At 75.8% G+C, this 56,357-nt stretch carries 51 protein-coding genes, 2 tRNA genes and 1 riboswitch (2 of these 54 cut by a window edge); of the genes, 31 read left to right on the plus strand and 22 right to left on the minus strand.

Annotated elements, in window-relative coordinates; translation table 11 throughout:
* The 6 genes from KVT14_RS01515 to KVT14_RS01540 all read left to right on the plus strand — a co-directional run.
* On the plus strand, positions 1 to 99 hold the 3' portion of the coding sequence (locus tag KVT14_RS01515) for an ABC transporter permease (RefSeq protein ID WP_217614048.1). 666 nt of this gene lie to the left of the window's left edge; only the last 99 of its 765 coding nucleotides appear in the window; its start codon lies beyond the left edge, outside the window; it ends in the stop codon at positions 97 to 99.
* A 110-nt stretch (positions 100 to 209) separates the two neighbouring features.
* Positions 210 to 1,376, plus strand: coding sequence for an ABC transporter substrate-binding protein (locus KVT14_RS01520; protein ID WP_217614049.1), 1,167 nt, complete (start codon positions 210 to 212; stop codon positions 1,374 to 1,376).
* 74 nt (positions 1,377 to 1,450) lie between these two features.
* A complete protein-coding gene (locus tag KVT14_RS01525; protein WP_217614050.1) occupies positions 1,451 to 2,770 on the plus strand; it encodes an aspartate aminotransferase family protein in 1,320 nt (439 codons plus the stop codon).
* Positions 2,771 to 2,840: 70 nt separating this feature from the next.
* The gene (locus tag KVT14_RS01530; RefSeq protein WP_217614051.1) at positions 2,841 to 3,599 is read left to right on the plus strand and encodes an SDR family oxidoreductase; all 759 of its coding nucleotides are present in this window, start codon (positions 2,841 to 2,843) and stop codon (positions 3,597 to 3,599) included.
* Between the two features lie 40 nt (positions 3,600 to 3,639).
* Positions 3,640 to 4,197: a hypothetical protein gene (locus KVT14_RS01535; RefSeq protein ID WP_217614052.1), complete on the plus strand. Its 558-nt coding sequence runs from the start codon at positions 3,640 to 3,642 to the stop codon at positions 4,195 to 4,197.
* 180 nt (positions 4,198 to 4,377) lie between these two features.
* A complete protein-coding gene (locus KVT14_RS01540; RefSeq protein WP_217614053.1) occupies positions 4,378 to 4,926 on the plus strand; it encodes a hypothetical protein in 549 nt (182 codons plus the stop codon).
* A gap of 42 nt (positions 4,927 to 4,968) precedes the next feature.
* Here KVT14_RS01540 and KVT14_RS01545 read toward each other — a convergent pair whose 3' ends face one another.
* Positions 4,969 to 6,489, minus strand: a complete 1,521-nt coding sequence (locus KVT14_RS01545; protein WP_217614054.1) for a peptide MFS transporter — start codon at positions 6,487 to 6,489, stop codon at positions 4,969 to 4,971.
* A gap of 219 nt (positions 6,490 to 6,708) precedes the next feature.
* Here KVT14_RS01545 and KVT14_RS01550 point away from each other — a divergent pair, with 219 nt between their 5' ends.
* Together KVT14_RS01550 and KVT14_RS01555 are read left to right on the plus strand one after the other, a co-directional pair.
* Entirely contained in the window at positions 6,709 to 8,121 is a 1,413-nt protein-coding gene (locus KVT14_RS01550) for a glutamate decarboxylase (protein WP_217614055.1), read from the plus strand.
* A gap of 38 nt (positions 8,122 to 8,159) precedes the next feature.
* The gene (locus KVT14_RS01555) at positions 8,160 to 8,861 is read left to right on the plus strand and encodes a hypothetical protein (protein ID WP_217614056.1); all 702 of its coding nucleotides are present in this window, start codon (positions 8,160 to 8,162) and stop codon (positions 8,859 to 8,861) included.
* Here KVT14_RS01555 and KVT14_RS01560 read toward each other — a convergent pair.
* Positions 8,859 to 8,932: transfer RNA gene (locus KVT14_RS01560), tRNA-Ile, on the minus strand. The two genes, KVT14_RS01555 and KVT14_RS01560, sit on opposite strands and share 3 nt — an antisense overlap.
* A 69-nt stretch (positions 8,933 to 9,001) precedes the next feature.
* Here KVT14_RS01560 and KVT14_RS01565 point away from each other — a divergent pair.
* From KVT14_RS01565 to KVT14_RS01585, 5 genes are all read left to right on the plus strand, one after another.
* A complete protein-coding gene (locus tag KVT14_RS01565; protein WP_217614057.1) occupies positions 9,002 to 9,517 on the plus strand; it encodes a hypothetical protein in 516 nt (171 codons plus the stop codon).
* Positions 9,518 to 9,592: 75 nt separating this feature from the next.
* Positions 9,593 to 9,665: transfer RNA gene (locus KVT14_RS01570), tRNA-Asn, on the plus strand.
* 580 nt (positions 9,666 to 10,245) lie between these two features.
* Positions 10,246 to 10,932: an Ltp family lipoprotein gene (locus tag KVT14_RS01575; RefSeq protein WP_254630213.1), complete on the plus strand. Its 687-nt coding sequence runs from the start codon at positions 10,246 to 10,248 to the stop codon at positions 10,930 to 10,932.
* A gap of 47 nt (positions 10,933 to 10,979) precedes the next feature.
* Complete coding sequence (locus KVT14_RS01580) at positions 10,980 to 11,828, plus strand: SseB family protein (protein ID WP_217614058.1); 849 nt, start codon at positions 10,980 to 10,982, stop codon at positions 11,826 to 11,828.
* 104 nt (positions 11,829 to 11,932) lie between these two features.
* Entirely contained in the window at positions 11,933 to 12,070 is a 138-nt protein-coding gene (locus tag KVT14_RS01585) for a hypothetical protein (protein ID WP_217614059.1), read from the plus strand.
* 16 nt (positions 12,071 to 12,086) lie between these two features.
* Here the strand turns inward: KVT14_RS01585 and KVT14_RS01590 are convergent, their stop codons facing one another.
* Positions 12,087 to 12,596, minus strand: a complete 510-nt coding sequence (locus KVT14_RS01590) for an ASCH domain-containing protein (RefSeq protein WP_217614060.1) — start codon at positions 12,594 to 12,596, stop codon at positions 12,087 to 12,089.
* Positions 12,597 to 12,848: 252 nt separating this feature from the next.
* On the opposite strand from KVT14_RS01590, the gene KVT14_RS01595 reads away from it, so the two are divergent.
* The gene (locus KVT14_RS01595) at positions 12,849 to 13,412 is read left to right on the plus strand and encodes a hypothetical protein (protein ID WP_217614061.1); all 564 of its coding nucleotides are present in this window, start codon (positions 12,849 to 12,851) and stop codon (positions 13,410 to 13,412) included.
* A gap of 7 nt (positions 13,413 to 13,419) precedes the next feature.
* Here KVT14_RS01595 and efeB read toward each other — a convergent pair whose 3' ends face one another.
* The 4 genes from efeB to KVT14_RS01615 all read right to left on the minus strand — a co-directional run bounded on the left by efeB (position 13,420) and on the right by KVT14_RS01615 (position 18,050).
* Entirely contained in the window at positions 13,420 to 14,757 is a 1,338-nt protein-coding gene (gene efeB / locus KVT14_RS01600) for an iron uptake transporter deferrochelatase/peroxidase subunit (protein ID WP_217614062.1), read from the minus strand.
* A gap of 136 nt (positions 14,758 to 14,893) precedes the next feature.
* Positions 14,894 to 16,093 (minus strand): iron uptake system protein EfeO, encoded by a 1,200-nt coding sequence (efeO, locus tag KVT14_RS01605; protein ID WP_217614063.1) that lies wholly within the window; start codon positions 16,091 to 16,093, stop codon positions 14,894 to 14,896.
* A gap of 72 nt (positions 16,094 to 16,165) precedes the next feature.
* On the minus strand, positions 16,166 to 17,044 hold the full coding sequence (efeU, locus tag KVT14_RS01610; RefSeq protein WP_217614064.1) for an iron uptake transporter permease EfeU: 879 nt from the start codon (positions 17,042 to 17,044) through the stop codon (positions 16,166 to 16,168).
* A 214-nt stretch (positions 17,045 to 17,258) separates the two neighbouring features.
* Entirely contained in the window at positions 17,259 to 18,050 is a 792-nt protein-coding gene (locus KVT14_RS01615) for an A24 family peptidase (protein ID WP_217614065.1), read from the minus strand.
* 263 nt (positions 18,051 to 18,313) lie between these two features.
* Here KVT14_RS01615 and KVT14_RS01620 point away from each other — a divergent pair, with 263 nt between their 5' ends.
* The 6 genes from KVT14_RS01620 (at position 18,314) to KVT14_RS01645 (ending at position 27,128) form a co-directional block, all read left to right on the plus strand.
* Complete coding sequence (locus KVT14_RS01620; RefSeq protein ID WP_217614066.1) at positions 18,314 to 18,904, plus strand: hypothetical protein; 591 nt, start codon at positions 18,314 to 18,316, stop codon at positions 18,902 to 18,904.
* Between the two features lie 130 nt (positions 18,905 to 19,034).
* Positions 19,035 to 20,099 carry a hypothetical protein gene (locus tag KVT14_RS01625; protein ID WP_217614067.1) on the plus strand — a complete coding sequence of 355 codons (1,065 nt, stop codon included), beginning with the start codon at positions 19,035 to 19,037 and terminating at the stop codon, positions 20,097 to 20,099.
* A 142-nt stretch (positions 20,100 to 20,241) separates the two neighbouring features.
* A complete protein-coding gene (locus tag KVT14_RS01630; RefSeq protein WP_217614068.1) occupies positions 20,242 to 22,929 on the plus strand; it encodes a hypothetical protein in 2,688 nt (895 codons plus the stop codon).
* A 240-nt stretch (positions 22,930 to 23,169) separates the two neighbouring features.
* On the plus strand, positions 23,170 to 25,707 hold the full coding sequence (locus KVT14_RS01635) for a DUF4118 domain-containing protein (RefSeq protein ID WP_217614069.1): 2,538 nt from the start codon (positions 23,170 to 23,172) through the stop codon (positions 25,705 to 25,707).
* Entirely contained in the window at positions 25,704 to 26,426 is a 723-nt protein-coding gene (locus KVT14_RS01640; RefSeq protein WP_217614070.1) for a response regulator, read from the plus strand. Before KVT14_RS01635 ends, KVT14_RS01640 begins: the two co-directional genes overlap by 4 nt.
* A gap of 386 nt (positions 26,427 to 26,812) precedes the next feature.
* Positions 26,813 to 26,887, plus strand: a riboswitch (cyclic di-GMP riboswitch).
* A 16-nt stretch (positions 26,888 to 26,903) separates the two neighbouring features.
* Positions 26,904 to 27,128, plus strand: a complete 225-nt coding sequence (locus KVT14_RS01645) for a BldC family transcriptional regulator (RefSeq protein ID WP_147796295.1) — start codon at positions 26,904 to 26,906, stop codon at positions 27,126 to 27,128.
* Positions 27,129 to 27,222: 94 nt separating this feature from the next.
* Here the strand turns inward: KVT14_RS01645 and KVT14_RS01650 are convergent, their stop codons facing one another.
* From KVT14_RS01650 to KVT14_RS01660, 3 genes are read right to left on the minus strand one after another with little or no spacing between them, the layout of a single operon-like run.
* Complete coding sequence (locus tag KVT14_RS01650; RefSeq protein ID WP_217614071.1) at positions 27,223 to 27,837, minus strand: TetR/AcrR family transcriptional regulator; 615 nt, start codon at positions 27,835 to 27,837, stop codon at positions 27,223 to 27,225.
* A 13-nt stretch (positions 27,838 to 27,850) separates the two neighbouring features.
* Positions 27,851 to 30,007: a YhgE/Pip domain-containing protein gene (locus KVT14_RS01655; protein ID WP_217614072.1), complete on the minus strand. Its 2,157-nt coding sequence runs from the start codon at positions 30,005 to 30,007 to the stop codon at positions 27,851 to 27,853.
* 33 nt (positions 30,008 to 30,040) lie between these two features.
* Positions 30,041 to 30,952 carry an ATP-binding cassette domain-containing protein gene (locus KVT14_RS01660; protein ID WP_308160817.1) on the minus strand — a complete coding sequence of 304 codons (912 nt, stop codon included), beginning with the start codon at positions 30,950 to 30,952 and terminating at the stop codon, positions 30,041 to 30,043.
* A 243-nt stretch (positions 30,953 to 31,195) separates the two neighbouring features.
* Here KVT14_RS01660 and KVT14_RS01665 point away from each other — a divergent pair, with 243 nt between their 5' ends.
* From KVT14_RS01665 to KVT14_RS01680, 4 genes are all read left to right on the plus strand, one after another.
* Positions 31,196 to 32,200, plus strand: coding sequence for an isocitrate lyase/phosphoenolpyruvate mutase family protein (locus KVT14_RS01665; protein WP_217614073.1), 1,005 nt, complete (start codon positions 31,196 to 31,198; stop codon positions 32,198 to 32,200).
* On the plus strand, positions 32,197 to 33,810 hold the full coding sequence (locus KVT14_RS01670) for an AlkA N-terminal domain-containing protein (protein ID WP_308160818.1): 1,614 nt from the start codon (positions 32,197 to 32,199) through the stop codon (positions 33,808 to 33,810). The genes KVT14_RS01665 and KVT14_RS01670 overlap by 4 nt, the downstream gene beginning before the upstream one ends.
* A gap of 229 nt (positions 33,811 to 34,039) precedes the next feature.
* On the plus strand, positions 34,040 to 34,525 hold the full coding sequence (gene def / locus KVT14_RS01675) for a peptide deformylase (protein WP_147796301.1): 486 nt from the start codon (positions 34,040 to 34,042) through the stop codon (positions 34,523 to 34,525).
* Positions 34,526 to 34,720: 195 nt separating this feature from the next.
* Complete coding sequence (locus KVT14_RS01680; RefSeq protein WP_147796302.1) at positions 34,721 to 35,218, plus strand: DUF3145 domain-containing protein; 498 nt, start codon at positions 34,721 to 34,723, stop codon at positions 35,216 to 35,218.
* Positions 35,219 to 35,230: 12 nt separating this feature from the next.
* Here the strand turns inward: KVT14_RS01680 and KVT14_RS01685 are convergent, their stop codons facing one another.
* Positions 35,231 to 36,850 (minus strand): CehA/McbA family metallohydrolase, encoded by a 1,620-nt coding sequence (locus tag KVT14_RS01685; protein ID WP_217614074.1) that lies wholly within the window; start codon positions 36,848 to 36,850, stop codon positions 35,231 to 35,233.
* A gap of 191 nt (positions 36,851 to 37,041) precedes the next feature.
* Between KVT14_RS01685 and KVT14_RS01690 the strand changes: the two genes are divergently transcribed.
* The 3 genes from KVT14_RS01690 to KVT14_RS23350 are packed head-to-tail and all read left to right on the plus strand — an operon-like array spanning position 37,042 to position 39,945.
* Positions 37,042 to 37,545 carry an FMN-binding protein gene (locus KVT14_RS01690; protein WP_217614075.1) on the plus strand — a complete coding sequence of 168 codons (504 nt, stop codon included), beginning with the start codon at positions 37,042 to 37,044 and terminating at the stop codon, positions 37,543 to 37,545.
* Entirely contained in the window at positions 37,532 to 38,434 is a 903-nt protein-coding gene (locus KVT14_RS01695) for an FAD:protein FMN transferase (protein WP_217614076.1), read from the plus strand. The genes KVT14_RS01690 and KVT14_RS01695 overlap by 14 nt, the downstream gene beginning before the upstream one ends.
* Positions 38,431 to 39,945, plus strand: coding sequence for an FAD-dependent oxidoreductase (locus tag KVT14_RS23350; RefSeq protein ID WP_217614077.1), 1,515 nt, complete (start codon positions 38,431 to 38,433; stop codon positions 39,943 to 39,945). Before KVT14_RS01695 ends, KVT14_RS23350 begins: the two co-directional genes overlap by 4 nt.
* A gap of 9 nt (positions 39,946 to 39,954) precedes the next feature.
* On the opposite strand, the gene KVT14_RS01705 is transcribed toward KVT14_RS23350, so the two are convergent.
* Positions 39,955 to 40,317: a RidA family protein gene (locus KVT14_RS01705; protein WP_217614078.1), complete on the minus strand. Its 363-nt coding sequence runs from the start codon at positions 40,315 to 40,317 to the stop codon at positions 39,955 to 39,957.
* Between the two features lie 161 nt (positions 40,318 to 40,478).
* Between KVT14_RS01705 and KVT14_RS01710 the strand changes: the two genes are divergently transcribed.
* Together KVT14_RS01710 and KVT14_RS01715 are read left to right on the plus strand one after the other, a co-directional pair.
* The gene (locus KVT14_RS01710; protein WP_217614079.1) at positions 40,479 to 41,774 is read left to right on the plus strand and encodes a M12 family metallopeptidase; all 1,296 of its coding nucleotides are present in this window, start codon (positions 40,479 to 40,481) and stop codon (positions 41,772 to 41,774) included.
* A complete protein-coding gene (locus KVT14_RS01715; protein ID WP_217614080.1) occupies positions 41,771 to 42,721 on the plus strand; it encodes a hypothetical protein in 951 nt (316 codons plus the stop codon). The genes KVT14_RS01710 and KVT14_RS01715 overlap by 4 nt, the downstream gene beginning before the upstream one ends.
* Here KVT14_RS01715 and KVT14_RS01720 read toward each other — a convergent pair.
* The 9 genes from KVT14_RS01720 to KVT14_RS01760 form a co-directional block, all read right to left on the minus strand.
* Positions 42,718 to 43,065, minus strand: a complete 348-nt coding sequence (locus KVT14_RS01720) for a hypothetical protein (protein ID WP_217614081.1) — start codon at positions 43,063 to 43,065, stop codon at positions 42,718 to 42,720. The two genes, KVT14_RS01715 and KVT14_RS01720, sit on opposite strands and share 4 nt — an antisense overlap.
* A 128-nt stretch (positions 43,066 to 43,193) precedes the next feature.
* Entirely contained in the window at positions 43,194 to 43,952 is a 759-nt protein-coding gene (locus KVT14_RS01725; RefSeq protein ID WP_217614082.1) for an SDR family oxidoreductase, read from the minus strand.
* 69 nt (positions 43,953 to 44,021) lie between these two features.
* A complete protein-coding gene (sigJ, locus tag KVT14_RS01730) occupies positions 44,022 to 44,999 on the minus strand; it encodes an RNA polymerase sigma factor SigJ (RefSeq protein WP_217614083.1) in 978 nt (325 codons plus the stop codon).
* A gap of 25 nt (positions 45,000 to 45,024) precedes the next feature.
* Positions 45,025 to 46,410, minus strand: a complete 1,386-nt coding sequence (locus KVT14_RS01735; protein ID WP_217614084.1) for an FAD-dependent oxidoreductase — start codon at positions 46,408 to 46,410, stop codon at positions 45,025 to 45,027.
* A gap of 160 nt (positions 46,411 to 46,570) precedes the next feature.
* On the minus strand, positions 46,571 to 47,809 hold the full coding sequence (locus KVT14_RS01740; protein WP_217614085.1) for a beta-ketoacyl synthase: 1,239 nt from the start codon (positions 47,807 to 47,809) through the stop codon (positions 46,571 to 46,573).
* A gap of 149 nt (positions 47,810 to 47,958) precedes the next feature.
* On the minus strand, positions 47,959 to 48,207 hold the full coding sequence (locus KVT14_RS01745; RefSeq protein ID WP_146838928.1) for an acyl carrier protein: 249 nt from the start codon (positions 48,205 to 48,207) through the stop codon (positions 47,959 to 47,961).
* An 89-nt stretch (positions 48,208 to 48,296) separates the two neighbouring features.
* Positions 48,297 to 49,301: a beta-ketoacyl-ACP synthase III gene (locus KVT14_RS01750; protein WP_217614086.1), complete on the minus strand. Its 1,005-nt coding sequence runs from the start codon at positions 49,299 to 49,301 to the stop codon at positions 48,297 to 48,299.
* Positions 49,298 to 50,278 (minus strand): ACP S-malonyltransferase, encoded by a 981-nt coding sequence (locus KVT14_RS01755; protein WP_217614087.1) that lies wholly within the window; start codon positions 50,276 to 50,278, stop codon positions 49,298 to 49,300. The genes KVT14_RS01750 and KVT14_RS01755 overlap by 4 nt, the downstream gene beginning before the upstream one ends.
* Positions 50,279 to 50,461: 183 nt before the next feature.
* Positions 50,462 to 51,823 carry a CdaR family transcriptional regulator gene (locus tag KVT14_RS01760; RefSeq protein ID WP_254630215.1) on the minus strand — a complete coding sequence of 454 codons (1,362 nt, stop codon included), beginning with the start codon at positions 51,821 to 51,823 and terminating at the stop codon, positions 50,462 to 50,464.
* 112 nt (positions 51,824 to 51,935) lie between these two features.
* Here KVT14_RS01760 and KVT14_RS01765 point away from each other — a divergent pair, with 112 nt between their 5' ends.
* The gene (locus KVT14_RS01765; protein WP_217614088.1) at positions 51,936 to 52,616 is read left to right on the plus strand and encodes a hypothetical protein; all 681 of its coding nucleotides are present in this window, start codon (positions 51,936 to 51,938) and stop codon (positions 52,614 to 52,616) included.
* Between the two features lie 194 nt (positions 52,617 to 52,810).
* Here KVT14_RS01765 and aceE read toward each other — a convergent pair whose 3' ends face one another.
* A complete protein-coding gene (gene aceE, locus KVT14_RS01770) occupies positions 52,811 to 55,552 on the minus strand; it encodes a pyruvate dehydrogenase (acetyl-transferring), homodimeric type (protein ID WP_217614089.1) in 2,742 nt (913 codons plus the stop codon).
* 476 nt (positions 55,553 to 56,028) lie between these two features.
* Between aceE and KVT14_RS22200 the strand changes: the two genes are divergently transcribed.
* Positions 56,029 to 56,357, plus strand: the 5' portion of a protein-coding gene (locus KVT14_RS22200; RefSeq protein ID WP_147796321.1) for a DUF3052 domain-containing protein. 91 nt of this gene lie beyond the right edge of the window; the window shows 329 of its 420 coding nt (coding positions 1-329); its start codon is at positions 56,029 to 56,031; its stop codon lies off the right edge, out of view.

Here is a 56,357-nt window from a genome sequence, read left to right on the forward strand (position 1 = left end):
TGGGCGTACGTGCTCGGCGGCGTGCTCGTCGGGCTGCTGTTCTACGGGGCCACCTCCGCCGTCGAGCGGTGGGGGACCCGCGGGGTGCGCCGGACCTGACCGCCACACCACCACACGTCCCGCGCCCGGGGGTCGGCGCGGGCCGGCACCACCCCGCCTGCCGACGGCGCCAGGAGGGCCCTCCCGTGATGCGACGACAAGGGGACGACATGAGGAACACCACCAGGCGGGCCCGCCTCGGGCTCGGGGCGCTCGGCGTCGTGGCGGCGCTCGCGCTGACCGCGTGCGGCGGCTCGGACGACACGGCCGGCGGCGGGTCGACGGAGTCGGCGGGCGGCGGCGACGGGGACCTGACCCCCGTCAAGCTCCAGCTGCAGTGGCTCACGCAGGCGCAGTTCTCCGGCTACTACGCCGCGCTGGACCAGGGCTTCTACGAGGACGCCGGCCTCGACGTCGAGATCATCCCGAGCGGCGGCGACATCGTGCCGCAGGACGCCCTCGCGAACGGCGAGGTCGACTACGCGATCGCGTGGGTGCCGAAGGTGCTCGGCTCGATCGAGCAGGGCGCCGACATCACCAACGTGGCGCAGATCTTCGAGCGCTCCGCCACCCTCCAGGTGTCGTTCGCGGACGCGGGGATCGACTCGGTCGCGGACCTCGAGGGGAAGACGATCGGCTCCTGGGGCTACGGCAACGAGTGGGAGCTGTTCGCGGGCCTCAACAAGGCCGGCGTGACGGACTTCGAGATCGTGCAGCAGGCGTTCGACATGAACGCGTTCCTCGCGGGCGACATCGACGCGGCGCAGGCCATGACCTACAACGAGTACGCCCAGCTGCTCGAGACCGAGAACCCCGACACCGGCGAGCTCTACCAGCCCGAGGACTTCTCCGTCATCGACTGGAACGACGAGGGCACCGCCATGCTCCAGGACGCGATCTGGGCGGACGCCGGCCGGCTGGCCGACGACCCGGAGTACGCCGAGACGACGGTCGCCTTCATCAAGGCCTCGATCCAGGGCTGGATCTACGCCCGGGACAACCCGCAGGAGGCCGCCGACATCGTCACGGCCGCGGGCTCGACCCTCGGCACCAGCCACCAGCTCTGGATGACCAACGAGGTCAACAAGCTCATCTGGCCGTCGACGTCCGGCGGCATCGGCCTGATCGACGAGTCCGCCTGGGACGCCACCGTCGAGATGGCCAAGGAGACCTCCAACGAGACCGGCGCGACGATCATCAGCGCCGACCCGCCGGAGACCGCGTACTCCAACGAGTACGTGCAGCAGGCGCTGGACGAGCTCGAGGCCGAGGGCGTGGACGTCGAGGGCGCGGACTTCGAGCCCCTGACCGTCGAGCTCCAGCCCGGCGGCAACTGACCGGGCCGGGGCGGCGGCGTCCGCCGTGCCGCCGCCCCGACCCCACCACCCCTCCCCACGGAAGGCCCGCACCCATGACCGCACTCGACGCCGACGGCGCGCTCGCCCTCGAGCTCGACCGCGCGCACGTGTTCCACTCCTGGTCCGCCCAGGGCGCGCTCGCCCCGCTCGTCGTCGCCGGCGCGTCCGGCTGCGAGGTGACGCTGGCGGACGGCCGCACCCTGCTCGACTTCAGCAGCCAGCTCGTCAACACCAACATCGGCCACCAGCACCCGCGGGTCGTGGCGGCCATCGCCGAGCAGGCCGGGCGGCTCGCCACCATCGCCCCGTCGCACGCCGTGCTGCCGCGGGGCCGGGCCGCCGAGGCGATCCTCCGGCACGCGCCGGAGGGCTTCTCGAAGGTGTTCTTCACGAACGCCGGGGCCGACGCCAACGAGAACGCCATCCGGATGGCGCGCCTGGTCACCGGCCGGGACAAGGTGCTGTCGGCCTACCGGTCGTACCACGGCAACACCGGCGCGGCCGTGGTCGCGACCGGCGACTGGCGGCGCGTGCCCAACGAGTACGCCCGCGGGCACGTGCACCACTTCGGGCCCTACCTGTACCGGTCGGAGTTCTGGGCCACGACGCCCGAGGAGGAGGGCGAGCGGGCGCTGCGGCACCTGGCGCGGGTCGTCGAGTCGGAGGGGCCGGCGTCGATCGCGGCGATCCTGCTGGAGTCGATCCCGGGGACGGCGGGCGTGCTGGTGCCGCCGCCCGGGTATCTCGCGGGCGTCCGGGAGATCGCGGACCGGCACGGCATCCTGCTGATCCTGGACGAGGTGATGGCCGGGTTCGGCCGCACCGGGTCGTGGTTCGCGTTCGACCAGCACGACGTCGTGCCCGACCTGGTCACGTTCGCCAAGGGGGTCAACTCCGGGTACGTGCCCGCGGGCGGGGTGCTGATGTCCGACCCGGTCGCGCACGCGTTCGACGACCGGGTGTTCCCCGGCGGGCTCACCTACTCGGGCCACCCGCTCGCGATGGCGGCGGTCGTCGCGACCATCGAGGCGATGGAGGACGAGAAGGTCGTCGAGAACGCCGCCCGGATCGGCACCGACGTGCTGGCGCCGGGGCTCGCGGCGCTCGCGGACGCCCACCCGTCGGTCGGCGAGGTCCGGGGGACCGGGGTGTTCTGGGCGCTGGAGCTGGTCACGTCGCGGTCGACGCGCGAGCCGGTCGCCCCGGCGGCGATGGGCGCGGTCAAGACCGGCCTGCTCGACCGGGGGCTGCTGCCGTTCGTGCAGGACAACCGCATCCACGTGGTCCCGCCCTGCGTCGTCACGGACGCCCAGGTCGCGACCGCCCTGGCGGCGTACGACGAGGTCCTGGCGGACCTGGACGCCACCCTCTGACCGCGTACCCCGCCGCCGGTCGTAGGGTCGATCCGGCACCACCCCCGCACCACCGAGAGGACCACCCCGTATGTCCGAGACCGCCACGCCCGCCCTCCGCGCCGTCGTCACCGGCGCCTCCAGCGGGATCGGCGCCGCGACCGTCCGCCGGCTCCGCGCCGAGGGGTGGGACGTCGTCGCCGTCGCCCGCCGAGCCGACCGGCTCGAGGCCCTGGCCGCCGAGACCGGCGCCGAGCCGTTCGTCGCCGACCTCACCAGCGACGACGACGTGGCGCGCCTGGCCGCGCACGTGGCGGAGACCGGCGGCCTCACGTCCCTGGTCAACAACGCGGGCGGCGCGCTGGGCCTCGACCCGGTCGCCGACGCGGACGTCGAGGGCTGGCGCCGGATGTACGACATCAACGTGCTCGGCACCCTGCGGGTCACCAAGGCGCTGCTCCCGCTGCTCAAGGCCAGCGGCCGGGGCGACGTCCTGGTCGTCACGTCGACCGCGGCCATCGGCCCCTACGAGGGCGGCGCGGGCTACACCGGCGCCAAGCACGCCGAGCGGATGCTCACCACCACGCTGCGCCTCGAGCTGATCGGCGAGCCGGTCCGGGTCATCGACATCGCGCCCGGCGCCGTCGCGACCGAGGAGTTCTCGCTCGTTCGGTTCGGCGGCGACGCGGAGCGCGCGGCCAGGGTCTACGAGGGCTACCAGCCGCTGCTCGCCGAGGACATCGCGGACGTCATCGCGTTCGCCCTCACCCGGCCGCACCACGTGAACATCGACACGCTGGTCGTCCGGCCGCGGGCCCAGGTGTCGAACACCCAGACCGCGCGGTCCTGATCGCGCACCGGCGCGGGCACGGGGTGGCAGCATCCCAGGTGTGCTGAACCACCTCGCGCTCGTGCCCGGCAGCGCGCCGGAGCACGGCGTGCACTTCTGGGAGCCGACGGTCGACGGCGTACCCGTCCGCCGGCTGCTGCGCTTCGACGACCCGGAGGACGTGGACCTGGACGTCGAGGGTCTCGGGCCGGCGGGGGACAACCTGCCGGTCTTCGTTTGCCGGCGACCGACGCCGTGGGTCGACGACGTGCTCGCCCTGCTGGGCGAGCGTCCCGCCGCCCGGCTCGACGCCGGCCGGGTCCCTCTGTTCGTCTGCCGGGCGTGCGGGGACCTCGAGTGCGGCGCGATCACGATGCGCGTCGAGCGGGACGCGAGCACCGTGGCCTGGCGGGACTTCCGCTGGGAGACCGGGCCGGACGACCCCGACGACCGGGTCGTGGTCCCCGGCGGCCCGTTCGTGTTCGACCGGGCCCAGCACGACGGCGAGGTGCGGCGGTTCGTCGACAGCGAGGAGGCGGAGCGCGCCGCGCTCCCGGTGCCGGCCGGGTCACGGTCGGGCGGGCGACGCACGTGGCGGCGCTGGTGGCGCCGGGGCTGAGCGGTCGGGTCCGACCAACCGCCCCGGCGGATGTACCGCGCGACCCACGGCGACAGCGCGAGCAGGATCAGCGCGAACGCCAGCGCCACGGCGCCGATCCCGCCGAAGTACGTCCACCGCGGTCATCGGCCCGGTCCTGATCACCCACGGGCGCGGGCGCGGGGTGGCAGCATCCGGAGCATGCTGGACCGCCTCGCGCTCGTGCCCGGCAGCGCGCCCGAGCACGGCGCGTTCTTCTGGGAGCCGACCGTGGACGGGGTGCCCGTCCGCCGGCTGCTCCACCTGGGCGTCCGCGGGCTCGGTCCCGTCGCGGAGTACGTGCCGGTCTTCGTGCACAGCTGGCCCTTCCCGTGGGTCGGTGACGTGCTCGCGCTGCTGGGCGAGCACCCCGCCGACCAGCTCGACGACGGCCGCGTGCCGCTGTTCGTCTGCTCGGCGTGCGGCGACACCGGCTGCGGCGCGATCGGCATGCGCCTGGAGCGGACGGGCACCACGGTGACCTGGCGGGACTTCCGCTGGGAGACGGGCCCGAACGGCCCGGCCGACGACGACCCGGTCGTGGTCCCCGGCGGCCCGTTCGTGTTCGACCGCGCCCAGCACGACGCCGAGGTGCGGCGGTTCGTCGATACCTACGACGCGGAGCGGGCCGCCCTCCCGGCGACTGTCGAGCTGCGTGAGCGGAGGGCGGGCGGCCGACGCACGTGGCGGCGCTGGTGGCGCCGGGGCTGAGCGGTCGGGTCAGACCACCCGCCCCGGCGCCGCCGTGCGCGGTCACGCCCCGGCGCTCACCATGCCCTCCATCTCGTCCGCCCGGCGGATGTGCCGCGTCACCCACGGCGACAGCGCGAGCAGGATCACCGCGAACGCCAGCGCGACGGCGCCGATCCCGCCGAAGTACGCGGTGTCGGACGAGCCCTCGGTCGCCTTGATGAGCTGGGCCGTGATCGCCTGCCCGGCGGCCGGCGCGAGGAACCACACCGCCATCGCCTGGTTCCGGAACGCCCGCGGCGCGAGCAGCGTGGTCGCGGCCAGCCCGACGGGCGACAGGCACAGCTCGCCGAGCGTCTGGATCACGTAGACCACGACGAGCACCCACGCCGGCGCGAGCGTGTCGGCGAACGCCGCCGACGCGAGCGCCATCACCAGGAACGACAGCGCGGCGAGCGCCAGGCCGATCGCGAACTTGGTCGCGGTCGGCGGGCGGTCGTGCGTCTTCGACCAGATCCACGCGAACACCGGCGCCAGGATGATGATCGACAGCGGGTTCACCGACTGGAAGAACTCGGGGCTGATCGTGACGCCGAAGAACGACAGCTCGGTGCGGTTCTGCGCGAAAGAGGCGAGCGTCGTCGCCGCCTGCTCGAAGATCATCCAGAACAGCATCGCCGCGACGAACAGCGGGATGTACGCGAGCACGCGCGGCCGCTCGGCGTCGGTGACCTTGGGCGAGCGGTACATCACGATGAAGTAGGCGACCGGCGCGATGAACGCCAGGTACGACATCGTGTCGATGAACGTGTCCAGGTTGAACCCGCCGGCCACGAGCGCCGCGACCAGGCCGACGACGACGATCCCGCCGAGGATGACGAGGAACCCGCGGACGAGCTTCACGCGCTCCTCCGGTCGCACCGGGTTCGGCGCGACGCCGCCCGCCTTGCCGAGGTACTTCGCGCCGGCCACGAAGAACACCAGTGCGATCGCCATGCCGACGGCCGCCACCAGGAAGCCCGCGTGGTAGCCGCCCCAGGCGCGCGCCGCGCCCACGAGGAACGGCGCCGTGAACGACCCGATGTTGATGCCCATGTAGAAGATCGAGAACGCCGAGTCGCGGCGCTCGTCGTCGCGGGCGTACAGCTCGCCGACCATGCTCGACACGTTCGGCTTGAGCAGGCCGGTGCCGAGGGCGACCAGGGCGATGCCGAGGTACGAGAACCCGGCGGACGGGATCGCCAGGCAGACGTGGCCGGCCGCGATGATGATGCCGCCGATGAGGACCGACCGCCGGGCGCCGATCACGCGGTCCGCGAGCCAGCCGCCCACGACCGACAGCAGGTAGACGCTGGTGCCGTAGATCGACACGAGCGCCAGGCCCGTGGTCTCGGCGATGTCCAGGCCGCCGTTCGCGACCGAGTCGGTCAGGTAGTACAGCAGGATGGCGCGCATCCCGTAGTAGCTGAACCGCTCCCACAGCTCCGTGGTGAACAGCGTCATCAGGCCGCGCGGGTGGCCGAAGAACGCGCGGTCGCCGGCCAGCTTGCCGGCGGGGGGTTCGCCGTGGGCGGCGGTGGTCATCGGGTGGCTCCTGACGCTCGTGGTGGCGCGCCCGGACGACACACCGAAATCCAGAATGTGGCCCCCGCTCGCAGCACGGCAACAGGACCATGGGCCCGTGAGGTGGCGGGCGGCCGCCGGTATCGGTCCGTGCGAGCGCCGCTGCTACGGTCGGCTCGTCCGGACGGGCCCCCGCCGTCGCACCGCACCGCGTCTCCACCGAACGCGAGGGGCTGCTCCATGACCAGCGACGGCCGCACCACCCCGCCCATCCACGGGCGGGCCAGCTTCCGCACCGCGATCGACCGCACCGAGTTCCCGGAGCACGGCCTCGACCCGGACGAGGTCTACGAGCTGCTGCACACCGGCCTCATGCTCGACGGGCGCGAGACGCTGAACCTCGCCTCGTTCGTGACGACGTGGATGGAGCCGCAGGCCGAGGCGCTGATCCACGACACGCTGCGCAAGAACCACATCGACCACGAGGAGTACCCGGTCGCCTCGCTGGTCGAGGAGGCCTGCGTGCACATGCTCGGCGACCTGTTCCACGCGCCCGACCCGGCGACCGTCGTCGGCGTCGCGACCATCGGGTCGTCCGAGGCGATCATGCTCGGCCTGCTGGCGCACAAGCGGGCGTGGCAGCACCGGCGGCAGGCCGCGGGGGAGCCGACCGACCGGCCGAACGTCGTGTTCGGCGCCGAGACCCACGTGGTGTGGGACAAGTTCGCCAACTACTTCGACGTCGAGATGCGCAAGATCCCGATGCGCCCCGACCGGTACACGATCACCGCGGAGGACGTGGCGTCGCGGATCGACGAGCGGACCATCGCGGTCGGCGCCGTGCTCGGCACCACGCACATCGGCGAGGCGGACCCGATCGCCGACATCGACGCCGCCCTCGTGCGGATCAAGGCCGACCGCGGCTGGGACGTGCCGCTGCACGTCGACGGTGCGAGCGGGGCGTTCGTCGCGCCGTTCGCCGAGCCGGACCTGGCGTGGGACTTCCGGCTGGAGCAGGTCGCGTCGATCAACGCGTCCGGGCACAAGTACGGCCTCGTGTACCCGGGCGTCGGCTGGCTGGTGTTCCGCGACGCGTCCCGGCTGCCCGAGGACCTGGTGTTCAGCGTGAACTACCTCGGCGGCGCGCAGCCGACCTACACGTTCAACTTCTCCCGCGGCTCGGCGATGATCCAGGCGCAGATGTACAACTTCCTGCGGCTCGGGCGCGACGGGTACACCGCGATCGTCGAGACGATGCTCGCCAACGCGCGCTACCTGAACGAGGCGCTGAAGGCGACGGGCCGGTTCGAGATCCTCAACCCCGGCCTGGCCGAGCCGGTCGTCACGTTCCGGCTCGCCGGCGACCCCGGGTTCGACGTCTACCACCTGTCCGCGCGGCTCCGGGAGAACGGCTGGATCGTCCCCGCGTACAGCCTGCCGCCCGACGCCGAGGACGTGCACCTGATGCGGGTCGTCGTCCGGCTGGACCTCAGCCGCCTGATGATCGACCAGCTGCTGCGCGACCTCGACCTCGCGTACACCGCGCTCGAGGCGGAGTCGCCGGTGCCCCGGGCGCACCACGCCGCCGACCTGTGGACAGCGCCGGCGCACGCCGCGGCGCGGAGCAAGGCGCGGACCGGCCTGCGGCGGTGACGACGGCAGGGGCAGGGCGGCCCGGAACGGTGCCGGCCGTGCGCATGGCGCGGGCGCCCCGGCCGAGCGCCGCGAGCGTGCGGCTCGGGCTGCTGTTCGGCCTCGGGTCCGTGTGCTTCGCCGTGGGGTCGCTGCCGTCGTACGCCGCGCGGGTCGCGCCCGAGGTCGCGGGGTGGACCTTCGTCGTCGGGTCGGTGCTGTTCACGACCGCGGCGGCGTTTCAGGCGGCTGGGACGCCGCGGGAGGACCACACCGACCTCGCGGCCGCGCTGGTGCAGCTGGTCGGGACCGTCTGCTTCAACGTCAGCACGTTCGCGGCGACGCAGGACCTCGCGGCTCTGCCCGCCCGGCACCTGGTGTGGGCGCCGGACGTGTACGGGTCGGTGTGCTTCCTGGTGGCGAGCGTGCTCGCGTGCGTGGCCGTGCGGCGGGCGGTGCGGCCGCGGGCGGTGCACGGGGTCGCTCGGGGCGCGGGTGCGCCGGGGTCGCCCGGCGCGCGGGTCGCGTGGCGCCGCGGGTCGGTCGGCTGGTGGGTGGCGGCCGTCAACCTCGCCGGGTCGGTGGCGTTCGGGGCGGCGGCGGTCGCGGCGCGCTACGTCGCCGGCATCACCGAGGAGACGAACGTCGCGCTGGTGAGTGCGGGGACGTTCGCCGGGGCGGTGTGCTTCCTCGCCGGCGCGGCGCTGCTGCCGGTGGGGTCGGTGCGCGAGCGCTCGCGCGCCCGCGGCACGGCTGCGTAGGCCAGGTGGGGCTTGAACCCACGACCGACGGATTATGAGTCCGCTGCTCTGACCGGCTGAGCTACTGGCCCTCGATGCCCGACAGGCTAGCGCCCCGGCGGCGTCGTCCCCGCGTGCACGCCCCGCTACGGTGGGTCACCGTGCCGCTCTTCTCCCGCCGCCACGCCCTGCCCGACGACGTGCGCCGCGCCCTCGAACTCCCGGCGGGCGACCGCGTGCTCGCCGTCGCGGCCTCGGGTGCTCGCTGGCTCGCGGCCACCCGGCAGGCGCTGTACGTCGCCGGCGGCACCTCGGACGCGCCGGTGCGCCGGCACCCGTGGTCGGACGTCGACCGGGCGTCGTTCGCGCCCGAGCCGCCCGCCATCACCGTGCACTGGGTGACCGGCGCCGTCGAGGAGCTGCCGCTGGACCCGCCGGTCCCGGTGGCCTTCGCGCAGACGCTGCGGGAGCGGGTGCAGTCCTCGGTCGTGCACGTCGAGACGGTAGCCGTGCCGGGCGCCGGGCCGGTCCGCGTCGCGCTGCGCCGCGGGGACGGCGGGGACCTGTTCACGCAGGTCATCGGCACCGCGCGAGTCGACCTCGCCGACCCGGGCGTGGCCGCGCTGCTCGACGCGGCGGAGGCGCGGGTGCGCGCCGCGGCGGGCCTCCGGGCGTGACCCCGGCCGTGACCGGGACCACGCAGGACGTGTCAGGAGCAACCCCGGAGGGCTGCTAGAGTTCTTCCCGCACGATCCCTCGTAGCTCAATTGGCAGAGCATCCGACTGTTAATCGGACGGTTACTGGTTCGAGTCCAGTCGAGGGAGCAATCACGACCCCCAGCGGCCACCGGCTGCTGGGGGTCGTCTGCCTCCCGGCACCTCAGTCCGGCAACGCCTCAGCATGCGTCGGCGCCGTTCGCCGTACTCGGCGCTCCGTCTCCTCCGCGCTGGGGCTCCGCTTCGCGTTGCGGTGACGGCGCGTTGCGGCCTCGAGCTCGTCCGCCGAGAGAAATGGTGTCAGGTAGCTTCGCCCGGGCTGGTCGCCGGCAACGGCGTGGAGCACCGCGCCCGCGGGGAGAGTGAAAGCGGCGCCCGCGACGGTCTCAGCGAGTTGTCGTAGGTGCTCGTCGGTCGACGGTCGTGCCGGGACATGTCCGTGACCCATCGTTCGCTCCTGCTGCATCGAGATGGTCGGAGTCCGAGGTGGTCGCGCATCGCGGTGACTCCGATCCCGTCCTACACGACGGAGGTATCACTCAACCCACTCCGTCAGACGGGTGGTCGACGACGTGATCCCTCGACTAGTGCTCAACCCGCGACGAGCACACACCGATTTCACGAGGACGGACGGAGAACGCCCGGGCTGCGGCTCGACGCCGAGCAGGACGAGGAGCAGGAGACGAGGATGAGGAAGCAGGGGGCTACCGCGCTCGTCGCGGTCGCGATCACAGGGATGCTGCTTGCGGGATGTGACGCTGCCGAGACCGGTGCGGCCGACGTGAAGACGCCGAAACCGCAGGCCACGGAGGTCGTGGACTCGCGAGCTGAGGTTCCCGATGTCGTCGGGATGACGCTCGACGAGGCGTCTGCGGCCCTGGAGGCCGGTGGATTCACCGTCGAGACCGTCGGAGCGGCCGGCGAGGTCGAGTCGCAGGCTCCGTCGGCTGGGATCAAGGTCGAGCCTGGCACGTCGGTGGTGATCACGGTGGTCGATCGAGAGGCGGAGGCAGCGGCTGCTGCGGCCGCCGCCGCGGCGGAGGCCGCACGCATCGGCTCGGTGTCGCAGCAGAACGCGTACAGGTCCGCGGTGCAGTACCTGGACTACTCGGCCTTCTCGCGTGCCGGACTCATCGGACAGCTGACGAGCGAGTACGGCGAGGGCTACCCGCCGGAGGACGCCGAGTTCGCGGTCGCACGGCTGGAGGCCGAGGGCGGTGTCGACTGGAACGCCGAAGCGGCCGAGTCCGCCGCGTCGTACCTGGAGTACAGCGCGTTCTCCCGGCAGGGCCTCCTCGATCAGCTCACGAGCCAGTACGGCGAGCAGTTCACACCGGAGCAGGCCGAATACGGGGTGAGCACAACGGGTCTGTAGTCGGACCGGACGCGGCGACAGGTGGTTCGACGCCTAGGGTGTCGGCCGTGGGACTGTTCAGCCGCAGGTCGCGAGAGCCCGAGCCCGTCGAGCCGGAGGCCGGCGCGTCTCCCGACCCGGCGCCCGCGGCGGCACCGCCCGCCGGCGAGCCCGGCCCGGGCGTGCGCCACGACCGCGTGCGCGAGGCGCTCGGCACCTGGGCGGAGCGCAAGGACGCCCAGACGTTCGCCGACGTCCTGCGCCGCGCCGTGTCCGGCGAGCTCCTGCTCGACATGACGGACTCCCGGCTCGCGGACCCCGGCCGGGGGTTCCAGCAGGGTGACACCCTGGCGATCGCGTCGATCCGGGACAACGCCGGTGCCGACCTGCTCGTCGCGTTCACCGGGCACGACGAGCTGCAGCGGATGCGGGAGGCGGCGGGGCGGTCGCTCGTGCAGCCCGCCGCTGCGGTGCTCGCGCAGGCGGTGCGCGACCACCAGGGCATCGTGATCGACGGCCGAGCGCCGGGCGCGTTCATCGCGTACGCGGCGGAGATCCGGCAGCACCTCACCGAGGAGCCCGAGGCGGTCGCGCGGCTGACCGAGGCGACGACGACGCGGTCGCTGCCGTTCGCGCAGTACGTGGAGATGCTGGCGGCGGGGCCGCTGTTCGTCCCGGTCGCGACCGACCCCGAGGACGGCGTCGCAGGGCCCGCCGCCACCGGTCCGGACGGCGGCGCGTACACCGTGGTGGGGACGTCGCCCGCGGAGGTGTGGGCGTGGCTCCCCGGTGGTGAGGTCCGGCGGGTCGAGCTCGCGGAGCTCGCCGCCGCGACGCTCGCCGCGGGCCGGGCCGGGATCGTGGTCAACCCGGCCGGCCCTCCCGTCGTGGTCCCGTCCGCCGCACTCCCGCGCTGACCGGCCCGGACACGCCCGCGGGACCAACGGCCCGCCCCGGTCGCGTCCGGGCTCTGGCAAGATGCCCCGGTTCGTCTGAATCGCCGCAGCAGGAAGTCAGGGTCATGCGCAGGATCGCCGTCGCCGGCATCGTGGGAGTCGTCGCACTCGGTCTCGTCGGGTGCGGGGAGCTCTCGGTCCACCGGACCGGGTCGCCCGACGCCCAGGAGATCGCCGAGGCCCGGGCGTCGCAGACCGAGTAGCGGCCGGCGCGCCCGGTCAGTCCGCCGCCTCCGGCGGCCACACCACCCGGAACCGCTCCAGCACGATCTCGTCCTGCTCGCTCCACACGGCGCCGCGCGCCGCGGAGGTGCGCTCCCAGTAGATCCGGTGCTGCTCCCGCCAGCTGCGCAGGCTGCGGTCGTCCTCGCCCTCGTCGAAGGCGAAGTCCGCGTCGACCTCCCGGAACGGGGCGATCCGGAGCTCGGTCGTCCGGAGCACCAGCTGCGGCGCGCCCCGGCCGTCGCACGCCACCCAGTGCGCGCCGATGCGGGGGAGCTGCTCGCCGCGGTGCGCGAACTCGGTCACGAGCTCGGCGGTCGCGCGCTTGGTGCCGTGCCGGACGATGCCGAGCAGCTCGTCGCTCAGCTCGACGGAGTCGCCGAACCGGTCGACGACGTACTCGTCCCCGGCGGCGACCGCCTCGGGGTGCGCGGCGACGTAGGCGCGCCAGAGGGCGGCGGCCGCGTCGGTGTCGAGCGGGCCGGGCGGGGTGCGGTGGCTGGTCACCCGGACATCCTGCCGTCCGGCGCGCTCGACGCCGAGTGCATATCCGACACGTCGAGTGCCTACCCACGGGATAGGCACTCGACGTGTCCGGTAGGCACTCGGCGGCGGGCCGGCGGGCCGGCGGGCGGCGGGCGGCGGACCGCGGGCGGCGGGCGCGGCGGCCGGGGCGACGACAGGCGCCGGCGGGCGGCGGATCGCAGCCGGCGAGGGCGCGCGTGCCGGTCGTGGAGCCGGTCCCGCTACCGTGGCGGCATGGCGATCATCCACCGGGCCACCCTCGTTCCGACCAAGGCCGAGCTCATCGCCGCCTGGCTGCCCGCGCAGCCGTGGTGCGGCGGTCCCGTCGCCGACGTGGTGCCGGTGGGCGCGTACCGGTTCGACGACCCCGAGGGCGAGGTCGGCATCGAGTCGCACCTGGTCGACGTCGGCGGTCGGCTGCTGCACGTCCCGCTCACCTACCGCGGCGCGCCGCTGCCGGACGCCGAGGAGTGGCTGGTCGGCACGATGGAGCACTCGGTGCTCGGAACGCGCTGGGTGTACGACGGCCCGGGCGACCCGGTCTACCGGGACGAGCTCGCCCGGGTGGTCCGCGAGGCCGACACCGAGGTGCGGATGTGGGCCGAGACTCCCGAGGGCCGGGTGGAGCGCGAGCCGACGGTGCGGGTCCGGGGGAGCGGCGCCGCCGACGCGGCGGCCGAGCCGGAGGTCGTCGTCGTGCGCGAGCCCCGCCCGGGCGTCGCCGCGCCGACGGACCGGACGCTCGTCGGCACGTGGGCGGGTCAGGACGAGCCGGTCGTGCTGGCGTACCTCGCCTGATCCGCGGCTACGCGAACAGCGCCTGGCCCACGAACGGCCCGTCGTCGGCGAGCGCCGGCGTCCCGTCGGCCCCGGTCGGCAGCGTCCCGTCGGGCACGCCCGGCGGCACGGCGTACAGCCCCGACCCGGTGTGCACGAGGTACTCCATGAGCCCGTCCTGCGCGGACAGCCGGGTCTGCATCGGCACGAAGTGGGTGCGCGGGTCGACGACGAACGCGAGGAAGAACAGCCCGGCGTCCAGCCGGCCGAGCGCGTCGTTGCCGTCGGTGAAGTTGTACCCGCGGCGCAGCATCCGGACGCCGTCGTTCTGGGTCGGGTGCGCGAGGCGGACGTGCGAGTCGAGCGCGACGAGCGGCTTGCCGTCGCCGCCGGTGGCGTCGAGGTCGGGCTCGGTGAACTCGGTGCCGCCGGACAGCGGCGCGCCCGCGCCCTTGTTCCGCCCGACCAGGGCCTCCTGCTCGCGCAGCGACGACCGGTCCCAGGTCTCGATGTGCATCCGGATCCGGCGCGCCACGAGGTACGTGCCGCCGGTGAGCCAGGCCGCGTCGCGGCCGCCCTCGGTCGCCGCGGCGGCGGGCACCCACACGTGCGCCTCGACGTCGGCGGTCTCCTCGGCCTTGAGGTTGGCGGTGCCGTCCTTGAAGCCGAACAGGTTCCGGGGCGTCTTCTGCGCGGTGCTGGTGGAGGAGGTCCGGCCGTAGCCGAGCTGGGTCCACCGGATGCGGGCGGTGCCGAACGCGGCGCGCGACAGGTTCCGCACGGCGTGCACGGCGACCTGGGGGTCGTCGGCGCACGCCTGGACGACCAGGTCGCCGTCGCTGCGCGCGGGGTCGAGGTCGTCACCGGCGAAGTGCGGCAGGGCGATCAGGCCCGCGGGCAGCCGACCGGCCAGCCCGAACCGGTCGGCCTCCGCGCCGGGCGCCCCGACGAACAGCGACCGCCCGAAGCCGAACGTGATCGTCAGCCCCGCGGCGGGCAGGTCGGCGGCCTCGCCGGTGTCGTCCGGCGGCGCGTCGTAGGGCCCGGAGGCGGGGGCGAACTGCCCGGCCGGCAGGCCCTGCGTCATCCGGGCGGCCATCACGGTCCACCGGCGCAGCAGGTCCACGAGCGCGTCCCGGTCGGTGGTCGTCACGTCGAACGCGGCGAGGTAGAGCCGGTCCTGCGCCGGGGTGACGATGCCCGCCTGGTGCGCGCCGGTGAACGGGTAGGTGCGGTCGGCGCCCGCCGGCGACGCCGCGGGCGCGGGGGACCGGGCGGCGTCCACCGCCACGGCCCCCGCGGCCCCGGCGGCGGCCGCACCCGCGACGAGGCCGCCGCCGAGCCCGAGCAGGGCGCGGCGGGACATCCCGCGCCGACCGCCGTCCGGTCCACCCGCGGGCGAGCCGGGTCCGGCCGCCGCCGCGCCCGGCCCGGACACGGTCGCCGCCGACCCGGGCGCGGCGTCCCCCGTCGCGCCCGGACCGGGCTGCTGCGCGTCCGTGTCAGGCCCCCGTCACGGTGGTGGTCAGCCGGGACAGCGGCTCCGACAGCGCGTCGACCGCGGCGGCCAGCTCGGTGACCTGGGCGTCGGTGAGGTCGGTGTACGGCGCGAACCCGGTCTCGACGGAGCCCTGCGCGGCGAGCAGCGCCTCGAGATCGACGAACCGCTGGTCGAGGTCCGCGGCGAGGTCGGGGTCCTGCTCGGTGACGACGTCCTGGAGCACCTCGTACGCGACGCGCGCGCCGTCGACGTTGGCCTGGAAGTCCCACAGGTCGGTGTGCGACCAGATCTCCTCCTCGCCGGTGACCTTGCCCGTGGCGACCTCGTCGAGCAGGCCCTTGGCGCCGTTGGCGATCTGGAACGCCTCGAAGGTGAACCCGTCGGCGGTGACCTGGTCGACGAGCTTCTGGGTGTTCGCGACGAGGTCGTCCGCAGCGGCCGCGCGCTCCTCGGTGGTCAGCGGCACGTAGGTCTCCCCGCCGTTCGCGTCGGGCGCCGGCTGCCACAGGTCCTTCTCGATCAGGTGCCAGCCGGTCCAGGCCTGGCCGTCCTCGAGGTCGGCCTCGCGCAGGTCGAGGGCCGGGTCGAGGTCGCCGAACGACTCGGCGACCGGCTCGACGCGCTCCCAGTGCACCCGGGTCGCGGCGTACAGGTCGCGCGCCCGGTCGGCGTCGCCCGCGGCGTACGCGTCGGCGAACTCCTGGGTGCCGGCGATCAGCGAGCCGACCTGGTCCTTCACGTACGCGACGTAGGAGGCCTCGGCGGCGGCGAGCTGGTCGGCGGTGTCGCCGGTGGGCCCGACCTCCTGGCCGGAGTCGGTGACGGTGAACGCGGCGCGGATGCCGTCGCCGACCATGCCGGGCTTGCACGCCGTGTAGTAGTCGCCGGGCGCGGCCTGGACGACCAGGTCGCGGGAGATGCCGGGGCCGATGTTCTCGATCTCGGACACGATCCGCAGGCCGTCGTCGGCGAGCAGGTAGAACTCGGTGACGTCGCTGCCGTCGTTGGTCACGGAGAACGTGAGGGTGCCGCTCGGCGCGCTGTCGGCGGAGACCTCGCAGGCGTCGGCGGTCGAGCTGACGGTCAGCGCGCCGGGGGCGTCGCTGCTCGCGGCGCCGCCGGCGGGGTCGTTGGGGACGCAGGCCGCGAGCAGCGGCAGCAGGGCGACCGCGGCGGCGGCGCTCCAGGAGGTGCGGGACATCGGGGCTCCTTCTCGGGGCACGGGTCGACGAGCCGGTGCGGCGGCGGGGGCGCCGCGCGCGGTGCTCGCGGGTCAGGCGGCAGGCAGGGGGGAGGTCGTGCTCGGCGCGGGCGCGGCGGGGCGCGCGGGCGGGCGGCGGAAGGCGGTCCGCACGAAGAAGGTCATGGTCGGGATCACATAGGCGGTCCACGCGATCGCCTGGAGCCAGGTGGTGGCCGGCGTGAAGTTGAGGACGCCCTTCAGCAGGGTGCCGTACCAGCTGGTCGGCGGGACGGCGGCCGAGACGTCGAACGCGAGGTTGTGCAGGCCGGGCAGGATGCCCGCCTCCTGCAGGTCGTGGACGCCGTACGACAGCACCCCGGCGGCGACGAGCACGAGGAACGCGCCGGTCCACGCGAAGAACCGCTGCAGGTCGAGCCGCAGCGCGCCGCGGTAGAGCGCCCACGCGACGAGCACCGCGGTGCCCAGGCCCAGTGCGGCGCCGAGCAGGGGAGCGGCGGTGCCGCCGCGCGCTCCGGTGCCGGCGGTCGCCTGCGCGCTCGCCCAGAGGAACAGCGCGGTCTCCAGCCCCTCGCGGCCGACGGCTAGGCACGCCATCACGACCACGGCCCGGCGGCCGGCGGCGACGGCGTCGTCCAGCTTGTGCTGCAGGTCGCCCTTGAGGTGCCGGGCGGTGCGCGCCATCCAGAAGATCATCCAGGTCACGAGCCCGACGGCGACGATCGACAGCGAGCCGCCGATCGCCTCCTGCGCGGTGAACGACAGGCCCTGCGGCCCGAAGGTCAGCATCGCGCCGAACCCGAGCGACGCCGCCACGGCGACGCCCACCCCGGTCCACAGCGCGGGGAGCAGGTCGCGGCGCCCGGTGCGCACCAGGTAGGCGATGAGGATGCTGACGACGAGGGCGGCCTCGAGGCCCTCGCGCAGGCCGATCAGGTAGTTCGCGACCATCGGGCGGCTCCGACGCGGGTGGTGGTGGACGGCACGGGCGTGCCCGGCCCCGGGTGCCGGGAGGGCTCGGCCGGGGTTAGGCGAGCCGAACCTTACTCGCGCCGTGGGGTGCCGCGGAACACCGTCCCGGGCGGCGATCGCGCGCTCGGGCACGCGGTCGGACGTCGTCGCCTGAGCTCGGCGGCCTCGTCGCGCGCGACCAGGCGCTCGCCGGCTACACCGGCAGGCCGAGGAACCAGGCGCCGAGTCGCCGGCCGACCGCGAGGCCGAGCCACGCCCCGGCGAACATCCACGGGCCGAACGGGATCCCCGTCCGGCGGCGCGCGCGGCCCGTGAGCACGAGCCCGACGGCGTGCAGCCCGCCCAGCAGGAACGCCGCGAACCCGCCGACGACCAGCACGTCCCAGCCGAACCACCCCAGGCACAGCCCGAGCACGCCCGCGAGCTTCACGTCCCCGAGCCCCATCCCGCCCCGGTACGCCAGGGCGGCGCCGAGGTAGAACGCGAGCAGCCCCGCACCGCCGATCGCCGCCCGGCCGAGGGCGCCCCAGTCCGGCGCGCCGCCGGGGTTCCAGGACGCGAGCCCGAGCAGTGCCGCGCACACCGGGTACGCCGGCAGCACGAGCCCGTCGGGGAGCCGGTTGACGTCCAGGTCGATCAGCGTGAGCGCCACCGAGAGCGCCGCCAGGTAGAGCAGCACGGGCAGCGTCCACGCGACACCCGCGGTCGCGGCGACGCTCGCGAACAGCACCGCCGTCCCGGCCTGCACCCACGCGCACCGGCGCGCGCTCGGCGCTCGGCGGTCGCGCCTCCGCCCATGCAGCTCCAGCGAGGTCAGCACCGGGACGCCCCCCCGCGTGCGGATCCGGTGCGCACCGCCCGGGAACGTCGACGGCGGCCCGACCACCGCGCGGCCGCGGACCACCCGACGGGCGACGACGTCGAGGATCGAACCGGTCGCCAGGCCGAGGACGGCGGCCGCGAGGACGAGCGGGACGGCGGACATGAGGCTCCTCGAGGAGGGGCAGTGGGTGGCGTGCGACCAGGACCGGGCGTCGCCACGTCCTGAGCCCATGGGTACCCCACCGGAGCCGTGTGCCGAGGGCGGGGCGCCACCTACGCAAGTGCCGTGTCCGCGAGGATGCGACGGGCGCTGGGTGCCGGTCCCGAGGTCGGTGCACGACGTGCGGTTAGCCTCGACGGGCGATCGCGGGCGACAGCCGCAGCGCGGGACCGCACGTCACAGCAGCCGACGATCGGAGTGCAGCCATGGCCCCTCGACCGACGACCCACGACCGTGCCGCGACCCGTGCGGCGGACGGCTCCCCGCAGGCCACGCGCCCCGCGACGCCGGTGTCCCGACGGTGGCGCGGCCTCGCCGCCGCCGGTGCCGTCGCACTCCTTGCGGCGTGCGCCTCCGGGCCCGGCTCCGCGGGCGACGCCGAGTCGCCGACGACCGGGCCCGCGACGCAGTCGCCGACCCCGGTCCTCGCGCTCGTCGCGGGGTCGTCGGTGGTGGGCCTGCCCGACGGCCTCGCCGCGCCGCCGGTGGACGCCGTGGCCGGTGCGGCACGGACGGCGGACGACGCGCTGCTCTACGTCGTCACCTACGGGTCGGGCAGCTGCCCGGGCATCGCCGACGCCACGACGACCGACCCCGGGGACGGGACCGTCGCGGTGACCTTCCCCGAGCTCGGCGACGGGCCGTGCACGATGGACTGGGTCCCGGCGACGACGGTGGTCGCGCTGCCGGACGGCGTCGCGTCGGACGGTGAGCTCACCGCGCAGATCGGCGACCTCGGGCAGGTCACGCTGCCGGCCGGGTCGGACGAGCCCGCGTGGGTGCAGTCGGAGGGCTGAGCCCCGGGGCGGCGGGACACGCCGGGCTGCGTCCCCAGGGTGGGGCGCGGGCTGGCGGCGGGACAGGGCGGGCTCGCTAGAGTCGGTGGCTCAGCCGCGCACGACCGTCCCCGACCCGGGAGCACCACCGATGCGCGCACGCCCCGACAGCCCGCCGCCCCGCGCGGACCACGACCACCCCGACCCGCCCCGTGCCGGCGAGGGGGAGACCGACCCGCCCCCGCCCGGTGCGGCGCACGCGGGGAGGCGCCGCGCCGCCCGGGTGCTCTCCGTCCTGCTCGTGGCGGTCGTCGCGGCGGGCTGGGGCGTCCTGCGCGAGCGCGACGCGCGGGCGGCCGAGGCGCACGACCAGGCCACGGCGGCGCTCGCGGTTGCGGCCGGGCTGCTCCGCGACGCTCGGCACGAAGGCCGGTCCGCGCTCGCGGGCTCGGCCGGGCGCGTGGCCGACAACGCGGTGCGGACCGACCTCGCCGCGCTGCTCGTCGAGCTGCCCGCGACCGCGCCCGACCCCGACCTGCCGCGCGCCGCGGCGACCACGTGGGCCCTCGCGCAGTCCGAGGCCGCGACCGACCGCGCGGGTCTGATCTCCGAGGCGGCCTCGGCCGTGCGGTCGGCGCAGGACGCGTGGGAGCACGACCGTGCGCGCGACGCGCACGCCGCGGCGGTGCAGGCGCTGACGCATCTCGCGGACGAGGCCCGCGCGGCGCTGGCGGCGTCCGAGGGGCGCGTGCTCGACGACGCCGTCCGGGACGTGCTCGCGGCGGCGCTCGCGGAGGCGGACGAGGCGCTCGGCTCGCCGGTCCCCGAGGGCACCGCGGCGCTGGACGCCGCTGCCGCCACCGCGGGGGAGCGCGCCGACGCGCTCGCGGTCGCGCGGGCGGACGTCGCGGCCGCCGAGGAGGCCTGGCAGGCCGAGCAGGACCGGCTCGCGGCGGAGCGCGCCGCGGCCGCCCGGGCGCAGGCGTCGTCGTCGGCCGGGACGCGCGGGACGGCGGGCACGGCGTCCGGCGGGACGCGTCCGGCCGGCGGGTCCTCCGGCGGCTCGACGACCGGGACGGGCGGCGGCCGCTACGACGGGTGGCTGTCCCGCTGGTCGCCGGGCGACCCCGTGCCGGACGGGTGGACCGTGGTCGTCGAGACCGAGGGCGGCGGCTGGGGCGGCGACGAGTTCGGCAACGTCTGGGAGCTGGATTGACCGGCGCGCACCCGGGGAGGCGCCGCTGAGCAGAGCCTGACCCCGACGAGACGACGTACGACCCACCGCACCCAGCGGAGAGGGCCCGGTGCTGGCACACCGGACCCTCGCGCCCGCTCGACAGTTCCTCAGGAGACCTGACATGCAAGCACGGCCATCTTGGCATGCCCGCCGCGCCACCTCGGCGCTGCTCGCCGCCACCCTCGCAGCGGGGGCGGGCCTCGCCCTGCTGCTCGCCTCCGGCCCGGCACCGGCCGCCGCGGCGGTGCCGGCGACCGGCATCAGCATCACCCCGTCCGGCTACGGGCCCGTCCAGCTCGGCCCGCTCGACGGGCCGGCCGGGTCCGACGAGCACGGGTACTGCGTCCAGGCGCGGGTGACCGCGTCCGGACCCGCCGACACCGTCCGCGGCGCGACCCACGTGGACGACCCGCAGCTGGCGGCGGCCCTCGCCCGGCACCGCTGGTCGACGGACGACCTGACACAGGCGGCGCTCGGCTACGAGGTGCACCAGCGGCACCAGCGCCCCGGCTCGATGGCGGGCGGCGACGTCGACGCCGTCCGCGGCCTGCTCGCGGCCGCGACCCCGCAGGCGGTGAAGGACCGGGCCGCGCAGATCATGGCGCAGGCGGCGGCCGAGGCCGGGCCGTGGACCGGCGTCGCCGGGTCGGTCTCGGGGGAGGGCACCCGGACCGGTGAGATCCGCGGCATCCACCTGCGGTCCGCGTCGGGCCAGCCGGTCGCGGGCGTCCCGTTCACGGTCACCCTGAGCGGTCCGGCGACCCTGGACGCGACCGGCACCCGCACCTACTCCGGCACGACCACGACGGCGCCGATCACGTTGGGCTGGACCGCGACCGGCAACGGCATGGTGTCGTACCAGGTCCGGTTCCCGGACGCCTGGCGCACGACGGTCACCGTGCTCGAGCTGGCCGCGAACCGCCAGGACCAGCTCACCTACGGCAACCGGCCCGGGCACGACCCGGCGGAGGTGACGGTCCCCGGTGAGCCGTTCGAGGTGGTCCGGGACTTCCGCCCGCGCGCGACGACCACCGTCCGCGACGTCGTGGTGGGCGCCGGGGACCCGCTCGTCGACGTGGTGACGTTCGCCGCGGCGCCCGGGGACGAGTGGGCCGTGCTCGGCGGCGTCCCGGTCGCCCTCCCCGCGGACGTCACCTGGTACGGGCCGTACGACAGCCCGCAGCCGCAGGCCGAGGCGCCGCCCGCGGACGCGCCGGTCGCCGGGGTCGAGCGCGTCGTCGCCGAGGGGCCCGGCACGGTCAGCACCGCGGGCACCGTGCACGCGAGCGGCCCGGGCTTCTACACCGCGGTCGTCACGATCCGCCGGGCCGACGCGGGGCCGTTCGCCGACTACGTCCGCGAGGACTTCGCCGCTCCGTGGTTCGAGGAGGCCGAGACGGCGGTCGACCGGTTCGACCTCGTGCACGAGTCGGAGGTCCGGGAGTACAACGTCGCGCCGGGCGGCCGGGCGTTCGACCGCATCACGATCAGCGGCTACCCCGACGACCACGGCCAGTTCGGCGGGCTCGGCGGCTGGGCGCCCGACCTCGGGGAGGCGACCGTCACGGTCTACGGTCCGCTGGCGGCGGCGCCCGACGGCCCGGAGGTCCCCGAGGACGCCCCGGTGCACTGGACGGACACGCTCGCGGCGGTGGACGGCGTGTTCGAGGTCGGCTACGACGACGCGCACCCGGTGCTCGCGCCGGTGCGCGCCACCCACCCGGGCGGCGACTACTTCGTGTTCGTCTACGCGTTCGCCGGGGACGACCGGGTCGAGGCGTTCGTCAGCCCGTTCGACGACGTGCGCGAGGTGTTCTACGTGCCCGGTCCGCCCGAGGTCGTGGTGCCGCCCTCCGTCGTGACCCGGGCGCAGCCGTCCGCCGCGACCGGTGCGCCGATCCACGACGTCGCCCTGGTCACCGGTACGACCGACCCGGGCGACCACCTGGTGTTCCGGGCCTACGGCCCGCAGGACCCCGAGGCCGAGCCGGTGTGCGACGAGGACACGCTGCTGTGGACGTCCGAGGCGGTGCCGGTGCCCGGGGCCGGCCTGTACGACTCCGGCAGCGCGCCGGCCCCCGACCGGGAGGGCGCCGTCTACTGGGTCGAGACGCTGCACGCCCCGGACGGGTCCGTCCGGCACACCGGCGTCTGCGGGCTGCCCTACGAGACGACGCTCGTGACCGCGGACCTGGCGGTCCGGACGCAGGCGCGCTCCGGCGCGCCGGAGGGCTCGGCCGCGCCTGACGAGGGTGGCGACGGGCCGCAGGGTTCCGCCGCGCCCGAGGGCTCCGGCGAGTCCGACGTGGGCGGCGACGGTCCGGTCGTCGGCGACGCGCTCTGGGACGTCGTGGTCGTCAGCGGCACGGTCCCGGAGGGGGCGACCACGGTCGTCGACCTGTTCTACGCACCCGAGGGCGAGCCGCTCGACTGCGCCGAACCGGTCTGGACGTCGGCGCCGATCCCGCTGGCCGACGGCCCGGGGGAGTACGTCACGGGCCGGTACCCGACGACGGCGCCCGGCACCTACGGGTACGTGGAGCGCACCACCGCCGCGGACGGGACCGTGCTGTCGACCGGGGAGTGCGGCGACCCGGCCGAGACGTTGACCGTCGCGGCGCCCGTGCCCACGTCCGAGGCGGCGCCGGAACCGGAGCAGCCGCTCGCGGTCACGGGGGCGGACGCGGCGCTCCTCGGCGGGGCGGCGCTGCTCCTCGTCGCGGGCGCGGTGGCCGTGGCGGTGCACCGGACGCGGCTGCGGCGCGCGCTCGCCGCGACGGCAGCCGACGAGGGGTGGCCCGCGCCGTGAACCGGTGCCCGCGGCGCGCGGTCCGGCCGCGCGCCGCGGGTGCTGCCCCGCCTGTGCCGCGGGCGCTGCTCGGGCCTCGCGGCGCGGTGCTCGGCGTGTGTCGCGGCACGATGCCCAGCCGCAGGTCACCGCCCCCGACGGGGCTACGATCACCGCAGGGACCTGGAGCACCCCGGGACGCGCGGCGGCCGTCGTCGCGCCGCCCGGACCTCGCCCTCGACGACCAGGAGGGGTGAGCGGATGACCCGGGGCCGGCTGCGCGTGCTGCTCGGGGCGGCGCCCGGCGTGGGCAAGACCTACGCCATGCTCGAGGCGGGCCGCGACCTGCGCGCCGACGGACGCGACGTGGTCGTCGCCGTCGTCGAGACCCATGGCCGCGCCGCCACGGCCGCGCTGGTCGAGGGCCTCGAGGTCGTGCCGCGCGCCCGCGTCGAGCACCGCGGCATCGCGCTGACCGAGCTCGACCTCGACGCGGTGCTCGCCCGCCGCCCGCAGGTCGCCCTCGTGGACGAGTACGCGCACACGAACGCCCCCGGCTCCCGGAACGACAAGCGCTGGCAGGACGTCGCGGAGCTCCTCGACGCCGGCATCGACGTGCTGACCACGGTGAACATCCAGCACATCGCCTCGCTCAACGACGTCGTCCGCACCATCACCGGCGTCCCCCAGCGGGAGACCGTCCCCGACGCGGTCCTCCGGGCGGCCGACCAGATCGAGCTCGTCGACCTGGCGCCGCAGTCCCTGCGCGACCGCCTCGCCGAGGGCAACGTCTACCCGGCGGAGCGCGTCGACGCGGCGCTGTCGAACTACTTCCGGCTCGGCAACCTCACGGCGCTGCGCGAGCTCGCGCTGCTGTGGCTCGCCGACGAGGTCGACTCCGCGCTGCGCTCCTACCGCGCCGAGCACGCGATCGAGGCGCCGTGGGAGGCGCGCGAGCGCGTCGTCGTCGCCCTGACCGGCGGGCCCGAGGGAGAGACGCTGCTGCGCCGCGGCGCCCGGATCGCGGCGCGGTCGGCCGGCGGGGAGCTGCTGGCCGTGCACGTCAGCGCCCAGACCGGCCTGCGGGACACCGACCCCGGGGCGCTCGCGGCCCAGGCGGCGCTCGCCGAGCAGCTCGGCGGCACCTACCACCAGGTGGTGGGGGAGGACGTGCCGACCGCGCTGGTCGAGTTCGCCCGCGCGCAGGACGCGACGCAGCTGGTCATCGGGCTGAGCCGGCGCGGCTGGCTGAAGGCTGCGCTCACAGGCCCGGGCATCGGCGCCACGGTGATCCGGCAGGCCGGGCCCATCGACGTGCACATCGTCAACCACGCGGCGGCGGCCGGCGCGCGGCTGCCGCTGCCCCGGGTGACGGGCGCCCTGACAGTGCGGCGGCGGCTGCTCGGGTTCGCGCTGTGCGTGCTGCTGGGCCCGCTCCTCACCTGGTGGCTGGTCACCGCCAAGAGCGTCGACTCGCTCGCCAGCGACGTGCTGGCGTACCAGCTGCTGGTCGTGGTGATCGCCCTGGTCGGCGGCCTGTGGCCCGCTCTGCTGACCGCCCTGCTGTCCGGGCTGACGCTGAACTACCTGTTCGTCGCGCCCACCCACACCATCACCGTCAGCGAGCCCGTGCACGCCCTCGCCCTGGCCCTGTACGTGGTCAACGGCGCGCTGGTCGCCGCGGTGGTCGACCTCGCCGCGCGCCGCACCCGCGCTGCCCACCGCGCCCGGGCGGAGTCCGAGCTGCTCGCCACGGTGGCCGGCGGGGTGCTGCGGGGCCAGGACGCACTCGGCGCCCTGATCGAGCGCGCGCGCGAGGCCTTCGGCCTGGCGGGGGTGCGGCTGCGCGCCGACGACGAGGTGCTCGCGGAGTCGGGCACGGTCCGGCCGGGCTCGCCGCACGTCCCGGTCGACGAGCACACGGTGCTGGACCTCGACCGCGGCGACGGCGTCCCGCGCGGCGTCGACTCCGACGTGCCGGACGTCGACGGCGCCGACAACCGCCTGCTCGGTGTCGTCGTCGCCCAGGTCGCCGCCGCCCTCGACCACCAGCGGCTGAGCCGCACCGCCGACGCGATCGGCCCCCTCCGGGAGACCGACCAGGTGCGCAGCGCGCTGCTCTCCGCGGTCAGCCACGACCTGCGCCGCCCGCTCACGGCCGCCACCACCGCCGTCGGCAGCCTGCGGTCCAGCGACGTCGACTGGTCGCCCGCCGACCGCGAGGAGCTCCTCGCGACCGCGGACGAGAGCCTGGCGACCTTGACCGGCCTGGTCACCGACCTGCTGGACGTCAGCCGGCTGCAGGCGGGCGTGCTCGGCGTCTCGGTCCGCCCGACCGACGTCGACGACGTCATCCTGCCGGCGCTCGACGAGCTGGCCCTCGGGCCCGACGAGGTGCACCTGGAGCTCGACCCCGCCCTGCCGCCGGTGCAGGCCGACCCCGCGCTGCTGCGCCGGGTGATCGTCAACGTGCTCGCCAACGCCGTGCACGCGAGCGCCGCGGGCGTGCCGGTGCGGGTGCAGACCAGCGCGTTCGCCGACCGGGTCGAGATCCGCGTCGTCGACCACGGGCCCGGCGTGCCCGCGGACCGGCGGGCGGACCTGTTCGTGCCGTTCCAGCGGCTCGGCGACACCGACAACGCGACCGGCCTCGGCCTCGGTCTGGCGCTCTCGCGCGGGTTCGCCGAGGGGATGGGCGGCACGCTCGGGCCGGAGGACACGCCCGGTGGCGGGCTGACCATGGTGATCGCGCTGCGCCAGGCCGGCGCCGCGCCCGACCCGGGGGAGCGTGCGGCGTGAAGATCCTCATCGCGGACGACGACCCGCAGATCCTGCGGGCCCTGCGCATCACGCTGCGGGCCCGCGGCTACGAGATCCTCGTCGCCACCGACGGGGTGTCGGCGCTGAACCAGGCCATCGAGCACAAGCCCGACCTCTACCTCATCGACCTCGGCATGCCGCACCTCGACGGCGTCGAGGTCATCCAGGGGCTCCGCGGCTGGACGACGGCGCCGGTCCTCGTGCTGTCCGGGCGCACGGGCTCGGCCGACAAGGTCGAGGCGCTGGACGCGGGCGCCGACGACTACGTGACCAAGCCGTTCGGGGTCGACGAGCTGCTGGCCCGGATCCGCGCCCTCACCCGCCGCGCCTCGGGCGGCCCCGACGCCGAGCCGCTGGTCCGCATCGGCGACGTCACCGTCGACCTCACCGCGACCACCGTGACCCGGGACGGCACGCCGCCCGAGCCGGTGCGGCTCACCCCGACCGAGTGGCGGATCCTCGAGGTGCTCGTGCGCAACGCCGGCCGCCTGGTCACCCGGCAGACCTTGCTCTCCGACATCTGGGGCTCCGAGCACATCACCGACACCGGCTACCTGCGCCTGTACCTGTCGCAGCTGCGCAAGAAGCTCGAGCCGGACCCGGCCGCGCCGCGGTACCTCCTGACGGAGCCGGGCATGGGCTACCGCTTCGACCCGACGGGCGGCAGCGGCCCGTCGGAGACCGGCGCGGCGGTCTGACCCTCGGGCCGTGCCGCCGCGCCGCCCGTCGGGTTGCCCATCCCGATCGATCGCCCTGGTCCCCACCCGATCCTCGCCCAGTACCCCGAACGATCCGGTGTCGGGAAGACTTCTCGCTGGGGATCAGGAGCGAGCGGCCCCGGCCGCGAGCGCGACGGGCGTGGCTGGGGTGGTTCGGGCGTCCGCGACGGCCGGCGAGTCCGCCCGCCCGGGTGAACCTGCGCATCGTGGGGCTGACCCCGGTGGCGCCCGCGGGGCAGCGCTGGTAGTCGCGGAGCGGTCGACACCCGTCCGCGATGTGAACGCGCACACCGCTGACCTGCGGTTCTGTCCGCTCTCGGGTGGTACTTGCCGATCTGTCCGATTTCTGTATAGTTCTTCCCGTTGAGCGACAACGGCAAACCCGCTGCAAGGCGGGGACGCAAAGCCACGGGTCCCATGGGGACAGCCGGGCTACCGAACCGACTAGGAGTCACCATGACGTACCCCCTCGAGGCCCAGATCCCGACCCAGGCCTCCGCCTCGCTGCTCACCCCGGGTGAGGTCGCGGTCATGTTCCGGGTCGACCCGAAGACGGTCACCCGCTGGGCCCAGGCCGGCAAGCTCTCCGCCGTCCGCACCCTCGGCGGCCACCGCCGGTTCCTCGAGTCCGAGGTCATGGAGCTGCTCGGCGGCGTGCCGCAGCAGGCCGGCCGCCTCTGAGGCGCAGCACCACGCAGCATCGCGAACGGGCCCCCGAGCACACGCTCGGGGGCCCGTTCCGCGTTCCGGGGTATCGCGTGCCCCGGCCCGGACCTCAGCCCGGCAGCGGGTCGAGCACCGTCGCCAGGACCGCGCGGCGGACGTCCGCCACCGGCCGGTCGGGCTGGAACGCCAGCCACTCCAGCCCGGCGACGAGCGTCGCCCCGAACATCGCCGCGGCGGTGAGCGAGGGGTCCCGGTGCGGCCAGGACGCCTCGACGACCTCGGCGAACACGGCGAACGACTCGTCGCGCACCTGCCGGATCGAGTCCTGCCAGTCGCGCCCGGTGCGGAACACCTCCGCCACGAGCACCTTGGCGAAGTCGGGGTGCCCCTGGATCTGCGCGAGCAGCTCGTGCACCAGGGCGCCGACCGCGTCCCGGCCCTCGCGCCCCTCGGCGGCCCCGCGCAGGGCGGTGGTCAGCGCCTGCTGGCCCTCGGTGAGCACGGTCTCGAACAGCGCGCCCTTGGACCCGAAGTTGTAGTAGACGCTGCCCTTGGCGACGCCGGCCCGGTCGGCGATGTCGTCGACCGAGGTGGCGGAGAACCCGCGGTCCGCGATCAGCGCGACGGTCGCCGTGATGATCGCCCGGCGGGTGTCGCGCCGGCCGGGGCCGGGGGAGTCGACGGCCCCGGAGGGCGCGGGGACGGCGTCGGCGGCGGCTGGCATGGGACCCAGCCTCTCAGATCGACAGGGCGGGGTGCAGACGGGACAGCGTCCACGTGCGCTGCCGCGCCGCCCGCCACGAGGTGATCGCGAGCGAGCCGAGAAGGAACGCCGCCAGCGCCGCGACGGAGGTGCACAGCCGCGCGTCCGTGCCGCCGGTGGTGAGCTCGCGCAGGCCGGTGACGGCGTAGGTCATCGGCAGCGCGGGGTGCAGTGCCCGGAAGAACGCGGGCGTCGTCTCGACCGGGTAGGTGCCGGAGGCGGCCGTGAGCTGCAGCATGAGCAGCGCGATGATCGCGACCTTGCCCGCGGCGGCGCCGAGCACGGCGATCAGCATCTGCTGCACGGCCAGGAACGCGCCCGCGACCAGCACCGTGAACGCGGCGGTGCCGAGCGCCGTCGACCAGCCGAGGCCGAGCCCGAAGTGCACGACGGTCAGCAGGATCACGACCTGGCCGACGCCGATCGCCAGCGCGGGCAGGTAGCCGGCGAGCGCGATCCGCCACCCGCGGGCCGGGGTCGCGAGGCCGCGCGGGGGCAGCGGGCGGAGCAGCAGCCACGTGATCAGCCCGCCGACGAACAGCGCGAGCGGCACGAAGAACGGCGCGAATCCCTCGCCGTAGCCGTCGGCCGCGGCGACGTCGGTGCTCGACAGCCCGACGGGGGTGCTGAGGGCGCTCGCCCGGTCGGACCGGGTGGCATCGGAGTCGTCCGGGATCTGCGCGGCGCCGTCTGCCAGCTTGTCGGCGAGCTCCTGGGTGCCGTCGCCGAGCTGGTCGGAGCCGTCGGCGACCTGGGTCGCGCCCGAGGCGAGGGTGCCGGTGCCGGACGCGAGGTCGGCGGCGCCGGAGGCGAGCGTGTGCGCGCCGGAGTCGAGGTCGGACGCGCCGGCGGCGAGGGTGCCCGCGCCGCCCGCGAGGTCGGACGCGCCGGACGCGACCTGTGCCGTGCCCGAGGCCAGGGTCGCGGCGCCGGACGCGAGCTCCGCCGACGACGAGGACAGCGTGCCGAGGCCGGACGACAGGGCGGTGGAGCCGTCCCGGAGGTCGTGGGCGCCGGTCACGAGCGCCTGGAGGTCGGCCGCGGCCTTCGTCTGGCCGTCGGCGGTCGTGGGCAGGCCGAGGTCGGCGAGGGTCGTCTGCATCGCCTGGAGCTGGGCCTGGATCCGCTGCGCCGCGTCGGTGTCGCCCGCGGCGGCCTGCTCCTGTGCGAGCGCGGTCAGGTTCGTGGCGACGGACCCGAGCCCCGTGCTCGCGCCGGACAGGCGGCCGAGGGTCGTGGCCGCCTTGTCGACCCCGTCGCTCAGCTGCTGCGCGCCCGCCGCCAGCAGCTCCGACTTCGTCGCCGCGTCGGACGCGCCCGCGGCCAGCTGCTGGGCGCCGTCCGCCAGGTCCGCCGCTCCGGAGGCCGCGGTGCCCGCGCCCGACGAGAGCGTGCCGGCGCCGTTCGCCAGCGTCGCCGCCCCCGAGTCCAGCCGGCCCGCGCCGCTCGCGAGATCCGCGGCGCCCGACGACAGCCGGGCCGCGCCGTCGGCGGCCGAGGTGGCCCCGTCGGCGACCTGGTGCGCGCCGGCCGACAGGTCGCCGCTCGCGGCGGTCAGCGTCAGGGCGCCGTCGGACGCCTGGGCGAAGCCGTCGCGCGCCGAGCCGAGCCCGACGAGCACCTGGTCCGCGGCCTGCTCGCCGATGGTGGCGGACACCGCGGCGCGGATCTGCGTCATCGCGCTGCGGCCCAGGGTCGAGGCCAGGTAGGAGTTGGCGTCGTTGTAGGTGACGTCGATCTCCGCGGACGTCGGGGCGTCGCCGCCGATCGACGCGATGTCGGTCGAGAAGTCCCCGGGCAGCGTCACCGCGAAGTAGTAGGTGCCGTCGGTGACGCCCGCGGCGGCCTGGTCGGCGTCGACCTGCCGCCAGTCGAGGGCGTCGGAGTCGAGCAGCTCGTCCACGACGTCGTCGCCGGCGCGCAGCGGCTCGCCGTCCCGGGTCGCGCCCTCGTCGGCGTTCACCAGGGCGACCGGCAGCCGGTCGAGGTTGCCGGTCGGGTCCCAGTAGGCCCAGAGGTAGAGCGCGCCGTAGAGCAGCGGGATGGCGAGCATCGCCACGACGGCGAGCTTCGGCAGCACGCCGCGGCGGAACCGGCGCAGCTCGGTGCCGGTCGACAGGGAGGAGAGCATTCGGGGGTCCTCGGGAAGGAGAAGCGGGAGGGTTCAGGCGGCGGGCACGGCGTGCGGGCCGGTGGCGAGGTTCACGACCTCGGGGGCGGCCCACCAGCGCATCCGGGCGACCTCGTCCAGCGAGGCGACCGACGCGATCACGGTGGTGCCGGCGGCGGCGAGCGCCTCGAGCCGGGTCCAGACCGTCTGCCGGCGGCCGGAGTCGTGCACCTGGTCGACGTCGTCGACGACGAGCAGGTCGGGCTCCTGGGCCAGGGCGAGGGTGACCCGCAGCAGCATCGCGTCGACCTCGTCCAGGTCCCAGATCACGGTCTGCACGCGGGGGAGCGGGCGCTCGCCGAACACCGGCCCGGCCAGGTCGGCGAACCGCTCCTGGGAGACGCGACCCGTCCAGCGGTACCAGGGCGACAGCCAGGCGAGCCGCTCGCGCACGACGTCGCCGACCGTCACGGAGTCGTCGAGCTCGTCGACCCCGGCGAAGCCGGCCACGGCGGCGCGGCGCTGCACGACGGACCGGCGGCGGGGCAGGTCCTCGCCGAGCACGGTGAGCTCGGAGCCGCGGTCGGGGACCATCCGGCCGGCGAGCGTGAGCAGCAGGCTGGACCGGCCGGCGCCCTGCGGGCCCTGGACGACGGTGAGCGCGCCGGTCGGCAGGTCGAGGTCGACCGGGCCGTAGACCGGGCCGCGGGTGCCGGTGAGCACGAGGCCGCGGGCGCGGACGGCGGGCTGGGGCGGCGTGGGCGCGACCTCGGGGTCCTGCGCGTCGGCGTCGGTGTAGGCGTCGGGCCCGTTGCCGGCCTGCTGCTCGGCGTGCGGGTGCGCGGACTCGTGCAGGTCGGCGTCCGGCCGCGCGACCTCCGGCCGCTCGGCGTCGGTGGTCGCCACGTGCGGGTGCGCGACGCGCTGCTGCTCGGCCTCGCGGGTCGGGGTGGGCTCCGAAGACACTGTCGCCTCTGATCGTTTCGCACTGACTGGTCAGTACAAAGATAGGACGACAGTCGCGCGGCGTCACGCCGGGACGGCGTCTCGCGCGTCACACCGCACCCGGCAGGGGCGGTGGAGGGCGGCGACGGGCCGGCGGCGGGCCGGTGGCGGGCCGGCGACGGCCCTGGGGCGCCCCGACCGGTGCCCGACGGCCATGTCCGATCGCCGCTGGACTCCGCCCCCTCCCAGGGGTGGGATGGGTCCATGACCAGCACCTCGCACCCCGCCGCGCCCGACCTCGACGCCCGGGCCCGCCGGCTGCACGCGCTGCACGACCCGGCCGCGCCGCTCGCGCTCGCCAACGCGTGGGACGTCGCCAGCGCCCGGGTGGTGGAGGCGGCGGGCGCCCCGGCGGTCGCCACGACGAGCGCCGGCGTCGCGTGGTCGCTCGGCCTGCCGGACGGGGACCGGCTCGACCGCGACGCCCTGCTGGCCGTCGTCGCCCGGATCGCCGATGCGGTCGCGGTGCCCGTGACGGTGGACGCGGAGGGCGGGTTCGCCACCGAGGCGGCCGACGTCGCGACGACCGTCGCCGGGCTGCTCGACGCCGGTGCGGTCGGCATGAACATCGAGGACGGCGGGCGCGCGCCGGAGGGGCTCGCCGCCCGCGTCGAGGCGGCCCGCGCGGCCGCGGACCGGGCCGGTGTCGCGCTGTTCGTCAATGCGCGCACGGACGTGTTCCTGCGGGGGCTCGGGGCTCCGGAGGACCGCGTCGCGGAGGCCGTGGCCCGGGCCCGGCGGTACGTCGAGGCGGGCGCGGACGGGATCTTCGTGCCCGGGGTCGCCGACCCCGCGACGATCGCCGAGCTCGCCGCCGCGATCCCGGTGCCGCTCAACGTCATGGCGGTGCCGGGCCTGCCGCCGGTCGCGGAGCTGGGTCGGCTCGGGGTCGCCCGGGTGAGCCTCGGGTCGTCCGTCGCCGAGGCGGCCTACGCGGTCGCGCGCCGGGCCGCCGTCGAGCTCGCGGGGCCGGGCACGTACGGCGTGCTCGCGGACGGCGTCGACTACCGCGAGCTCGACGCGCTGGTCGCCGCCGGCGCGGGCCCGGCGTCGTCGGGCGGGCCGTCGCCGGACGGGGCGTCGTCGGCCGGGGCGGACCGGCCGCGACCGAGGCCGCGCACGCGCGCTGGGCCCCGGGCGACCCCGGCTTCGAGGAGCGGTACCGGGCGATCGACGCGCGGGACACCCGGTTCGACGGGCAGTTCGTGACCGCGGTGTCGTCGACGGGCATCTACTGCCGCCCGTCCTGCCCCGCCCGCACCCCGCGGCGGGAGCACGTGACCTTCTACCGGACGTCCGCCGCGGCGCACGAGGCCGGCTACCGCGCCTGCAAGCGCTGCCTCCCCGAGGCCACGCCCGGCACGCCGGAGTGGGACCTGCGCCGCGACGCGGTGGGTCGCGCCATGCGGCTGATCGGCGACGGCCTGCTCGACCGCGGCGGGGTGGACGCGCTGGCCGCCGAGCTCGGGTACACCGCGCGGCACGTGCACCGGATGCTGGTCGCCGAGCTCGGGGCCGGGCCGCAGGCGCTCGCGCGGGCACGGCGCGCGCAGACCGCGCGGGCGCTGCTGGTCGGGACCGCGCTGCCGGTGACCGACGTCGCCTTCGCAGCGGGGTTCGGCTCCGTCCGGCAGTTCAACGACACCATCCGCGAGGTGTTCGCGGTGCAGCCGACCGAGCTCCGCGCGCGGGCACGGCGGGCGGAGGGCGCGGTGCCGTCCGCGGGTGCGGCGAGGGCGAGGGCCGGGGGCGCGGGGCGGTCGGGGACCGCGGGCACCGCCGGGTCGTCGGGTGGGCCCGGCCGCGCACCGGGGGAGCAGGCCGGTGCGTCGGGCGCGTCCGCCCGCGCGCTCGGGGTCGCCCCGCAGGTGCGGCTGGACCTGGCGCTGCCGGTCCGGCAGCCGTACGACGCGCGCGGGGTCCTCGGCTTCCTCGCGGTGCGCGCCGTCGACGGCGTCGAGGTGGCGGACCTGCCCGACGACGGCCCGCTGCGGTACGCCCGCACCCTGGCGCTGCCGCACGGCCCCGGCGCGGTCGAGGTCGTGGCGACGCCCGACCGACGCGGCGGGTGGCGGCTGTCCGCGCGGCTGGAGCTCGCCTCGCTGGCCGACGTCGGGACGGCGGTGTCGCGGGTGCGCCGGCTGCTCGACCTGGACGCGGACCCGACGGCCGTCGACGCCGCCCTGGCGGTCGACCCGGTGCTCGCCCCGCTGGTCGCCGCGACGCCAGGGATCCGGGTGCTGGGCACCGTCGACCCCGCCGAGCTCGTCGTCCGCGCGATCGTCGGGCAGCAGATCTCGGTCGCCGCCGCGCGGGGCCACCTGGGGCGGCTCGCCGCCGTCGCGGGCGCCCCGTACGCGTCGGCGATCCCCGGGCTGGAGCGGCTGTTCCCGACGTCGAAGGAGGTGCTCGCGGCCGTCCCCGCGCCGGTCCCGGGCGCCGACCCCGACCCGGACCGGCCGCTCCGGCTCCCCGCGCGCCAGGTGGCCGCGGTGCGCGCGGCGGCGGAGGCGCTGGTCGACGGGTCGCTGCCCGCGCACGTCGGCGCCGACCCGGTGACGCTGCGGGAGCGGCTGGTCGCGCTGCCGGGCGTCGGCCCGTGGACCGCGGCGTACGTCGCGATGCGGGTGCTCGGGGACCCGGACGCGTGGCTCGCCGGCGACGTGGCGCTCGTGGCGGGCGCGACGGCGGCGGGCGCGCTCGACGCCGGCCTGCCGAAGCCGGCGGCGCACCGGACCCTGGCGGCGCGCGCCGCGGCGTGGTCGCCCTGGCGCTCGTACGCCGCGATGCACCTCTGGCGGGCCGCCGCGGCGCGCTGACCAGGCCGACTCCGTGCCGCGCGCCCGGTCTGCGCCCCGCGCCCCGCCGACCTACGCTTTCCGGCCTCGCCCACGCCGCTCGGCGCGGGCCGCGCCGGAAACCGTAGGGAGAGCGGGCGGGCCTGGCTGACGCCGCGCCCGGCAGGTCGCCGCACCTCGCTGACCAGGCCGCCTCCGTGCCGCGCGCCCGGTCCGCGGATGCCGGTCGTGGCATGGAAGAATCGCGGGCATGGCGATGAGAGAGATCCGCGTGGTGGGCGACCCGGTGCTGCGCACCCCGTGCGAGCCGGTGACCACGATCGACGCCCGCGTGAAGGGCCTGGTCGAGGACCTGCTCGAGACGGTCGACCACGAGGGCCGCGCGGGCCTGGCCGCGAACCAGATCGGCGTCGGCCTGCGGGCGTTCTCCTGGAACATCGACGACGAGCTCGGCTACGTGCTGAACCCCACCATCGTCGAGCTGTCCGAGGACTACCAGGACGGCGACGAGGGCTGCCTGTCGGTGCCCGACCTGTGGTTCCCGACCAAGCGCGCCTGGTACGCGCGGGTGGTCGGCACGGACCTGGACGGCAAGGAGGTCGTCGTCGAGGGCGTCGAGCTCATGGCCCGCTGCCTGCAGCACGAGGTCGACCACCTGGACGGCCACCTCTACATCGACCGGCTGGACCGGTCCGTGCGCAAGAAGGCGATGCGGGCCATCCGCGAGACCCTCTGACGGGTCGTCGTGGCGTCCGGAACCCGGATGATCCGGACATCGAGCAGGTGATGAGGGCCGGAGCGCTGGTGCGCACCGGCCCTCATCAGGCATGCTGTCCCCAGCACGCCGCGCGTGCAGGCTGTGGAGTCACGTGTCCGGTTGGGACGAGGTCGTTGGGGAAGGCGAACCTCGAGCCGATCCGGGAGGGATGACATGGCAGGTGCGATCACCCGCGGTGTTCTTTTCGTGCACTCCGCGCCGCGCGCGCTCTGCCCGCACCTCGAGTGGGCGGCGGGCAACGTGCTGGGCATCCGTCTGTCCATGGACTGGACGGAGCAGCCCGCCGCACCGGGGATGTTCCGTGCCGAGCACTCGTGGCAGGGGACCTCCGGCACTGGCGCGCGCCTCGCGTCGGCCCTGCGCGGCTGGACCCACCTGCGCTACGAGGTCACCGAGGACACGAGCCACGGCAGCGACGGCGCCCGGTGGAGCCACACGCCCGAGCTCGGGATCTTCCACGCCCAGACCGACGTGCACGGCAACGTCGTCGTCCCCGAGGACCGCATCCGCGCGGCGCTCGAGCTGGCCGACGCGCGCGCCGTCCGCGAGGAGCTGGCGCTCGCGCTGGGGCAGGCGTGGGACGACGAGCTCGAGCCGTTCCGGTACGCGGGCGCGGGCGCGCCCGTGCGCTGGCTGCACCGCGTAGGCTGAGCGCCCCCGCGGTCAGCGGTAGAAGCGGGCCGCGCGGTCGTACAGGTCCAGGACCTCGTCGCGGCGGGCCGCCGTCGGGAACCGGGCCGGCTCGGCGTGGGCGGCGGCCGTGAGGTCCGCGACCCAGCGGGCGAAGAACGCGCGGTGCTCCGCGGCGTCCGGGCCCGGCCCGTCGATGTGGACGGGGCTCGTGTGGGCGAGCCGGATCGTCCGGGGGTCGGGCTGCCGGGCGCGCGCCGCGACCCAGCCGGCGCCGCGCAGGTCGAGCACGGCGTCGAGCACCGGCCCGTCGGAGGCGGCGACGACCCGCCCGTCGACGACGAGCTCCACCCGCACGGGCCCGGGCACCGACCCGACGGTCGAGCCGCGCGCCGACGACCCTGCCGGTCCGCCTGCCGACGTCCCCGCCCCACCCGGAGCCGTGCGCGCCACCGCCCGCACCCGGTGCCGCCCGGCCGGCACCGACGCGCCCGGGCCGACGTCCCCGACGTCCAGCGCGAGCAACGGCCCGTTCGTCACCACCGACCGCCCGGCGCGCAGCCCGGCGTAGAACCCGTCGACGGTCAGCGGCCCCGGCGCCTGGACGTAGACCCGGTCGTACCCGGGCGGCGCGGGCAGCACCCCCGACGCCGACCCGGCCGACGCCGGCAGCCGCAGCCCCAGCCCGAGGTACCGGTACCAGAGCCCGAGCTGGTACCGGGCCGCGCCCTCCGGCCCGGGGTGCGCGGCGCGGTCACGCGGCCGGCCCCACGCCTCGTTCGCCAGCATCCCGCCGGGCACGAAGTGGTTGTTCAGCACGCCGACCGCGTCCGGCGCGCCGGTCGCCACCAGCACCGGGGCGTCCCACCAGGTCAGCTTCTCCGCGTCGACGAACGCGCCGGCGGCCCGCGCGGCGTCCACCAGGGTGCGCGCGGGCGGCGACCACCAGTCGTCGGCGCCGGTGCCGGGCAGGTCGGGCACGTCGACGCCGTGCAGCAGCACCGCGCCGCCGCCGCGCTCGTCCTCGGTCACGGGCGCGACCGCGTGCCGGTCGCCGTCGACGGTCAGCGCGGCTCGCGGCGCACCGCCGGCCCCATCCCGGGGCGCCACGGCCCCGCCCGCGGCGCCGCCGCCGCCGCAGACGTCCGCCGCGCCCGGCCTGCCCGCCTGCCCCGTCCCGCGCTCGGAGGGCGCCTGCTCGTTCCACCGCGTGACGAACGCCCCGAGGTGCAGGTCCTCCGCCCGCAGCACGGCCGCGGCGTCCGTGAGCGGCCGGTGCACGTGCAGGTCGCCCGACCACCACCCCTCCGCGGCCAGGTCGGCCCGCCGCCCGGGCGCGCAGACGACGCGCGCCCCGGCCGTCCCGACGTCGACGACCCGCTCGACGCGCCGGTGCTCCGGCCCGCGCTCGACGACCACGCGGCAGGTCCCGCGCGGCACGGGAACCTCGGCGGCCCCGTCGACGAGGAAGTGCGCGGTGTACCCGGGCTCGATCGCGGAGCCGTCCGTCGGGTCGAGGTCCATCCCGAGCACGCCCGGGCGGTCGCTCGCGGTCCGGTCCCGGACGGCGTCCTCGGGCGCGTGCCACGCCCCGTCCGGCCCGCGCACGGTGACCCGCGCGGGCCCGCCGGTCTCGATGGTCAGCGTCGGCACGCGTGGACCGTAGCGAGCGCCCCGGGGCGTCCCGCAACATCGCCGTGACCAGAAGTTCACCGGATGATGAGCGGGTGCAGCGCTCGTTCCCAGGCCGTTCCCAGGATGCGTGCCTAGCGTCGTCTGTCACACCCAATGTGATCGGATTCAACCAAGGGGTCCCGGGGGCCGGGACCAGGGGAGGACGACCCATGGCGCACACCACCCGACGCCGCACGCTCGGCCTGATGTCCGGCCTGTCCGTCCTCGTGGCGCTGGCCGCCTGCAGCAACGCGGACGCGGCCACGGAGGACGGCGCGCAGTCGTCCGGCAGCACCCAGTCCGACGCCGGCTCCGGCAGCACCGCCGACGGGACGGCCGGCGCCGGCACCGACGGCACCGCCGGCTCGTCGTCCGGCGGGTTCGCCGACGGCAGCTACACGGCCGAGGGCTCGTACTCGACGCCGGGCGGCGAGGAGTCGATCTCGGTCGACCTGACCGTCGCCGACGGCGTCGTGACCGACGTGACCGTGACCCCGGAGGCGAGCGGCGGCAACGCGGCGCGGTTCCAGGACGAGTTCGCCTCCGGCATCTCCGACGAGGTCGTGGGCCAGGAGCTCGCCGGGCTGTCGGTCGACAAGGTGTCCGGCTCGTCGCTGACCGGCGACGGGTTCAACGCGGCGCTCGACCAGATCCGGGCCGATGCCGCGGCCTGAGGCCACCGCGGCCTTCGACGCCATCGGCACCCGCTGGACGATCGACAGCGCGGAGCCGCTGCCGGACCCCGTCCTGCGCGCCGTGCGGGAGCGGATCGACCGGTTCGACCGGGACTGGTCCCGGTTCCGGGACGACTCCTGGGTGGCGGAGGTCGCCCGCGGCGGTCCCGGCGCGTACCGGCTGCCCGACGACGCCGGGCCGCTGCTGGACGCCTACGACGCCGCGGCGCGGGCCACGGACGGCGCGGTCAGCCCGCTGGTCGGGCGCGCGCTGGAGGGGCTCGGCTACGACGCGGCGTACACGCTGCGCCCGCGCCGGGACGCCGAGGGCGCCCTGCTCACGGCCCCGGCCCCCGACTGGCGGGTCGCGGCCCGGCGGGACGGCGCGACGCTGACGCTGGACGAGCCCGCGCTCATCGACGTCGGCGCGGGCGGCAAGGGCTACCTGGTCGACCTGGTGTCGGGCGTGCTCGCGGCCCACGGGGTCGAGGAGCACGTGGTGGACGCGGGCGGGGACCTGCGCGTCGCCGGCCTCGGTGCCGCGACCGGCCCCCTGACGGTCGCGCTCGAGGATCCCCGGGACACCGGCCGCGCCGTCGGCGTGCTCCGGCTGTCCGAGGGCGCCCTGTGCGGGTCGGCGACCAACCGGCGCGCCTGGGGCGAGGGCCTGCACCACGTCGTCGACGCCCGGACCGGCGCGCCCACCGCGGACGTGCTGGCCACCTGGGCGGTCGGCGGCTCGGCCCTGACCGCCGACGTCGCCGCGACCGCCCTGTTCTTCGCCGACCCGGACCTGGTCGCGTCCCGGTTCGGCGTCCGCTACGTGGTGCTGCGCGCCGACGGGAGCCTGCGCTGGTCCCTCGGCCTGGACGGGGAGGTGTTCGCGTGACCGCGTTCGCGTGGCTGGACGAGCGGCTGGGCCGCGTCACGATGTACCGGCTGCTGACGCTGGGGCTGTCCGCCCTGGCGGTCGTGGCGCTGGTGCTGGCGGCGACGGACGTCATCTTCCTCGACCCGGGGGCGATGGTGGGGAGCGCGGCGGTCGCCGTGGCCGCGTCGGTGGCGAGCGCGTGGGGCGCCGCGCTGGCGTTCCGCACCCGCCCGCACACCGAGTCGGCGATCATCACCGGCCTGATCCTGTTCTTCCTGTTCTGGCCGACCCTCGACGCCCGGTACCTCGGCACGCTGGCGCTGGCCGCCCTGCTGGCGAACGCGTCGAAGTACGTCCTGGCGTGGCGCGGCCGACACGTGTTCAACCCCGCGGCCATCGGGGCGCTGCTGGTCGGGCTGACGGGTTGGGATGCGACGACCTGGTGGGTGGCGGACCGCTGGCTGCTCGTGCCGGTGGCGCTGCTGACGATTGTGATCGTGGTCCGGACCCGGCGCTACGCGCTCGTCGGCACGTTCGTGGTCGTGGCGGTGCTGGCGGTCGCGGTGCGGCTGGTCGCCGAGGGCTCCACGCCCTGGTCCGCGGTGTCGACCGCCCTGGTGTCGTACCCGATCCTGTTCCTCGGCGGCGTCATGCTGACCGAGCCGCTGACCCTGCCGCCGCGCCGGTGGCAGCAGCTGGTCGAGGCGGTCGTCGTCGGTGCCCTGATGGCCGTGTCGTACCACGTCGGCCCGCTGTACAGCACGCCCGAGGCGGCGCTCGTCGTGGGCAACCTCATCGGGTTCGCCTGGGGGCAGCGCGGGGCCGTGCGGCTCACGCTGACCCGGTCGACCCGGCTCACCCCGCGCACCGTCGAGCTCGCGTTCCGCGCCGACCGCCCCGTGCGGTTCCGGCCCGGCCAGTACGTCGAGCTGACCGTCCCGCACGCCCGCCCCGACAGCCGCGGGACCCGGCGCGTGTTCAGCGTGTCCTCGGCGCCGTCCGCGGACGAGCTCACCGTGGCGCTGACCGTCCCCGAGAAGGCGAGCACGTTCAAGCGCGCGCTCGGCGCCCTGCCGGTCGGGTCCCGGGTCCGGGCGACCGGCCTGGGCGGCGACTTCGTCCTGCCCGACGACGCGGCGCGGCCCCTGCTGCTCGTGGCGGGCGGCATCGGGATCACGCCGTTCGCGTCCCAGCTCGCCGCGCTGGCGGCCGCGGGGGAGCGGCGCGACGTGGTGCTGGTGCACGGGGTCACCGACCACGCGGACCTGGCCTACGCCGACGCGGCTCGGGCGGCCGGGGCGCGGGTGCTGGTGCTGTCCCCGACGCCGGACCTCGACAGCCTGCCGGCCGGGGCGGTGCACCTCGGCGAGGCCCGGCTCAGCGCCGACCTGCTGGCCGAGGCGGTGCCGGACCTGGACCAGCGCGACGCGTACGTCTCGGGGCCGCCGGCGATGGTCGACGGCACCCGGGCGCTGCTGCGGCGCGCCGGGGCGCGGCGGGTGCGGACGGACGCGTTCAGCGGGTACTGAGCCCGGCGCTCAGCCCGCCGTCCGCCGGTGCGCCACCGCGTCGAGCTGGAACCGCAGCCCCTCGTGCGCGAACGCCGTCTGGATCGACTTCCGCGCCGGGTAGCCCGCCACGAACCGCTCGCGGAACACCGCCTCCATCGCCGGGATCTCCCAGATGTCGGCGAACAGCGCGTCGACCTGCACCACGTCGGCGAGCGACAGGCCGAGCGTGGCCAGCCGCGTCTCCAGGGTGTCGAGGGCGCCGTGCACCTGCTCGGCGGTCGTGCCGGTCGTGTTCCCGACGCAGTAGGAGACGAACACGAGTCCGCCGGCCTCGACCATCCCCGCGTGCGCCCAGCCCTCGTGGATCTCGTGCCGGGTGATCGCGTCCATGCCGCCGACGCTACGCACGGGCCCGGGGGACGGCGCGGGCCGAACGGCCCGGACCGCCCGCTCATCCGCGCGGGGTGACGCGCCCGCCCGCGCACCGCGCGGAGCGTGGGACCCGGCGTCGGTGCCGGCGCCGCCGGCAACCTGAAGGGGGAGGGCCCGACATGTCGCCGAGCCAGGAAGGACCGGAGGGCGAGTTCCGCTCCTCCGACGACGTGCGCACCGCGTTCATCTCCGGCAACAACTTCCGCGCCCAGGTCGTCCGCTACGTCGACATCGACGGGGACGCCATCTTCGAGGGCGACATCGTGCTCGGCCCGGTCGACCAGGTGGAGCGCGAGTCCGAGCAGCTCAAGGCGGAGCTGCGCGGCGAGCTCGAGTCCGGCGTGATCATCACCGGCGACCAGTTCCGGTGGCCCGGGTGCCTGGTCCCGTACGACATCGACCCCGCGCTGACCGACCAGGCGCGGGTCACCGAGGCGATCGCGCACTGGCAGCAGAACACCAGCTTCCGGTTCGTGGAGCGCACCGCGGCGAACGCGGCGTCCCACCCGAACTGGGTCACGTTCCGGCCGGGCAGCGGGTGCTCGTCGTCGGTCGGGATGCGCGGGGGCCAGCAGTTCATCAACCTCGCGGGCGGGTGCGACCGGGGGCGGACGATCCACGAGATCGGGCACGCCGTCGGGCTCTGGCACGAGCAGTCCCGGGCCGACCGGGACGCGTTCGTGACGATCAACTGGGCCAACATCCAGGCGGGCTTCGAGCACAACTTCAACCAGCACATCACCGACGGCGACGACGTCGGCGCCTACGACTACGGCTCGATCATGCACTACCCGCGGGACGCGTTCGGCGTCGGGGGCGCGGAGACGATCACGCCCGTCGACCCCGCCGCGCAGATCGGTCAGCGGGTGGCGCTGAGCGCGGGCGACATCGCCGCGGCGAACGTGCTCTGCCCCGGGAAGTCGCCGGCCGAGACGCTCAAGGAGCTCGGCCCGGAGACGCTGAAGGAGCGGCTGCCGGAGACGCTGAAGGAGCTGCAGCCGGAGACCGTGAAGGAGCTCGCCCCGGAGACGCTGAAGGAACGCCTGCCGGAGACGCTCAAGGAGCTGCAGCCCGAGACCGTCAAGGAGCGCATCCCCGAGACGATCAAGGAGCGGATCGAGACGATCCGGGAGAACCTCGGCGGCTTCACGCTGCAGGAGGGCACGCTCCCGGGGCCGGGCGGGCGCGTCGTCGACCCGGGGCAGCTCGCGGGCCGCGTCCCGTTCGCCCTGGGCACGCCGCACGCGGGCACCCCGGGCACCCCGGGCGCCCCGAGCGCCGCGGGTGCGGCCGACGCCGGGTCCTCGGACGTCCTGGCCCGGCTCGCCGCGCTCGAGGCGGCCGTGGACGCGCTCGCGGCCGAGCAGGCGGCGCTCGTCGACCAGGTCGTGCAGCTCGTCGACCCCGGGCAGTGAGCGGGGTGATCGTCGTCGTCTCGCACCCCGAGGACGTCCACGCGACCGCGGTGGTCGGCCGGCTGGCGTCCTGGGGCCGGGACGCGTACCTGCTCGACTACGCGCGGTTCGGGCGCGACCTGACGCTCACCCTGGACCCCGCCGGTGCGGGCCGGCCGGCGGTGCGGGTGGCCGACGCGCGCGGCGTCACCGACCTGACGGACGCGACCGCGGTGTGGTGGCGGCGCCCGCAGCTCGTCGACGTCGGCGGGATCCCCGACGACGACGCCCGGGGGTTCGCGTACGGGGAGTGGCACGCGGCGCTCGGCGGCCTGCACGAGCTCCTGCCGTGCCCGTGGATGAACCCGCCGCCGCTCGACGCCGCCGCGTCGCACAAGTCGACGCAGCTCGCGGTCGCCCGCGGGCTCGGGCTGCGGGTGCCGGAGACGCTGATGACGTCCGACCCGGCGGAGGCCCGGGCGTTCGTCGAGCGGGTGGGCGTCGGGTCGGTGATCTACAAGATCTTCGCGGCGACCGAGCGGGTGTGGCGCGAGACCCGGCGGCTGCGCCCCGACGACCTCGCGCTCCTGGACTCGCTCCCGCTGGCGCCGGTGATCTTCCAGGAGTTCGTCCCCGCGCGGGCTGATCTCCGGGTGACCGTCGTCGGCGACCGGCTGTTCCCGCTCGCGATCGACAGCAGCGGGACCGGGTACGACGCGGACTTCCGGCTGCACCTCGCCCGCGCCCGCACCGAGGCCGCCGACCTGCCCGACGACGTCGCCGACCGGCTGCGCGCGCTGATGAAGCGGTTCGGGCTGGTGTACGGCGCGGTCGACCTCCGGCTCACGCCCGAGGGCGAGTACGTGTTCCTCGAGGTGAACCCCGCGGGCGAGTTCCTGTTCGCGGAGCACGGCTCGGGGCTGCCCCTCACGGACGCCGTCGCCGGCTGGCTGGCCGCGCCCGGCTAGATCGCGACGACCGGGAGGTCGACCTCGGGGGTCGCCGGGTCCCGCGGCACCGCCACCGACTGCGTCGCGACCAGGTCGGCGTGCGAGGTGCGCTCGGCGCCGCTGACCGCGACGCGCGCCCACACCACGAGGTCGGCGGTGCTCGCCAGGAGGTCGTCGGGGGCGTCCACCGCGACGGTCGCGATCGTCCGGGTGCCGTCGTCGACCGCCTCGGCGTCGACGCCCGCCACCAGCACGCTCGCCGCGTCCTGCTCGGTGACGTCCCGCACCTCGACCCGCACGGGGGTGCCCGGCGCCGGGCGGGGGCCCGCGCCGGCCGCGACGACGCGCACGGTCAGCTGCACGCCCGCGACGCTACACCCGGGGGTGCGCGGGGGCCCGGCACGCGCGTCCCTGGCGTCCGCCGCAGGGCCAGGGTGTCCGTCGAGGGCCCGCGCGTCCACCGTCCGCCGCGGCTCGCGAGCCCCGATGCTCACGACGCCGCTGCCCCGCCCGCCACCGGCACCCCGGCGACCGGGTAGGGCCGCCCGCCCCGGCGGTGCGCCCCGAGCGGCACCAGCGCCTCGGCGGACTCGGCGCCGAGCGACGTGCCGTCGACCGTCACGACGCCACGCGAGTCCGACCGGTCGGCCAGCGTGGCGCGGAGCAGGTCGTCGAGCCGGTAGCGGTCCGGCCCGGCGAGGTCGACCGTGTCCTGGAGCGGCGCCCCCTGCGCGACGTCGGCGAGCAGCTCGACTACGTCCTCGACCGCGACGGGCTGCAGCAGCGTGCCGGTGGCGCGCACCGCGCCGTCGGCGGTCAGCCAGTCCGCGATCGTCGGGACGAAGTCGTGGAACTGCGTGGCGCGCACGATGGTGAACGGGACGTCGCCCTCCCGCACCGCGTCCTCCTGCGCGACCTTGCCCGCGAAGTACCCGTTCGCCAGCGCGCGGTCGGCCCCGACGACGGAGAGCAGCACGTGGTGGCGGACGCCGGTGCTGAGCTCCGCGGCGAGCAGGCGCTCGGTGGTGCCGCGGAAGAACGCCGTCGCGGCCGCGGCGTCCATCTCGGGGGTGTTGAGCACGTCGACCACGGCGTCGGCGTCCCGCACGGCGTCCCCGACCCCCGCGCCGGTCACCGGGTCGAAGCCGTCCCGCCGCGACCCGACGACCACCTCGTGCCCGAGCTCCCGCAGCCGAGCGGTCAGCCGGCTCCCGACGTGGCCGGTGCCCCCGGCGACGAGCATCCTCATGGCGATCCCTCCCGGACGGCGCCCTGCCGGCCTCGGGAGGATGACGACGCGACGCCCGCCGGTGTGAGGTCAGGCGGACCAGGTGGTGAGCTTCCCGGGGTTGACCTGCAGCCACAGGTCCGTGATCAGGCCGTCGCGCACCCGGGCGTTGACCAGCGCCTGGACCTGCCCCTCGTCCTCGAGCGCGAACGCCAGGCCGTCCCCGGTACGCCGGGCGGACAGGACGGCCGAGGGCCGCTTCCGGAACACGCCGAGCAGGAACCGGGCGACGTGGTCGACGCCCAGCACCGGCCGCCGCGCGGCGCTGACGACCCCGCCGCCGTCCGCCCGCAGCGTCACCGACGGGTCGAGCAGCCCGGTGAGCGCGGCGAGGTCCCCGCCGGCGGCCGCGGCCACGAACGCCGCGAGCACCTCGTCGTGCTCCCTGGTCCCGCGGCCGGGGTCGGCGTCGTGCGCCCGGACGCGGCGCCGGGCGGAGGTGGCGAGCTGCCGGACCGCCGCCGGGCTGCGGCCGACGACCGCGGCGATCTCATCGAACGGCAGGGCGAACACGTCGTGCAGCACGAAGGCGACGCGCTCCGCGGGCGTCATGGCCTCCATCACGACGAGCAGCGCGGTGCTCACCTCCTCGTCGAGCGACACCCGGTCGGCCGGGTCCCCGTCGGCCGGCGCGGGCGACCGGCCGGCGACGCCCGAGAACAGGTCGGCCGGCACCGGCTCCGGGAGCCACTCGCCGACGTACCGCTCCCGGCGGGCCCGCGCCGACCCCAGCACGTCGAGGCACACCCGGCTCATGACCCGGGTGAGCCACCCCTGGGGGTTCCGGACGGCCGCGCGCTCCGCGTCGGTCATCCGGTACCAGCGGACGTACGTCTCCTGGACGGCGTCCTCCGCCTCGGCGAGCGTGCCGAGCATCCGGTAGCCGATCGCGAGCAGCCGGCGGCGCTCGGCGAGCACGTCGGGGAGGTCGTCCGGGGCGGGGCCCGGGTCGTCGCCCAGGTCGGCCCGGACCCCGACCGGGTCCACGCCGGGTGCGCGCTCGCTCATCTCCGCCCGTCCTCCCCGTCGCCCGTCACGCTGCGGCGATCGTGGCACGGTCGGCCCCGCGGGGACCCGCCGACGCGTCGACGAGCGCGGCCGGGGGCTCCGGGGCGCCGCCGGTGACGAACGCGCGCCGCGGGTCGACGACGGCGCCGAGCGAGGCGATGTCCCGGCCCCCGAGCGCGGCCCCCAGCCAGACCAGCAGGACGAGGAGCTTGCGCTCCCAGGTCGGCACGGCCAGCACGTGGTAGCCGCGGTGGGCGAGCCAGGCCGGGAGGCCGGTGAGCACCAGCCGGTGGTACTGGAACACGCCCTGGTGCCGGCCGAGCGTGGCCACGACCCCGAGGCTGTGGTGCACGTAGTCCCGCGGGCGGCGGCCGCGCAGCGTCGCGACGAGGTTCGCGGCGAGCAGCCGGCCCTGCCGGACGGCGTGCTGCGCGTTCGGGACGGTCAGCGCCCCGGGCGCCCCCGCCAGGTCCGGGACGGCCGCGTCGTCGCCCGCGGCCCACGCGTCCGGCACCACGGCGCCGTCCTCGTTCTCGACGCGCAGGTCGGCGCGCACCCGCACCAGGCCGCGCGCGGTGACGGGGAGGTCGGTGTGCCGGCTCACGACCGGGTTCGCGGCGTTGCCGGCCGTCCAGACGACGAGGCCGGTGTCGAACTCCTCCCCGGTGGACAGCACCACGTGCCCCGCCACGGCGGACAGCAGCTGCGCGCCGAGGTGCACCCGGGCGCCGCGTCCGCGCAGGTGCCGCACGACCCACGCGCCCGGCCCGTCGGTGACCTCGGGCAGGATGCGGTCGCGGGCCTCGACGAGGTGGAACGCGAGGTCCTCCGGGCCGAGCTCCGGGTACGACGCCAGCAGCGAGGCCGCCAGCGAGAGGGTCTCGCCGAAGGCCTCGACGCCGGAGAAGCCGCCGCCGACGAACGTGAACGTGAGCAGCCGGCGCCGCTCGGGGCCGGGGGGCAGGACCGCCGCCCGGTCGAACGCGGTCAGCACGTGGTCGCGCACGGCCACCGCCTCCTCGACCTGCTTCAGCCCGATCGCGGTGTCGACCAGCCCCGGGATCGGCAGCGTGCGGGTCACGGCGCCCGCGGTCACGACGACCACGTCGTAGGCGAGGTCGAACGGCTGGCCGTCCCGCGGCGCCACCGTCACCGTGCGTGCCGCGTGGTCGATCCGCGTCACCGCCCCGGCCACGAGGCGGGTCCGGCGCAGGTGCCGGCGCAGCGGCACGGTGGCGTGCCGGGCCTCGACGGAGCCCGACGCCACCTCGGGGAGGAACGGCTGGTACGTCATGTACGGGCGCGGGTCGATCACGGTGACCCGGGCCTCGCCCCGGCGGAGCCTCTTCTCGAGCCCCCACGCGGTGTAGAACCCGGCGTACCCACCACCGACGACGACGATGTGCTTCACGGCTGCGACCCCTCTCCCTGTCCGGTCGTCTGCATGACGACGCGGGCCCGCGAGATGTGAGGTCGGGGCTCGTGGACGAGAAGAGCGCCCCGCCCGGCACGCAGGTGCGTGTCGCGCAGGGCGCTCCGCTCGGAGGCCGCGGGGTCCGGTGCCCCGGGGGTCAGGCGTTCGTGACGACCAGGGCCACGTTGTGGCCGCCGAAGCCGAACGAGTTGTTGACCACCGCGATGTCGCCCTCGGGCAGCGCCCGCGGGGTGTCCCGGACCAGGTCGAGCACGAGCTCCGGGTCCGGCTTCTCGACGTTGATCGTCGGCGGGGCCTGGCGGTCGTGCACCGCGAGCACCGAGAACACGGTCTCGAGCGCGCCGGCGCCGCCGAGCAGGTGGCCGGTCATCGACTTGGTGGCGGACAGCGCGACCTGGTCGGCGTCGGCGCCGAGGGTCTCGCGGACGCCGCGGGCCTCGATGAGGTCGCCGACGACGGTCGAGGTGGCGTGCGCGTTGACGTGCCGCACGTCCGCCGTGCCGATGCCGGCGTCCTTCATCGCCATCCGCATCGCGGCGATCTGGCCGCGACCCGTCGGCTCGGGGGAGGTGATGTGGTAGCCGTCCGAGGACAGGCCGACGCCGGCGATCTCGGCGTACACCTTCGCGCCGCGGGCGCGGGCGTGCTCCTCGGACTCGACGACGACGATGCCGGAGCCCTCGCCGATGACGAAGCCGTCGCGGTCGACGTCGTAGGGGCGCGAGGCGCGGGCCGGGTCGTCGGACCGGGTCGACAGCGTGCGGGACGCGGCGAACGCGGCCATCGGCATCGGGTGGATGGTGGCCTCGGTGCCGCCGGCGATCACGATGTCCGCGCGCCCGCTGCGGATCATGTCGACGGCGTAGCCGATCGCCTCGGCGCCGGAGGCGCAGGCCGACACCAGGGCGTGCGCCCCGGCGCGGGCGCCGAACTCCAGCTCGACGTACGCGGACGGCGAGTTCGGCATGAGCATGGGGACGGTCATCGGCAGGACGCGGCGGGCGCCCTTCTCGCGCAGGGTGTCCCATGCGTCGAGGGTGGTCCAGATCCCGCCGATGCCGGAGGACACGACGACGCCGAGCCGGTCGGGGTCGACCTCGGGCGAGCCGGCGTCGGCCCACGCCTCGCGGGACGCGATGATCGCGTACTGCGCCGACGGGTCCATCTTCTTCATCTCGGGCCGGGGGAGGACCTCCTCCGGGCGGACCGCGAGCGTCGCGGCGAAGTCGACCGGGAGGCCGTACTTCTCGCTCCAGTCGTTGTCGAGGGTGCGCGCGCCCGACGTGCCGGCCAGGGCGGCCTGCCAGGTGGTGGGGACGTCCCCGCCGAGCGGGGTCGTGGCGCCGAGGCCGGTGACGACGACTCGCGTGCTCATGAGGTGCTCCTGGGTGTCGGGTGCGTGCGGGTGGTTCGGGGGTGTCCCGGAAGGTGCCGGGACGCGACCGGGGTCCGCGCCGCGGGAGCGCTCGGCTCCCGTCGACGCCGCGCGAGGCGGCGGCGCGGCGCGGACCCCGGTCGGGTGTCTCAGGCCTGGGCGTTCGAGATGAACGACACCGCGTCGCCGACGGTCGCGAGGTTCTTGACCTCGTCGTCCGGGATGCGGACCTCGAACTTCTCCTCGGCCAGGGTCACGATCGTCATCATCGACAGGGAGTCGATGTCGAGGTCGTCCGTGAACGACTTCTCGGGCAGGACCGAGTCGGTCGGCAGGCCGGTCTCCTCGCTGACGATCTCGGCCAGGCCGGCCAGGATCTCCTGCTCGCTGTGCGCCATCGGTGTCTCCTTGGTTGTGTGCTGCGCCCCACCGTGAGGTGCGGCGACGGTCGTGCGGTCGATGAACGGTACTGCGGTCGCGCGGCCCGTCAGGGCAGCACGACCACCTGGGCGGCGTAGACGAGGCCCGCGCCGAAGCCGATCTGGAGCGCCAGGTCGCCGCTCTTGACCTGGCCCTCGCGGATGAGGCGCTCGGTGGCCAGGGGGATGGAGGCGGCCGACGTGTTGCCGGTGTCGGCGATGTCCCGGCCGACCGCGACGGTCTCGGGCAGCTTCAGCTGCTTGATCATCTGGTCGATGATCCGCATGTTCGCCTGGTGCGGGATGAACGCGTCGATCTGGTCGGCGGTGACGCCCGCGGCGGCCAGGGCCTTCTCGGCGACCGGGGCCATCTGCCAGACGGCCCACTTGAAGACGCTGGGGCCCTCCTGGCGCAGCGTCGGCCAGCCCGCGCCCTTGTCCCGGGTGTCGAGCCACGAGTGGGTCTGGCGGATGGCCTGCGACTGCGAGCCGTCCGAGCCCCACACGGTCGGGCCGATGCCGGGGAAGTCGGACGGGCCGATGACGACCGCGCCCGCGCCGTCCCCGAGCAGGAAGGAGATGGACCGGTCCGTCGGGTCGACGAACTCGCTCATCTTTTCCGCGCCGATGACCAGCACGTTGCGCGCGGTGCCGGCGCGCACCAGCGCGTCCGCCTGGCCGATGCCGTAGCAGTAGCCCGCGCAGGCGGCCGACACGTCGAACGCGGCGGCCGGGGTGGCGCCGAGCCGGTCCGCGAGGATCGCGGCGCCCGACGGCGTCTGGTGGAAGTAGGTGACGGTCGCCAGGATGACCGCGTCGATGTCCGCGCCGGTCAGGCCCGCGTTCGCGATCGCCTCGCGGGCGGCGGTCTCCGCCAGGTCGAGCACGTCGGTGTCGGCGCCAGCGCGGACGCGGGTCACCATGCCGGTGCGCTGCCGGATCCACTCGTCGGAGGAGTCGATCGGGCCGACCAGGTCGTCGTTCGGGACGACGTTCTCGCCGCGGGCGGCGCCCAGGCCGAGGATCCGCGTGTGGGCGGGGCCGGTCGCCTGGGTCAGGGTGGGGCGGGTCACTGGGCGGTCTCCCGGGAGTCGTCGGTCGTGGGCGCGGCGCCGGGGGTCGCGGTGTGGCGGGCGACGAGGTCCCGGGCGGCGGGCAGGTCGGCCGGCGAGGTGATCGCGACCGTCTCCACCCCGGGCAGGCTACGCCGGGCCAGGCCCTTGAGCACACCACCGGGGGCGAGCTCCAGCAGGCCGGTCACGCCGAGCTCGACGAGGGTCGCCTGGCACCGGTCCCAGCGCACCGGCTGGGCGATCTGCGACACCAGGCGGGCCACCACGTCGGCGCCGGCGGCGTCCGGGCCGAAGGCGGTGCCGTCGGCGTTGGTGAGCAGCGTCACGCGGGGCGACGCGACGGCGGCCTCGGCGGCGACGGCGGCGAACGCGTCGCGGGCGGGCTGCATGAACGGGGTGTGGAACGCGCCGGCCACCTGCAGCGGCACGACGCGGGCGCGGGCCGGCGGGTTCTCGGCGAACCGGGCCAGCGCGTCCTGCGCGCCGGCCGCGACGACCTGGCCGCCGCCGTTGACGTTGGCGGGCCACAGGCCGGCCGCCTCGATCGCCGCGAGCACCTCGTCCGGGTCGCCGCCGAGGACGGCGGTCATCCCGGTGGGCTCGGCCGCGGCGGCCTCGGCCATGAACCGGGCGCGCTGCCCGACCAGGGCCACGGCGGCGGCGTCGTCGAGCACGCCCGCGACGGCCGCGGCGGCGAACTCGCCCACCGAGTGCCCCGCCGTGGCGCCGGCCGTCACCGGGCCGCCCTCGTCCTCGAGCGCACGGAGCGCGAGGAGCGAGGTGGACACGATGAGGGGCTGGGCCACCGCGGTGTCGCGGATGGTGTCGGCGTCGGAGGTCGTCCCGTGCGCCGTCAGGTCGACGCCCGAGGCCTCCGAGAAGGCCGCCAGGCGGTCGGCGGATCCGGGCAGCTCGAGCCAGGGGGCGAGCATTCCGGGGGTCTGGGCGCCCTGTCCGGGGCAGACGATCGCGAGCACCCGACCACTCTGCCGGTGCGGACGCGCCGCGCCCGCTCACGACCCGCACACCGTTCCCGAGCCCGACTTGTCCGGGTCCCACAACGCTCGCGGGGTCCCGCGGGGCGCGAGGTCGGCTGTTGCGCCCGAGGTCGTCGGTTCCGCCGGGGGTGCGGTGGCCGGAACCGACGACCTCGGCGGGAGTCAGGTGCCGGGGTGGTCCAGGCGGCCGACCGCGAGGGCCTGCTGCAGGACGTAGGCCTCGCGCGGGTCCAGGGGGTCCCAGCCCGTGACCTCGGCGACGCGGCGCAGGCGGTACCGGACCGTGTTCGGGTGCACGTAGAGCGTGCGGGCGGCGGCCTCCAGGGACCGGCCCGCCGCCAGGTACGCCGTGAGGGTCTCCAGCAGGCTGCCGGTGCTGGCCAGCAGCGGGACGTACGCCTGCTCGACCAGCAGGGCGCGGGCGCTCGCGTCGCCGACGAGCACCCGCTCGGGCAGCAGGTCGTCGGCGAGCACGGGGCGCGGCGCCTGCGGCCACGCGGAGATGGCGGCCAGGCCGGCGAGCGCGGCGCGGGCGGACCGGGCGGCGTCGGCGAGGTCCGCGCCGGTCGGGCCGAGGACCACGGGGCCGGGGCCGAACCGCGGCAGCAGCGACGCCGCGGCCTCGCGCAGGTCGCCGGTGCCGCCGAGGAACACCACGAGCCGGTCGCCCTGGATGCCGACCAGCGCGTCGTCCGCGGCGCGGCGGGTCGCCCGGCGCAGGTCGGACGTGCGGACGTCGTCGAGCGGGGAGGCGGTGGTCCCGACGACGACCAGCGTGCTGCCGCGGCCGCTCCAGCCGAGCGCCGCGACCCGGGACCGCAGCGAGTCGTCGACGTCGCCGCGCAGCAGGGCGTCGACGACCAGCGCCTCCAGCCGGGCGTCCCAGGCGCCACGGACTTCGGCGGCGCGGGCGTAGACCTCGGCGGCCGAGAACGCCACCTCGCGGGAGTACCGCAGCACGGCCTCGAGCAGGTCCCGCTCGCCGCCGGGCGCCGCCAGTCGGTCGCTGTGCGACTCCACGACGTCGACCACCACGCGGACCAGCTGCAGCGTGTGCTGCAGGGAGATCGACCGGGTCAGCTCGGGCGGGGCGGTCGCGAAGATCTCGCCGACGCCGTGCGGCGGGCGGGACGGGTCGGCGAACCAGGTGACGAAGGCGGTGATGCCGGCCTGGGCGACGAGGCCGACCCAGGAGCGGTCGTCGGCGGGCAGGGCGCGGTACCAGTCGAGGTCCTCGTCCAGCCGGCGCATCGCCGCCGCGGCCAGCACGCCGCTGCCCTCGCGGACGCGGCGCAGGGTCTCGCCGTTGCTCGCGTCCGGCGCGGTGGCGATGCGGCCGGCGCGGGTGCGGGTGCGGGCGGGGGACAGGCCGTCGACCGGGGCGGCCGCCCGGGCGGCGTCGTCGGCCGGGGCCTCGGGCGGCGTCGCGGTCGCGGCGGTCGGGGTCGACGGCGCGGCGGGCGACGGGGCCGGGGCGGCGCCCTCGGGGGCGGGGGCCGCGGACGTCCGGCGGGGCTGAGGCATGGCGTGAGCATAGGGCCCCGTTGTGGGGAACCGACAAAGGTCCGGGCCGTGGCGGGGGGACCGGCGGGCCGTTCGACCGGTGCGGGACGAGTGCACCGGATAGTGTCGCGTCATGGCTCTGCTGCCCCGACTGCGCCGCCTGCTGGGCCGCCCTGCGCCCGCGTCCCGGATCGGGGCGCGCCGGCCGACGGCTGCCCCCCGGCACGGCGACGTCCCCCAGGAGGACGCCCTGAGGTCCCGCCTCGGCGACGATCCCAACGACGAGCGCGCCTTCGCGGCCCTCGCCGAGATCGTCCGCCGGCACGCCGTGACCGGCGTCGACGACGACCCCCTGACCGCCGAGGCCGACGACGCCGAGCGTCAGCGCGCCGCCGACCTGGCCGTGTGGTCGCTCGGCGAGGAGCTCGCCGGCAACCCGCGGGCCTGGTACCCGCTGGTCGAGGTCGCGCGGCTGTCCGTGCGCGACGACCTGGAGGGCACGCTCCGCCGGCTGACGACCGCCGCCGAGCGCGACCCCTCGGGCGCGGCCCTGGTCGCCGGCCTGCGGCTGCTGCGCGAGGCGGGGCTGCCCGTCGAGGCGCTCGGCCTCGGCACCGGGCACTGGCACCCGAAGGACCACGACCCCGAGGTCGGGCGCGAGCTCGTGCTCGCCGCCGTCGAGGCCGACCGGCCCCTCGACGCCAAGCAGCACCTCGCGAGCCTGGACCTCTACCCGAAGCAGGACGACATCGCCCAGATGCGCCGCGAGCTGACGCGCCTGGTCGACCAGGCGGAGCGGCACGCGGGCGCCTGACGCCCGGCGCCGCGCGTCGACCACCGCCGAGAGAGGACCCACGCGCCGAGATAGGACCCGAGACGGCCCTATCTCGGCGCGGCGGTCCTCTCTCGGCGTCGATGCCCGCCCTCGCTGAGCCCCGGTACGGCGACGGGCCCCGCATCCTTCCGTGGAGGGGTGCGGGGCCCGTCGCGTGCGTCAGGCTCGTCCGGTCAGGACTCGCCGCCCGCGTTGCCGGAGGTGCCGGCGGTGACGTCGTGCAGCCGGTACCGCTCGATGGCCTGCGCCGGGGCGTCCGCCGCGACCTTGCCCTCGCGGGCGAGCTGCTGCAGGACGCGGACCACGGTCGACGGGCCGTCGATCTTGAAGTGCCGGCGGGCGGCGGCGCGGGTGTCGGAGAACCCGAACCCGTCGGCGCCGAGCGTGGCGTACCGGCCCGGGATCCACTCGCGCACCTGGTCGGCGACGAGGTGGTCGTAGTCGGTCGTGGCGACGAACGGGCCCTCGGCGCCCTGGAGCTTGGCGGTGAGGTACGGCGTGCGCACCTCCTCGCCCGGGTTCAGGAACGCGTGCTGGTCGGCGGCCAGCGCCTCGCGGCGCAGCTCGTTCCAGGACGTCACGGACCAGACCGCGGCGTGCACGCCCCAGTCGTCGGCGAGCAGCTGCTTCGCCTCGAGCGCCCACGGCACCGCCACGCCGGACGCGAGGATCTGGGCCTTCGGCCCGTCGCCCTCGGCCGGGGAGAGCAGGTAGATGCCCTTGAGGATGCCCTCGACGTCCACGTCCTCCGGCTCGGCCGGCTGGACGATCGGCTCGTTGTAGACCGTCAGGTAGTAGATGACGTCGGGCTCGCGGCCGTCCTCTCCGAACATCCGCTGGATGCCGTCGCGGACGATGTGCCGGATCTCGTAGCCGTACGCCGGGTCGTAGTGCACGACGTGCGGCATGGTGCCGGCCAGCAGCGGCGAGTGGCCGTCGGCGTGCTGCAGGCCCTCGCCGGTCAGCGTGGTGCGGCCGGCGGTGGCGCCGATGAGGAACCCGCGGGTCATCTGGTCGCCGGCCGCCCAGAACTGGTCGGCCGTCCGCTGGAACCCGAACATCGAGTAGTAGAAGTAGAACGGGATCAGCGCCTCGCCGTGCGTGGCGTACGACGTGCCCACCGACTGGAACGCGGCGGCGGAACCGGCCTCGTTGATGCCGGTGTGCATGATCTGGCCGGACTCGGACTCCTTGTAGGAGAGCATGAGGTCGCGGTCGACGGCGAGGTAGTTCTGGCCGTTCGTGTTGAAGATCTTCGCGCTCGGGAAGATCGAGTCCAGGCCGAACGTGCGGGCCTCGTCGGGGATGATCGGGACCAGGCGCTTGCCCAGCTCCTTGTCCTTCACGAGGTCCTTGAACAGGCGCACGAGCGCCATCGTCGTGGCGACCTCCTGCGTGCCCGAGCCCTTCTTCAGCAGCTCGTAGGCCTTGTCGCCCGGCAGCGTCAGCGGCTTGTGCGTCGAGCGGCGCTCGGGAACGTAGCCACCCAGCTGGCGGCGGCGCTCCTGGAGGTACTGGATCGCCGGGTCGTCCTGGCCGGGGTGGAAGTACGGCGGCAGGTACGGGTTCTCGTCGATCTGCTCGTCCGTGATCGGGATCGAGAGCGAGTCGCGCAGGGCCTTGAGCTCGGCGCCCTTGAGCTTCTTCATCTGGTGCGTGGCGTTGCGCCCGGCGAAGCCGGAGCCCAGGCCGTAGCCCTTGACGGTGTGCGCCAGGATGACGGTCGGCTGCCCGGTGTGCTCGCGCGCGGCCTTGTAGGCGGCGTAGATCTTCCGGTAGTCGTGGCCGCCGCGCTTGAGCGCCCAGATCTCGTCGTCGGTCATCTTCTCGACGAGCTGCTTGGTGCGCGGGTCGCGCCCGAAGAAGTGCTCGCGGATGAACGCGCCGTTCTCCGCGCGGTACGTCTGGTAGTCGCCGTCGGGCGTCTCGTTCATCAGGTGGACGAGCGCGCGGTCCTTGTCGGCGTTGAGCAGGGCGTCCCACTCGCGGCCCCACACCACCTTGATGACGTTCCAGCCGGCGCCGCGGAACTGCGCCTCGAGCTCCTGGATGATCTTCCCGTTGCCGCGGACCGGGCCGTCGAGGCGCTGCAGGTTGCAGTTCACGACGAAGGTCAGGTTGTCGAGACCCTGCTGGGCGGCGTGCTGCAGCATGCCGCGGGACTCGGGCTCGTCCATCTCGCCGTCGCCGAGGAACGCCCAGACGTCCTGCTGGCTGGTGTCCTTGATGCCGCGCAGGTGCAGGTACTTGTTGGTCCACGCCTGATAGATCGCCGACGCCGGGCCGAGGCCCATCGACACCGTCGGGAACTCCCAGAAGTCCGGCATCAGGCGCGGGTGCGGGTAGGACGGCAGGCCGCCGCCCGGGTGCGAGACCTCCTGGCGGAAGCCGTCGAGCTGGTGCTCGGACAGCCGGCCCTCGAGGAACGCGCGGGCGTAGACGCCGGGGGAGGCGTGCCCCTGGAAGTAGATCTGGTCGCCGCCGCCCGGGTGGTCCTTGCCGCGGAAGAAGTGGTTGAGACCCACCTCGTACAGCGTCGCGACCGACGCGTACGACGAGATGTGGCCGCCGACGCCGACGCCGGGGCGCTGCGCGCGGGTCACCATGACCGCGGCGTTCCACCGGTTCCACGAGCGGTACCGGCGCTCCAGCACCTCGTCGCCCGGGAAGTACGGCTCCTCGTGGACGCCGATGGTGTTGACGTACGGCGTGTTCAGCTCGGCCGGCACCGCGACGTTCCGCTCACGCGCGCGCTTGAGCATGCTCAGCAGCACGTAGCGGGCGCGGGGGCCGCCCTTGTCGTCGATGAGCCCGTCGATGGACTCGACCCACTCGGAGGTCTCCTCGGGGTCCACGTCCGGGACCTGGCTCAGCAGGCCGTTGATGAGCGGTCCGCGCTCGTCCTTCGAAGCCACCAGTGCTCCTCGCCTCTCCACGCGGGGGGCCGGTCGGCCCCGGTGCGCATCTCGGCCCGCCGGCGTGCGCGCCGGTTTCGGTGCGCGCCGCCGCCGGGCGGGTAGTAGGACCATTGTCCGCCGTCCGGACACCGAAAGTCTCCCAGTCCGCCAGTCGGGATGCGTGACGTCCGTGACAATCGGCTCCCAGGAGGGTGGCCCCGGTCACGTCCGGGCACGTCACGGGCCCTTTCTCGGGGTGCGGGCGGGGGTGGCGCCGCCCGCGGGGCCGCGGGATGGGGTGCCGGGCGCGGGCCTCGGCCCGGCCGCGCCGTCTTGCGGGCCGGACGCGCTGCTCCGCGCCGCGCCGACATCCCGGCGCCACGACGCCGCTTGCCACGCGGACGGGGGGTGCGGTGGGCTACCGTTCGGTGATCATCGAACAGGTGGTGCTCGGGACCGGCCCGGCACGCCCGACGGAAGGAACAGGTCAGGACGTGGCATCCAGCACCGGCGACGCTCCCTCGGGGGCGGGCCGTCTCGGGTTCACCTCGGGCCAGGTGGTCCAGGAGTTCGGTTACGACGACGACGTCGACGACGCCCTGCGGTCCGGGGTCGAGGAGATCACCGGCACGGAGCTCGTCGACGAGGACTACGACGACGTCGTGGACGGCGTGGTCATCTGGTTCCGCGACGAGGACGGCGACCTGGCCGACACCCTCATGGACGCCATGACCGTGCTGGACGACGGCGGCCAGATGTGGGTCCTCACCCCGAAGCCGGGCCGCGACGGCCACGTCGGGCACGACGACATCGAGGAGGCCGC

Source organism: Cellulomonas sp. GbtcB1 (assembly GCF_019091725.1).
In the GTDB taxonomy this organism is placed as follows: Bacteria; Actinomycetota; Actinomycetes; order Actinomycetales; family Cellulomonadaceae; genus Cellulomonas.

Excerpts from the sequence above, each read along its gene's own strand:
- KVT14_RS01705 (WP_217614078.1), bottom strand. The coding sequence starts at position 40,317 with ATGGACGCGATCACCCGGCACGAGATCCACGAGGGCTGGGCGCACGCG.
- KVT14_RS01520 (WP_217614049.1), top strand. The coding sequence starts at position 210 with ATGAGGAACACCACCAGGCGGGCCCGCCTCGGGCTCGGGGCGCTCGGC.
- KVT14_RS01690 (WP_217614075.1), top strand. The coding sequence starts at position 37,042 with ATGGCGCACACCACCCGACGCCGCACGCTCGGCCTGATGTCCGGCCTG.
- KVT14_RS01655 (WP_217614072.1), bottom strand. The coding sequence starts at position 30,007 with ATGCTCTCCTCCCTGTCGACCGGCACCGAGCTGCGCCGGTTCCGCCGC.
- KVT14_RS01725 (WP_217614082.1), bottom strand. The coding sequence starts at position 43,952 with ATGAGGATGCTCGTCGCCGGGGGCACCGGCCACGTCGGGAGCCGGCTG.
- KVT14_RS01595 (WP_217614061.1), top strand. The coding sequence starts at position 12,849 with ATGGCGATCATCCACCGGGCCACCCTCGTTCCGACCAAGGCCGAGCTC.
- efeB (WP_217614062.1), bottom strand. The coding sequence starts at position 14,757 with ATGTCCCGCCGCGCCCTGCTCGGGCTCGGCGGCGGCCTCGTCGCGGGT.
- KVT14_RS01650 (WP_217614071.1), bottom strand. The coding sequence starts at position 27,837 with ATGCCAGCCGCCGCCGACGCCGTCCCCGCGCCCTCCGGGGCCGTCGAC.
- KVT14_RS01625 (WP_217614067.1), top strand. The coding sequence starts at position 19,035 with ATGCGCGCACGCCCCGACAGCCCGCCGCCCCGCGCGGACCACGACCAC.
- KVT14_RS01710 (WP_217614079.1), top strand. The coding sequence starts at position 40,479 with ATGTCGCCGAGCCAGGAAGGACCGGAGGGCGAGTTCCGCTCCTCCGAC.
- KVT14_RS01540 (WP_217614053.1), top strand. The coding sequence starts at position 4,378 with ATGCTGGACCGCCTCGCGCTCGTGCCCGGCAGCGCGCCCGAGCACGGC.
- KVT14_RS01765 (WP_217614088.1), top strand. The coding sequence starts at position 51,936 with ATGGCTCTGCTGCCCCGACTGCGCCGCCTGCTGGGCCGCCCTGCGCCC.
- KVT14_RS01530 (WP_217614051.1), top strand. The coding sequence starts at position 2,841 with ATGTCCGAGACCGCCACGCCCGCCCTCCGCGCCGTCGTCACCGGCGCC.
- KVT14_RS01695 (WP_217614076.1), top strand. The coding sequence starts at position 37,532 with ATGCCGCGGCCTGAGGCCACCGCGGCCTTCGACGCCATCGGCACCCGC.
- KVT14_RS01740 (WP_217614085.1), bottom strand. The coding sequence starts at position 47,809 with ATGAGCACGCGAGTCGTCGTCACCGGCCTCGGCGCCACGACCCCGCTC.
- KVT14_RS01630 (WP_217614068.1), top strand. The coding sequence starts at position 20,242 with ATGCAAGCACGGCCATCTTGGCATGCCCGCCGCGCCACCTCGGCGCTG.
- KVT14_RS01545 (WP_217614054.1), bottom strand. The coding sequence starts at position 6,489 with ATGACCACCGCCGCCCACGGCGAACCCCCCGCCGGCAAGCTGGCCGGC.
- KVT14_RS01615 (WP_217614065.1), bottom strand. The coding sequence starts at position 18,050 with ATGTCCGCCGTCCCGCTCGTCCTCGCGGCCGCCGTCCTCGGCCTGGCG.
- KVT14_RS01550 (WP_217614055.1), top strand. The coding sequence starts at position 6,709 with ATGACCAGCGACGGCCGCACCACCCCGCCCATCCACGGGCGGGCCAGC.
- KVT14_RS01760 (WP_254630215.1), bottom strand. The coding sequence starts at position 51,823 with ATGCCTCAGCCCCGCCGGACGTCCGCGGCCCCCGCCCCCGAGGGCGCC.
- efeU (WP_217614064.1), bottom strand. The coding sequence starts at position 17,044 with ATGGTCGCGAACTACCTGATCGGCCTGCGCGAGGGCCTCGAGGCCGCC.
- def (WP_147796301.1), top strand. The coding sequence starts at position 34,040 with ATGGCGATGAGAGAGATCCGCGTGGTGGGCGACCCGGTGCTGCGCACC.
- KVT14_RS01665 (WP_217614073.1), top strand. The coding sequence starts at position 31,196 with ATGACCAGCACCTCGCACCCCGCCGCGCCCGACCTCGACGCCCGGGCC.
- KVT14_RS01585 (WP_217614059.1), top strand. The coding sequence starts at position 11,933 with ATGCGCAGGATCGCCGTCGCCGGCATCGTGGGAGTCGTCGCACTCGGT.
- KVT14_RS01645 (WP_147796295.1), top strand. The coding sequence starts at position 26,904 with ATGACGTACCCCCTCGAGGCCCAGATCCCGACCCAGGCCTCCGCCTCG.
- KVT14_RS01635 (WP_217614069.1), top strand. The coding sequence starts at position 23,170 with ATGACCCGGGGCCGGCTGCGCGTGCTGCTCGGGGCGGCGCCCGGCGTG.
- KVT14_RS01680 (WP_147796302.1), top strand. The coding sequence starts at position 34,721 with ATGGCAGGTGCGATCACCCGCGGTGTTCTTTTCGTGCACTCCGCGCCG.
- sigJ (WP_217614083.1), bottom strand. The coding sequence starts at position 44,999 with ATGAGCGAGCGCGCACCCGGCGTGGACCCGGTCGGGGTCCGGGCCGAC.
- KVT14_RS01575 (WP_254630213.1), top strand. The coding sequence starts at position 10,246 with ATGAGGAAGCAGGGGGCTACCGCGCTCGTCGCGGTCGCGATCACAGGG.
- KVT14_RS01745 (WP_146838928.1), bottom strand. The coding sequence starts at position 48,207 with ATGGCGCACAGCGAGCAGGAGATCCTGGCCGGCCTGGCCGAGATCGTC.
- KVT14_RS01525 (WP_217614050.1), top strand. The coding sequence starts at position 1,451 with ATGACCGCACTCGACGCCGACGGCGCGCTCGCCCTCGAGCTCGACCGC.
- KVT14_RS01620 (WP_217614066.1), top strand. The coding sequence starts at position 18,314 with ATGGCCCCTCGACCGACGACCCACGACCGTGCCGCGACCCGTGCGGCG.
- efeO (WP_217614063.1), bottom strand. The coding sequence starts at position 16,093 with ATGTCCCGCACCTCCTGGAGCGCCGCCGCCGCGGTCGCCCTGCTGCCG.